57 protein-coding genes and 1 pseudogene (1 of these 58 cut by a window edge) are annotated in these 56451 nt (G+C 54.9%); 49 read left to right on the top strand and 9 right to left on the bottom strand.

Translation table 11 applies throughout. From position 1 onward, the window contains the following. Positions 1-86: the end of an NADH:ubiquinone reductase (Na(+)-transporting) subunit F gene (locus ACFPDR_RS16525; RefSeq protein WP_035267734.1), read on the top strand. The gene continues 976 nt to the left of window position 1, outside the view; 86 of the gene's 1062 nt are visible here — the last part of the coding sequence; its start codon lies off the left edge, out of view; it ends in the stop codon at positions 84-86. Between the two features lie 230 nt (positions 87-316). Here the strand turns inward: ACFPDR_RS16525 and ACFPDR_RS16530 are convergent, their stop codons facing one another. After that, positions 317-1255, bottom strand: a complete 939-nt coding sequence (locus tag ACFPDR_RS16530) for a LysR family transcriptional regulator (protein ID WP_060185805.1) — start codon at positions 1253-1255, stop codon at positions 317-319. 453 nt (positions 1256-1708) lie between these two features. On the opposite strand from ACFPDR_RS16530, the gene ACFPDR_RS16535 reads away from it, so the two are divergent. The 7 genes from ACFPDR_RS16535 (at position 1709) to ACFPDR_RS16565 (ending at position 9440) form a co-directional block, all read left to right on the top strand. Then, positions 1709-3061 carry a Rieske 2Fe-2S domain-containing protein gene (locus tag ACFPDR_RS16535; RefSeq protein WP_376911510.1) on the top strand — a complete coding sequence of 451 codons (1353 nt, stop codon included), beginning with the start codon at positions 1709-1711 and terminating at the stop codon, positions 3059-3061. 3 nt (positions 3062-3064) lie between these two features. Next, positions 3065-3553 carry a benzoate 1,2-dioxygenase small subunit gene (gene benB / locus ACFPDR_RS16540; protein ID WP_009454444.1) on the top strand — a complete coding sequence of 163 codons (489 nt, stop codon included), beginning with the start codon at positions 3065-3067 and terminating at the stop codon, positions 3551-3553. A gap of 15 nt (positions 3554-3568) precedes the next feature. Further along, complete coding sequence (gene benC, locus ACFPDR_RS16545) at positions 3569-4576, top strand: benzoate 1,2-dioxygenase electron transfer component BenC (protein ID WP_376911512.1); 1008 nt, start codon at positions 3569-3571, stop codon at positions 4574-4576. Between the two features lie 64 nt (positions 4577-4640). Continuing rightward, positions 4641-5411: a 1,6-dihydroxycyclohexa-2,4-diene-1-carboxylate dehydrogenase gene (locus tag ACFPDR_RS16550; RefSeq protein WP_035267721.1), complete on the top strand. Its 771-nt coding sequence runs from the start codon at positions 4641-4643 to the stop codon at positions 5409-5411. A 70-nt stretch (positions 5412-5481) separates the two neighbouring features. Continuing rightward, positions 5482-6816 carry an MFS transporter gene (locus tag ACFPDR_RS16555; RefSeq protein WP_266108528.1) on the top strand — a complete coding sequence of 445 codons (1335 nt, stop codon included), beginning with the start codon at positions 5482-5484 and terminating at the stop codon, positions 6814-6816. Between the two features lie 114 nt (positions 6817-6930). Further along, a complete protein-coding gene (locus ACFPDR_RS16560; protein ID WP_083053936.1) occupies positions 6931-7551 on the top strand; it encodes a LysE family translocator in 621 nt (206 codons plus the stop codon). An 851-nt stretch (positions 7552-8402) separates the two neighbouring features. Further along, positions 8403-9440 (top strand): LacI family DNA-binding transcriptional regulator, encoded by a 1038-nt coding sequence (locus ACFPDR_RS16565; RefSeq protein WP_031232111.1) that lies wholly within the window; start codon positions 8403-8405, stop codon positions 9438-9440. On the opposite strand, the gene ACFPDR_RS16570 is transcribed toward ACFPDR_RS16565, so the two are convergent. The 4 genes from ACFPDR_RS16570 to ACFPDR_RS16585 form a co-directional block, all read right to left on the bottom strand. After that, a complete protein-coding gene (locus tag ACFPDR_RS16570; protein WP_376911516.1) occupies positions 9437-10141 on the bottom strand; it encodes a sulfite exporter TauE/SafE family protein in 705 nt (234 codons plus the stop codon). The two genes, ACFPDR_RS16565 and ACFPDR_RS16570, sit on opposite strands and share 4 nt — an antisense overlap. Further along, the gene (locus tag ACFPDR_RS16575; protein WP_239055617.1) at positions 10138-11556 is read right to left on the bottom strand and encodes an amidohydrolase family protein; all 1419 of its coding nucleotides are present in this window, start codon (positions 11554-11556) and stop codon (positions 10138-10140) included. Before ACFPDR_RS16575 ends, ACFPDR_RS16570 begins: the two co-directional genes overlap by 4 nt. A gap of 11 nt (positions 11557-11567) precedes the next feature. Further along, positions 11568-12905 carry a uracil-xanthine permease family protein gene (locus ACFPDR_RS16580; protein ID WP_035267711.1) on the bottom strand — a complete coding sequence of 446 codons (1338 nt, stop codon included), beginning with the start codon at positions 12903-12905 and terminating at the stop codon, positions 11568-11570. A gap of 439 nt (positions 12906-13344) precedes the next feature. Continuing rightward, positions 13345-13674: a DHCW motif cupin fold protein gene (locus ACFPDR_RS16585; RefSeq protein ID WP_026482692.1), complete on the bottom strand. Its 330-nt coding sequence runs from the start codon at positions 13672-13674 to the stop codon at positions 13345-13347. Positions 13675-13870: 196 nt separating this feature from the next. Between ACFPDR_RS16585 and ACFPDR_RS16590 the strand changes: the two genes are divergently transcribed. The 7 genes from ACFPDR_RS16590 (at position 13871) to ACFPDR_RS16620 (ending at position 18705) form a co-directional block, all read left to right on the top strand. Next, a complete protein-coding gene (locus tag ACFPDR_RS16590; protein WP_376911519.1) occupies positions 13871-14665 on the top strand; it encodes a hypothetical protein in 795 nt (264 codons plus the stop codon). A gap of 146 nt (positions 14666-14811) precedes the next feature. Further along, positions 14812-15417: a hypothetical protein gene (locus ACFPDR_RS16595; RefSeq protein ID WP_257113498.1), complete on the top strand. Its 606-nt coding sequence runs from the start codon at positions 14812-14814 to the stop codon at positions 15415-15417. A gap of 223 nt (positions 15418-15640) precedes the next feature. Then, entirely contained in the window at positions 15641-16567 is a 927-nt protein-coding gene (locus ACFPDR_RS16600; protein ID WP_009454414.1) for an SPFH domain-containing protein, read from the top strand. Between the two features lie 14 nt (positions 16568-16581). Further along, positions 16582-17034, top strand: coding sequence for an NfeD family protein (locus tag ACFPDR_RS16605; RefSeq protein ID WP_083053598.1), 453 nt, complete (start codon positions 16582-16584; stop codon positions 17032-17034). Between the two features lie 23 nt (positions 17035-17057). Next, on the top strand, positions 17058-17816 hold the full coding sequence (locus tag ACFPDR_RS16610; protein ID WP_083053597.1) for a class I SAM-dependent methyltransferase: 759 nt from the start codon (positions 17058-17060) through the stop codon (positions 17814-17816). Between the two features lie 73 nt (positions 17817-17889). Then, positions 17890-18420, top strand: a complete 531-nt coding sequence (locus tag ACFPDR_RS16615; protein WP_376911522.1) for a WG repeat-containing protein — start codon at positions 17890-17892, stop codon at positions 18418-18420. 45 nt (positions 18421-18465) lie between these two features. Further along, positions 18466-18705: a DUF333 domain-containing protein gene (locus ACFPDR_RS16620; protein ID WP_026482686.1), complete on the top strand. Its 240-nt coding sequence runs from the start codon at positions 18466-18468 to the stop codon at positions 18703-18705. Positions 18706-18744: 39 nt separating this feature from the next. Here ACFPDR_RS16620 and ACFPDR_RS16625 read toward each other — a convergent pair whose 3' ends face one another. After that, entirely contained in the window at positions 18745-19038 is a 294-nt protein-coding gene (locus ACFPDR_RS16625) for a hypothetical protein (protein WP_003800394.1), read from the bottom strand. 258 nt (positions 19039-19296) lie between these two features. On the opposite strand from ACFPDR_RS16625, the gene ACFPDR_RS16630 reads away from it, so the two are divergent. The 21 genes from ACFPDR_RS16630 to ACFPDR_RS16730 all read left to right on the top strand — a co-directional run bounded on the left by ACFPDR_RS16630 (position 19297) and on the right by ACFPDR_RS16730 (position 38809). Further along, on the top strand, positions 19297-20235 hold the full coding sequence (locus ACFPDR_RS16630; RefSeq protein WP_376911525.1) for a carbohydrate kinase family protein: 939 nt from the start codon (positions 19297-19299) through the stop codon (positions 20233-20235). 42 nt (positions 20236-20277) lie between these two features. Beyond that, positions 20278-20448, top strand: coding sequence for a hypothetical protein (locus tag ACFPDR_RS16635; protein WP_021446650.1), 171 nt, complete (start codon positions 20278-20280; stop codon positions 20446-20448). Positions 20449-21039: 591 nt separating this feature from the next. Next, on the top strand, positions 21040-21285 hold the full coding sequence (locus tag ACFPDR_RS16640; protein ID WP_060185794.1) for a DUF333 domain-containing protein: 246 nt from the start codon (positions 21040-21042) through the stop codon (positions 21283-21285). A 231-nt stretch (positions 21286-21516) separates the two neighbouring features. Further along, a complete protein-coding gene (gene thrS / locus ACFPDR_RS16645; protein ID WP_009454405.1) occupies positions 21517-23439 on the top strand; it encodes a threonine--tRNA ligase in 1923 nt (640 codons plus the stop codon). Positions 23440-23485: 46 nt separating this feature from the next. Beyond that, the gene (gene infC, locus ACFPDR_RS16650) at positions 23486-24010 is read left to right on the top strand and encodes a translation initiation factor IF-3 (RefSeq protein ID WP_080584954.1); all 525 of its coding nucleotides are present in this window, start codon (positions 23486-23488) and stop codon (positions 24008-24010) included. 128 nt (positions 24011-24138) lie between these two features. Beyond that, positions 24139-25101: a glutathione synthase gene (gene gshB / locus ACFPDR_RS16655; protein WP_060185793.1), complete on the top strand. Its 963-nt coding sequence runs from the start codon at positions 24139-24141 to the stop codon at positions 25099-25101. Beyond that, positions 25098-25505 carry a PTS sugar transporter subunit IIA gene (locus tag ACFPDR_RS16660; RefSeq protein ID WP_009454402.1) on the top strand — a complete coding sequence of 136 codons (408 nt, stop codon included), beginning with the start codon at positions 25098-25100 and terminating at the stop codon, positions 25503-25505. The genes gshB and ACFPDR_RS16660 overlap by 4 nt, the downstream gene beginning before the upstream one ends. A gap of 35 nt (positions 25506-25540) precedes the next feature. Continuing rightward, positions 25541-25810 carry an HPr family phosphocarrier protein gene (locus ACFPDR_RS16665; protein ID WP_003800381.1) on the top strand — a complete coding sequence of 90 codons (270 nt, stop codon included), beginning with the start codon at positions 25541-25543 and terminating at the stop codon, positions 25808-25810. Positions 25811-25870: 60 nt separating this feature from the next. Beyond that, positions 25871-27583 carry a phosphoenolpyruvate--protein phosphotransferase gene (gene ptsP / locus ACFPDR_RS16670; protein WP_170978612.1) on the top strand — a complete coding sequence of 571 codons (1713 nt, stop codon included), beginning with the start codon at positions 25871-25873 and terminating at the stop codon, positions 27581-27583. 318 nt (positions 27584-27901) lie between these two features. Continuing rightward, the gene (locus ACFPDR_RS16675) at positions 27902-28387 is read left to right on the top strand and encodes a hypothetical protein (RefSeq protein WP_026482678.1); all 486 of its coding nucleotides are present in this window, start codon (positions 27902-27904) and stop codon (positions 28385-28387) included. Positions 28388-28493: 106 nt separating this feature from the next. Next, positions 28494-28781: an accessory factor UbiK family protein gene (locus ACFPDR_RS16680; protein WP_088452778.1), complete on the top strand. Its 288-nt coding sequence runs from the start codon at positions 28494-28496 to the stop codon at positions 28779-28781. 87 nt (positions 28782-28868) lie between these two features. Further along, positions 28869-30023 (top strand): CynX/NimT family MFS transporter, encoded by a 1155-nt coding sequence (locus tag ACFPDR_RS16685; protein WP_376911547.1) that lies wholly within the window; start codon positions 28869-28871, stop codon positions 30021-30023. A gap of 140 nt (positions 30024-30163) precedes the next feature. Then, complete coding sequence (locus tag ACFPDR_RS16690) at positions 30164-30793, top strand: pentapeptide repeat-containing protein (protein ID WP_376911526.1); 630 nt, start codon at positions 30164-30166, stop codon at positions 30791-30793. Between the two features lie 107 nt (positions 30794-30900). After that, entirely contained in the window at positions 30901-32424 is a 1524-nt protein-coding gene (locus ACFPDR_RS16695) for a YifB family Mg chelatase-like AAA ATPase (protein WP_376911528.1), read from the top strand. A 539-nt stretch (positions 32425-32963) separates the two neighbouring features. Continuing rightward, positions 32964-33161, top strand: coding sequence for a 50S ribosomal protein L35 (gene rpmI, locus ACFPDR_RS16700; RefSeq protein WP_003800367.1), 198 nt, complete (start codon positions 32964-32966; stop codon positions 33159-33161). 16 nt (positions 33162-33177) lie between these two features. Beyond that, positions 33178-33537 carry a 50S ribosomal protein L20 gene (gene rplT / locus ACFPDR_RS16705; RefSeq protein ID WP_009454390.1) on the top strand — a complete coding sequence of 120 codons (360 nt, stop codon included), beginning with the start codon at positions 33178-33180 and terminating at the stop codon, positions 33535-33537. A gap of 70 nt (positions 33538-33607) precedes the next feature. After that, complete coding sequence (gene pheS, locus ACFPDR_RS16710) at positions 33608-34630, top strand: phenylalanine--tRNA ligase subunit alpha (RefSeq protein ID WP_009454388.1); 1023 nt, start codon at positions 33608-33610, stop codon at positions 34628-34630. Positions 34631-34707: 77 nt separating this feature from the next. Next, entirely contained in the window at positions 34708-37113 is a 2406-nt protein-coding gene (pheT, locus tag ACFPDR_RS16715) for a phenylalanine--tRNA ligase subunit beta (RefSeq protein ID WP_254003134.1), read from the top strand. Positions 37114-37122: 9 nt separating this feature from the next. After that, on the top strand, positions 37123-37446 hold the full coding sequence (locus tag ACFPDR_RS16720) for an integration host factor subunit alpha (protein WP_009454385.1): 324 nt from the start codon (positions 37123-37125) through the stop codon (positions 37444-37446). Between the two features lie 77 nt (positions 37447-37523). Then, entirely contained in the window at positions 37524-37928 is a 405-nt protein-coding gene (locus ACFPDR_RS16725; protein ID WP_003800357.1) for a MerR family transcriptional regulator, read from the top strand. 68 nt (positions 37929-37996) lie between these two features. Continuing rightward, on the top strand, positions 37997-38809 hold the full coding sequence (locus ACFPDR_RS16730) for a ferritin-like domain-containing protein (RefSeq protein WP_115633593.1): 813 nt from the start codon (positions 37997-37999) through the stop codon (positions 38807-38809). On the opposite strand, the gene ACFPDR_RS16735 is transcribed toward ACFPDR_RS16730, so the two are convergent. Further along, positions 38784-40496: an anti-sigma factor domain-containing protein gene (locus ACFPDR_RS16735; RefSeq protein WP_376911530.1), complete on the bottom strand. Its 1713-nt coding sequence runs from the start codon at positions 40494-40496 to the stop codon at positions 38784-38786. The two genes, ACFPDR_RS16730 and ACFPDR_RS16735, sit on opposite strands and share 26 nt — an antisense overlap. Positions 40497-40565: 69 nt before the next feature. Between ACFPDR_RS16735 and ACFPDR_RS16740 the strand changes: the two genes are divergently transcribed. The 9 genes from ACFPDR_RS16740 (at position 40566) to sufT (ending at position 49132) form a co-directional block, all read left to right on the top strand. Beyond that, entirely contained in the window at positions 40566-40808 is a 243-nt protein-coding gene (locus ACFPDR_RS16740) for a hypothetical protein (RefSeq protein ID WP_302356767.1), read from the top strand. A gap of 172 nt (positions 40809-40980) precedes the next feature. Further along, on the top strand, positions 40981-42762 hold the full coding sequence (locus ACFPDR_RS16745) for an ABCB family ABC transporter ATP-binding protein/permease (RefSeq protein ID WP_376911548.1): 1782 nt from the start codon (positions 40981-40983) through the stop codon (positions 42760-42762). Between the two features lie 60 nt (positions 42763-42822). Beyond that, the gene (locus tag ACFPDR_RS16750; protein WP_003800349.1) at positions 42823-43317 is read left to right on the top strand and encodes an SUF system Fe-S cluster assembly regulator; all 495 of its coding nucleotides are present in this window, start codon (positions 42823-42825) and stop codon (positions 43315-43317) included. Beyond that, positions 43314-44762 (top strand): Fe-S cluster assembly protein SufB, encoded by a 1449-nt coding sequence (gene sufB, locus ACFPDR_RS16755; RefSeq protein WP_009454374.1) that lies wholly within the window; start codon positions 43314-43316, stop codon positions 44760-44762. The genes ACFPDR_RS16750 and sufB overlap by 4 nt, the downstream gene beginning before the upstream one ends. A gap of 13 nt (positions 44763-44775) precedes the next feature. After that, positions 44776-45555 (top strand): Fe-S cluster assembly ATPase SufC, encoded by a 780-nt coding sequence (gene sufC, locus ACFPDR_RS16760; protein ID WP_009454372.1) that lies wholly within the window; start codon positions 44776-44778, stop codon positions 45553-45555. Further along, entirely contained in the window at positions 45552-46859 is a 1308-nt protein-coding gene (gene sufD, locus ACFPDR_RS16765) for a Fe-S cluster assembly protein SufD (RefSeq protein ID WP_376911533.1), read from the top strand. Before sufC ends, sufD begins: the two co-directional genes overlap by 4 nt. Continuing rightward, positions 46856-48103: a cysteine desulfurase gene (locus tag ACFPDR_RS16770; protein ID WP_035267652.1), complete on the top strand. Its 1248-nt coding sequence runs from the start codon at positions 46856-46858 to the stop codon at positions 48101-48103. The genes sufD and ACFPDR_RS16770 overlap by 4 nt, the downstream gene beginning before the upstream one ends. Then, positions 48104-48556: a Fe-S cluster assembly sulfur transfer protein SufU gene (gene sufU, locus ACFPDR_RS16775; protein ID WP_009454366.1), complete on the top strand. Its 453-nt coding sequence runs from the start codon at positions 48104-48106 to the stop codon at positions 48554-48556. A gap of 15 nt (positions 48557-48571) precedes the next feature. Further along, on the top strand, positions 48572-49132 hold the full coding sequence (gene sufT / locus ACFPDR_RS16780; protein WP_060185785.1) for a putative Fe-S cluster assembly protein SufT: 561 nt from the start codon (positions 48572-48574) through the stop codon (positions 49130-49132). Positions 49133-49797: 665 nt separating this feature from the next. On the opposite strand, the gene ACFPDR_RS16785 is transcribed toward sufT, so the two are convergent. Further along, a complete protein-coding gene (locus ACFPDR_RS16785; RefSeq protein ID WP_035267648.1) occupies positions 49798-50289 on the bottom strand; it encodes a helix-turn-helix domain-containing protein in 492 nt (163 codons plus the stop codon). Between the two features lie 450 nt (positions 50290-50739). On the opposite strand from ACFPDR_RS16785, the gene ACFPDR_RS16790 reads away from it, so the two are divergent. Then, entirely contained in the window at positions 50740-51471 is a 732-nt protein-coding gene (locus tag ACFPDR_RS16790) for a winged helix-turn-helix domain-containing protein (RefSeq protein ID WP_376911535.1), read from the top strand. A 171-nt stretch (positions 51472-51642) separates the two neighbouring features. Here ACFPDR_RS16790 and ACFPDR_RS16795 read toward each other — a convergent pair whose 3' ends face one another. Beyond that, positions 51643-52074, bottom strand: coding sequence for a helix-turn-helix domain-containing protein (locus ACFPDR_RS16795; RefSeq protein WP_080747924.1), 432 nt, complete (start codon positions 52072-52074; stop codon positions 51643-51645). Positions 52075-52620: 546 nt separating this feature from the next. On the opposite strand from ACFPDR_RS16795, the gene ACFPDR_RS16800 reads away from it, so the two are divergent. The 3 genes and pseudogenes from ACFPDR_RS16800 to ACFPDR_RS16810 all read left to right on the top strand — a co-directional run. Beyond that, a complete protein-coding gene (locus tag ACFPDR_RS16800) occupies positions 52621-53889 on the top strand; it encodes a TolC family protein (protein WP_170978542.1) in 1269 nt (422 codons plus the stop codon). A 61-nt stretch (positions 53890-53950) separates the two neighbouring features. Beyond that, a pseudogene (locus ACFPDR_RS16805) lies at positions 53951-54169 on the top strand (BapA prefix-like domain-containing protein); the annotation flags it as partial. Positions 54170-54425: 256 nt separating this feature from the next. Further along, positions 54426-56451, top strand: a 2026-nt coding sequence (locus tag ACFPDR_RS16810) for a hypothetical protein (protein WP_376911536.1), incomplete at its 3' end; no start/stop codon positions are given.

Consider the following 56451-nt stretch of genomic DNA (forward strand, 5'->3'; position numbering starts at 1 on the left):
AGCGCGATATTCACATGGAACAGTTCCTGACAGCCGCAGATGGTGCTACTGGCAAGGTGCGTTCGGCGTTGTTCAAGCGCATCTAAGCGGTTTTAACTGACTGCCGAGCAGACCTTTTTTCAGTGAAAAGGTCTGCGGCTGGTGGTCGTGAACGCCGCATCTATCTGGCCTTGCAAGAAGCGTTAACGACGCTTTGCAGGGCCTTGTTGTATTAGACGGTGGCAGCTTTGCCGTCTGACCGTATCAGCGCAAGCAGGTGAGGCAGAAGGTTTCGCTGCAAGCCTGAGCAGGCCAGTTGCTCATAGGCTTGCAGCCATCAACAGGGTGGCGGCCCGTTACTCAAGGCGCTGTGTCCCGGAATCAGCCAGGGCGGTTTCTCCGCATACATTTCCTCAATAAAGGCATGCATCTGGGCGATGTACCAGGAGTTGTCGTTTTTCCTGTGGCTGAAAATAATGGGCGAAGTCACTTTCTCGTCGTCAATCAGCCGGTAGACCAGATCACTGCGTATTTGTGCGGCTGAAGGAATCAGGCACAAGCCCACGCCGCCCGCGACCAGTCCCATGGCCGTCTGCAACTCCAGTACTTCATGCACTTCGGTGGGGAAGATGGCGTTGTCATGCAGGATATTCAGCACATGATCGGCAAAGCTGGGGCGTGGGGACTTGGGATACACAATAAAGGCGTGATCGGCGATGACCTGCAAGGACACCGGCCCCCGATTCTTGGCCAAGTCAATTTTCGGCGGAATCGCCAGCACCAGGCGCTCTTCACGCAAGACAGTACGGCACACCGCGCTGTCATGAATACGCACACGTCCAAAGGCAATATCAATGCGTCCGGCGCGCAAGGCGGCGATCTGCTGGCTGCTGGTGAGTTCCAGAAAGTGAAAGCGGATATCCGGGTAGGCGTGGCGGAACTTCTGGATCAGGATGGGCAGGCCACCGTACAAGGTGGAAGCTACAAAGCCGATCGACAACTGCGGGCGCTGGTGCAGACCGACTTCGGTGGTCGCCGCTTTCATGACCTCCACACGATTGAGCAATTGCAGAGATTGCTCGTAAAAAATGCGGCCCGCTTCGGTTAGCTGCAGGGGGCGGCTCTCCCGTGACAGCAGCAAAACATTGAGCTCTTGTTCCAGCAACTGAATCTGTCTGCTGAGTGCAGGTTGGGCAATGTGCAACTGCTCGGCAGCGCGAGTGAAATTGCGCGCTTTGGCGACCGCAACAAAGTAGCGGATTTGTTTCAAGTCCATATGCTTTGCCCGTGGTCCAGGTCCAGAAAATCCGGACCAATATATCACCTATCTCGACCATCCAAGCTTCAAGCATATACCCGACAAGCTCTAGGGTTAACGATAGGTTTTGTTTTTCATGCCCTGCAAGATTCTGATTTTATTGGAAAAAAAACAAACTATAGCATTTTGCTATAGAGCGGGACCGATATTGTATTGGAAGCCTGCTGGAGCAAAGACTGTAATGAACGTCATGCAGAACAGCCCCGAATTTCCTTGTGAAAGTGGGCTGGGCAATATCGGCCCCACGGTGTCCCTATCGGGTTTGATTCAGGCTCAAGGCTAAGCCAGCAATACGCTGCCACGAGTCAGTCCGGTCTCAATCCGGAGCGATTTTTCTTTTCTATCACGCGTACTTGCTATGCCTTCATGGGCATGGGCAGGGACGGCTGCAACTCTCATAAAGGCCACATTATGTCAGTCCTTATGGATAAAACCAAAGATATCAGGCACTTGCTTGATACCGCCCTGGAAGAAAACCAAGAAACAGGCGTGTATCGCTGCCGTCGTGACATCTTCACGAATCCGGATCTGTTCGAGCTGGAGATGAAGCATATTTTTGAAGGTAATTGGGTCTACCTGGCGCATGAAAGCCAGCTGCCCAATGTGAATGATTACTTCACTACCTATATTGGTCGTCAACCCGTGTTTTTGACGCGTGGTAAAGACGGTGGCTTGAATGCCTTTATCAATGCCTGTGCTCACCGCGGCGCCATGTTGTGCCGCCGCAAGCATGGCAATAAGGGCAGCTTTACCTGTCCTTTCCATGGCTGGACCTTCAATAACGCGGGCAAGTTGCTCAAGGTCAAGGACGAGAAAAACACCCAGTATCCCGAGCAGTTCAATACCGAAGGCTCGCACGACTTGAAGCGTGTCGCGCGCTTTGAGAACTATCGCGGCTTCCTGTTTGGCAGCCTGAACCCGGATGTGGTGTCTCTGGACGAGTATCTGGGTGAAACCAAGGTCATCATCGATCAGATCGTGGATCAAGCCCCTGAAGGTCTGGAAGTGCTGCGTGGCAATTCTTCCTATATCTACGATGGCAACTGGAAACTGCAGATGGAAAACGGCGCGGATGGGTACCACGTCAGCAGCGTGCACTGGAATTACTCCGCCACCATGGGTCGCCGAAAAGAGGGCGGCACGCAAGCGGTGGATGCGAACGGCTGGAGCAAGAGCCTGGGTGGCGTGTATGGCTTTGATTACGGTCATATCTTGCTGTGGACCAAGACCATGAATCCAACTGTGCGTCCGGTCTACGAGCATCGCGAGGAGCTGAAGCGGCGTTTGGGCGAGGACCGTGCCGAGTTCATCGTGAATCAGACTCGCAATCTGTGCCTGTACCCGAATGTGTATCTGATGGATCAGTTCTCTACCCAGATTCGGGTAACGCGTCCTATCAGTGTGGACAAGACTGAAGTCACGATCTACTGCTTTGGTCCCAAAGGGGAAAGCGCTGAGCAGCGTGCCATCCGTATCCGTCAATACGAAGACTTTTTCAATGTGTCCGGCATGGGAACGGCAGACGATCTGGAGGAGTTCCGCGCCTGTCAGGAAGGCTATGCGGGTATTGCGGCGCCCTGGAATGATTTGAGCCGAGGTGCGCCTTTGTGGGTGCACGGGCCGGACGAGAATGCCAAAGCCATGGGCATGAAGCCCTTGATCAGTGGCGGGCGTAGTGAAGATGAAGGCTTGTTTGTCTGCCAGCACGAGTACTGGGCCAAGACCATGAGCCAGGCGTTAAAAGTAGAAAACGGGGAGGCCTAAGCCATGAACGCAACGTATCACTCTATTTGCGCTTTCCTGTATCGCGAAGCCCGCTTGCTGGATGACCGTCAGTGGGATGAATGGCTGGAATGCTATAGCCCCAACGCCCAGTACTGGATGCCTTGCTGGGATGATGATGATCAGTTGACCGAAGATCCGCATAGCGAGATTTCCTTGATCTTCTATCCCAACCGTAACGGCCTGGAAGATCGCGTGTTTCGCATCAAGACCGAGCGCTCCGGTGCCTCCACACCCGAGCCGCGTACCGCTCACATGCTCAGCAATATCGAGATTCTGGCCGAGCGCGATGGGCAGGTGGACGTCCGCTACAACTTTTTGACGCTTAACCATCGCTACCGGGTGACGGACCAGTTCTTCGGCACGATTTACCTGACCTTGTCGCCTCAGGAGCAGGGCTGGTTGATCGAGCAAAAAAAGGTAGTGCTCAAGAATGACTACATCCGTCAAGTGATTGATGTGTATCACATTTAAAGCCGGGGGTTAGTCGTGAACAGCTATCGTATTGCGCTGAATTTTGAGGACGGTGTCACCCGTTTCGTGGATTGTGGGGAAGACGAAAAAGTGCTGGATGCCGCGTATCGCCATCAGATCAATCTGCCTATGGATTGCTCGGACGGGGTGTGCGGCACCTGTAAATGTCAGGCTGAAAGTGGTCAGTATGAGCAGGGCGATGACTACATCGAGGATGCCCTGACGCAAGAAGAAGCGGACAAGGGTTTGGTTCTGACCTGCCAGATGATTCCCAAGTCTGACTGCGTGATTGCTGTGCCGATTTCATCGGGCGTGTGCAAGACGGCCGTGGTCAAGTGGCAGGGGCAAGTCTCGGAATGCCGTCAGTATGAGGATGCGGCGTACGAGCTGAAGATTGATGCGGCCGATGAAGCTTTGCCTTTTCTGCCTGGGCAGTACGTGAATATTACGGTGCCCGGCGGACAGGCGCATCGCTCCTATTCCTTCAGCTCTGCGCCGGGCGAGTCGCGCTTGAGCTTCTTGATCAAGCAGGTTCCGGGCGGTCTGATGAGCTCCTGGCTGGCAGCGCAGCCGCTAGGCCAGCAGGTGGAAATGACGGGGCCTTTGGGGAGCTTTTATCTGCGGCAGGTGACGCGCCCCTTGCTGTTCCTGGCCGGTGGTACAGGTCTGGCTCCGTTCTTGTCCATGCTGGAAGTCCTGGTCAAGCAAGGCTGTACGCAGCCTGTGCATCTGGTCTATGGCGTCACCCGTGATCAGGATCTGGTGATGCTGGCAGAGTTGGAGTCCTTTACCCAGCGTTTGCCCGGCTTTAGCTACACCACCTGCGTGGTGGACCCGCAATCCAGCCACGAGCGCAAAGGCTACGTGACCCAGCATCTGGATCCGGCGCATTGGCATGAAGGGCAGGTGGATGTGTACCTGTGCGGGCCGCCACCCATGGTGGATGCCGTCAGCCAGTTCATTGATGCGCAAGCCCATGCTCCCGCGAATTTCTACTACGAAAAATTCATTACCAGCCAATAAATGTATTCAGACAGCGCCCCTTTGCGGGGCGCCCTGTGTTGGATGACTCCTACAAGGAAAGATCATGACTGCGCCTGTGCGTTTTCATCAAAAAGTGGCCATTGTGACGGGCGCGGCCCAAGGCATTGGCCGTCGTGTTGCCGAGCGCTTGCAGGCTGAAGGAGCCTGGGTACTGGCCGTAGACCGATCCGAGCTGGTGCGGGAACTGGCCAGCGAGGCGGTCCTGACACTGGAAGTGGATCTGGAAACCGTTGAAGGTGCTCAGGCTGCGGCCCAGGCGGCGCTGGATAAATGGGGACGTATTGATATTTTGATCAATAACGTCGGGGGAACGATCTGGACGCGCCCTTACGAGCACTACACACCGGCACAGATCGAGGCCGAGATACGCCGTTCCCTGTTTCCAACCCTGTGGTCCTGTCATGCCGTTTTACCCAGCATGCAGGAGCAGGGTAGTGGTGCCATTGTGAACGTGTCCTCGATTGCCACTCGCAGCATTAACCGCGTGCCGTATGCAGCGGCTAAAGGGGGCGTCAATGCCTTGACCGCCTCATTGGCTTTTGAGAATGCCCAGCGCGGCATTCGGGTTAATGCTGTCTCGCCTGGCGGGACCGAGGCTCCGCCACGGCGTATTCCCCGCAATACCCAGAACCAGGACGATCCCCAAGAAGCGATCTGGTATCAGCAGATTGTGGATCAGACCGTGGCCAGCAGTTTGATGAAGCGTTACGGGAGCCTGGATGAACAGGCCGCCAGCATTTTGTTTTTGGCCTCGGATGAGGCGTCGTATATCACCGGCACTGTTTTGCCAGTAGGAGGCGGCGACCAGGGCTGATCAAACGATGCGCGCGGCTGGTAGAGCGAAGGGCATCAAGACAAAAAACTCCATTTGGGGGAGACAAATCATGAAAACACTAGACGTTAATGAAGTGATTGAGCAGGCGCGCTTCGGGCGCTTTCACTGGATGGTGATGAGCCTGTGCGCCTTGTTGTTGATATTCGATGGCTATGACTTGTTTATTTACGGTGTGGTTTTGCCGGTGCTGATGGACGAGTGGAATTTGACGCCGGTGCAAGCGGGGGCCTTGGGTAGCTACGCCTTGTTTGGCATGATGTTTGGCGCGTTTGTATTTGGGCCGCTGGCAGACAAGATTGGCCGTAAAAAGGGCGTGACGATCTGCTTTGCCTTGTTCAGTCTGGCTACCTTCCTGAATGGCTTTGCGAGCTCACCGACCGAGTTTGGTGTCTACCGCTTTCTGGCCGGCTTGGGCTGTGGCGGCTTGATGCCCAACGCTGTGGCTTTGATGAACGAGTATTCGCCCAAGCGCTCGCGTAGCACCTTGGTCGCCATCATGTTCAGCGGCTATTCATTGGGTGGCTTGTTGTCGGCAGCGATTGGCATCTACATGCTGCCTCGTTTTGGCTGGCAGTCCATGTTTTTCTGTGCAGCCATTCCGTTGTTGCTGCTGCCTTTTATTGTCTGGAAACTGCCGGAGTCACTGGCGTTTCTGATGCGCCAGGGGCAAGAGGAAAAAGCACGCCGCATTGTGCACACCTTGGCCCCTGAAATGGGTGTGTCCCAAGATACCGTCTTGACCTTGCATGAGCAGAAAAAGACGGGTGTGCCCATGCTGGATCTGGTCAAGGAAGGGCGCTTGCTTGGCACCTTGATGATTTGGGTGGCGTTTTTCTGCTGCCTCTTGATGGTCTATGCACTGGGTTCCTGGTTGCCAAAATTGATGGCCAACGCGGGCTATAGCCTGGGTTCCAGCTTGTCCTTCCTGGTGGCCTTGAACCTGGGCGGAATGTTTGGTGCGATTCTGGGTGGTTGGCTGGGGGATCGTTTCAGCTTGCCTAAAGTGGTGGCCTGGTTCTTTCTGGTGTCGGCGGTGTCCATTACCTTGCTGGGTTTCAAGAGCCCGACTCTGGTGCTGTATGTGTTGATCGTGATTGCCGGTGCCACCACCATTGGCACGCAGATCCTGCTGTACGCCAATACGGCGCAGTTCTATCCCTTGTCCATGCGTTCCTCGGGACTAGGTTGGGCTTCAGGCGTGGGGCGGATCGGTGCGATTGCCGGGCCTTTCCTGGGCGGCACGCTGATGGCGGCCAAGTTGCCCTTGCAGATGAACTTCATGGCCTTTGCCGTGCCGGGTGTCGTGGCAATGCTGGCTTTCCTGATGTTTATGGTGTCCTTGCGTTCATCGCCTAAAGTGGCGCTGAATGCCGTGGCCGGTTGAGAGGGCTGAATTTTAAAGCTGACTGGAGTAAAGTGCATACACACTGTTTTCAATCGACGAATGCCAGCCTTTCAAATTGAATGGCTGGCATTATCTATGGAGCCTGCCGGAATCATGACCGCTAGTAGTCTTTTGCTGTTTCTGCCCGCCTGTTTTGCCCTGAATATGGCCTTCGGACCTAATAATCTGCTGTCCATGACGGTAGGGGCCAAGCAAGGGGTGTCGACTGCCATGGTAGCGGCCATGGGGCGTCTGGTCGCCTTTGCCATCATGATTGTGGTGGCGGCCTTGGGGATGGGAACCTTGTTGATGGTTTCGGAGACGGCCTTTACCGTGGTCAAGCTTGCGGGAGCGGCGTATCTGATCTGGCTGGGTATCAAGGTGCTGCGTGCCAGTAGCAAAACATCAGCAGAGCAAACCGAGGTGAGCAAAAAAGATATCTGGGGCCTGGTGCGCCAGGAGTTCTTTGTGGCTATCGGCAATCCTAAAGCCATTCTGATCTTCACCGCCTTCTTCCCGCAGTTTGTAGATATGAACAACTATTGGGCTAGCTTCATGACACAGGGTGTGATTTTCCTGCTGCTGGAAGTGATCGCGATTGCGGCGTATGCCTATGTAGGCACTCGTTTGTCCGGCGTGATGCAAAATGCGCGTGGTCTGCGTTGGGTGAACCGCATTAGCGGCAGCATGATGATAGGTTTTGGCGTGATCCTGGCCATGGCTCGACGCTCCTGATGTAAGCCCCGATCTGGGGGCACAAGTCGGAAAATAAAAGGCTCTCCTTGCGAGAGCCTTTTTGATGTTTCTATTTGTACAGGGTAAACACTGAATATGCTATTTAGTGCTTGAAGTTTGTAAATTTTTTGTTAGGATAAAAATTCGTTCTAGGCTTTCTCGATTAAATAAACAGCAGGAGGTTTGGATATGAATGACACGCCCATGAACTGGCCCAGTGATTTTCCGAGCAAACACGATTCAATATAAAACCTCAAAAAAAACGGAGACCGTTAACTAGCCAGGCCGCCCTATGGGCGGCTTTTTCATTGGCGCCTTAATGCTATGATTTTTAGATCGATATGTCTTGAGATTGAGCTGCCCGTTTATTGATAAGATTCAAATTTTGAATTGCTCAGGATTGGAAAGTTTCACTGGGCTACCTTAAATTAGGTTTTATTGCATTTTAATGCATGGAGTGGTTTGGAAAAATACGGAGCAGGAAAAGAATGAATGACATCAAGGCCTTGTTTGCTTTGTGTTTTTCCCTGCTTCCTGCTGCTTGTTCCTGTATCGCCGTCACTTATCCTGGCGATCCCGAAGGAGCCACTGTCGTTTGCAATGGCAGTGCCTATGGCGAGACTCCACTGATAATTAACGGTCTGCTGGAGGGGGCGTCGAAATGTTAGTGTCCCCTTGAGTAGGTATTAACTTGTAATATGGCTCCTGAACGAGCTTGACCAAACACTCTAGCTAAGATTCTTTGTTTTTAAATTTGGCTGATCTTGGCTGATTCACTGTTTTGCTCTACGTAAACAAGCTCCTAGGGCTATGCTATTTTCCTCTCTCTCCCTTTTCTGATTGATTCAGCCTTGCCACGTTCCTCTGCTACCCCCCCTCGTCGTATCACCATCCGCGATGTCGCCAAGGCGGCAGGGGTGTCTTTGACTACGGTTTCACACGCTTTGAATGACAGAGGGGTGGTGGACCCGTTAACGCGTGCCAAGGTCAAACAGATCGCGGCTGATATGGGCTATAGGCCCAATGTACGAGCGCAGCGCTTGCGCTCGGGGGCGGCCAACAGCATTGCCCTGGTATCGTCCATGCCTTTTGCCGTGTCGGGTGGCGTTTCGCGTCTGGGCTTCATGATGGAAGTGGCGGGCATTGCGGCCGAGGCGGCCATGCGGCGTGGCCTGGCTCTGGTGTTCGTACCGCCTTTGGAAAATGCCCAGGCCTTTCTGGAAGGTCTGGATATTGATGGGGCGATTTTGTTGGAGCCCATGACGGATGATCCCAATGTGCGCTTGTTGCAAGAGCGTGGCGTGGCCTTGGTGTCGATTGGGCGTCAAGGCGGTAGCGTAGACAGCATTCCCTTTATTGATCTGCAATCGACCGCAACCGCGCATTTGTTATTGAATCACTTGTGGGAGCAAGGACGGCGACGTATCGCCCTGGTGCAAAGCAGTGCCGCACGTGACTCTTACGCCAGCCATAAAAAAGCCTACGAGAATTTCGCTGCAGCGCACGCCATGCCAGTGCGCTATATGCAGGTAGAGGAAAGCTTGGGTGAAGCCGGTGGATTTGATGCCTGCGCCCGACTTTTAACACAGTATCCTGATACGGATGCCTTATGTGTGCCTGTGGATGCCTTTGCAGTGGGCGCCTTGGCGGCTGTGCAGCAGGCCGGTTTGCGTGTCCCGCAGGATGTAATGATCGCCACCCGTTACGATGGCTTGCGTGCCCGTACCGCAGAACCGGCGTTGACAGCTGTGGATCTTCATCTGGAACAAGTGGCAACCCTGGCGGTAGAACTGCTGTTCGAGCATCTGTCGGGTGATAAGAGCCGCCTGTCGGCTTTGGGCCCAAAGCCGGAACTTCGGGCCCGTGCCTCTACACAGCTGGACGATTAAGTCAGCATGACGGCCAGACCGGAGACGGTCGCAAACACCAGAACTCCAATGCGCAAACGGCGTTGATCCAGCTTGTGATGTACCAGGCTGCTCAAGCCCATCCCCAGCAGCAATACGGGCAGGCACAACACGGCGTAGCTCAGGTGGGACCACTGTAGCGCGCCGGAGATACCCAGCACGGCCAGCGAAATCACTTCCCCCACCAGAAAGCACAAGGCAACTGTCGAGCGCAAGGTGGCGACAGGGGCGTGCTGGTACACCAGAGCCAAAGGCGGGCCACCAATGCCGGTGGCGGTTTCAGTGATGCCGGTGACCAGACCTGTGGCAATAAAGGCCTTCTTGCCGGGCGTGAAGCTGGGAGCCAGCACCGACGCCAGTACAGCCAGCAAGGTACTGATACCGACAAACTGGTTTAACCAGTAAGTCGACAGCACCAGCAAAATCCCCAAACCGGCAAAAGTCCCTGCAAAACGTCCGACGGTGATCCAGCCCGCTCCGCTGCGGTCGATCGCCCCACGTTCACGCCAGGCAACATAGGCGTTCAGCGGCAGCATCAGGAACAGGAGCGCTCCTGGTATGGCCTCGGGATGAACCAAAGCCAGTACCGGGACTACGATCAGGGCAAAACCCATCCCGCTGGCACCCTGAATAAAGGCACCCGCCAGCACGGCGGCAAAAGCAATCAGCAAACCCACTGTCATGCCAAGGCCTTTTCCTGCTCGGCGTGACGCGCCAGGTGTTCGGTGGATGGGGCGTGCAGCTTGCGGATATCCGATTGCGCGACCGCATGGCGAGCCAGCTCACGGACCTCTTCCAGCAAGGGCAGGGGATCCCAATCCACAGGCTGGCCTTCCCACAGACGCAGCTTGCCTTGGACAACGACAGCCCGAATCTGATCGCGAGCAGCAATCCGAACCAGTTCCCAAGGCAGATCCCAGGAGGGCGTCATCTCGGGCACTTGCAGATCGACCACGAGGAAGTCGGCTTGGGCGCCCACCCGAATCTGCCCGGTTTGAGCTCCCAGGCCTATGACTTCGGCCCCCCCTCGGGTCGCCATATCCAGCCAGGTCCAACCCGCACCGCAAGAGGAGTCACCCACCATCATGCCGAAGGCAAAGCGTTGTGCCGCCTCGCCATAATCCATCATGCGAAAGGCATCGCTGCGAGTGCCGTCCGTCCCCATGCCCAAACGTATGCCTTGAACGCGCATGGCTTCGGCAGGAGCGACGGCATTGCCTTTCCAGGCGCTGGCAACCGGGTTGTAGGAAACGGCAGCGTTCAAATCAGCCATCAGCCGGATTTCGCTGGGGGTAACCAAGGTGGCATGGGCCAGCAAGGAAGCCGAACCCAGGGCACCAATATGGGCAAGATGCTCGATCGGGCGACGACCATGGGCATTCAAGGAACGCTCCACCGCGACCAAATGCTCGTTGGCATGGGTCTGGAACACACGGCCCGCTTCTTCGCTCATGGAATAGATACGATGCAACATCGCATCACTGGCGGCTTCGGGAATAGAGATAGCCAGTGAAGGGCTGATCAAGGCATGGTGCTCCCATTGCTGAAGGTGGGCCTGGGCGCGAGCCACAATAGGCTCGGCGTCCAATAGTACCGCGCCGTGCTTGTCGTTGCAGATCAGGCCCAGAACGCAGCGTATACCTACGTCTGTGGTGGCTTGCACAATAGCGTCCAGATCTTCGGACGATCGCGTGCCAGCGTCGCAAACCGTCGTGAAACCGCCCCGCAAGGCTTCCAGTGCCGACAGCTTGCTGGAGGCATACAGATGGCGAGCGTTCAAGGTGCTTTCCAGTGGCACCCAGACCCGGCGGAAAATCTCCGAGGGTTCGCCATACACCAGCGACTTCCCATATGACTGGGTGACGTGATGATGTGCATCCACAAAACCGGGCATCAACAAATGACCGGGCAAGCTCAGACGTGGCAGCCCAGGGTGACGGGCGGCAATCTCTTCTACCGTGCCAATATCGCTGAAGCGACCTTCTTCAATCAGGACAGCGTGTCCGCTGACAGGTCCTTGCGGCAGCAAGAGGTGTTCGGGTTCCAGAATGCGGGCCTGAGCCAGGTCGTGGGATTGAAATAAAGATGCGTGATTCATGGCACAGCTCATCAAGAATGTTGAAGGGGAGCGGGTTTGGGCGAGCGCTGGCCGAGGTGAATGAACAGGTAGTTCAAAACAGCCGCCGTCAGCGCACCCATGGCAACGCCGTTGGACAAGAGCAATCGCACTTGGGAGGGAAGTTGGTCGTAAATGCCGGGAACGACGATGGGCAGCAAACCGACCGCCAGAGCCGTGGCAACCACATACATGGCGGCATGGCCGCGCAGGTCTACCTTGCGCAACATGTCTATGCCCATGGTGCCGACGATGGCAAAGACCACCAGCCCGGTTGCGCCAATGACAGAGGCAGGAATGACGCTGATCAGCGCGGAGAGCGGCGAGAACACACCAAACAGAATCAGGAACAGCCCACCGACGGCCGTGACATAGCGGGAGCGCACTTGGGTCGCGCGAATGATGCCGATGTTTTCACCACTGGTAATGATCAGCGAGGTCCCGAAAATACCGCCTAGCAAAGAAGCCAGCCCGTCGCCACGGATCGTATTGGGGACTTGTGCCTGTTGTTCGGCCTCGTTTTCCTTGCCCAGGACCTCATTCAAGGCAATGGTCTGGCCAGTGGCTTCCACCATGGAAATCAAGGTGAACAGCAGCAGCGGCAAAGCGGCGATCAGATCAAAGTTGGGCGGGCCAAAGGGGAAAGGCGATGGCAGGGCCAGCAGTGGGCCACTGCCCACGCCGCTCAAGCTGATGTCGCCCATCAAGGCAGCGGACAAGGCACCCACAATCAAGCCCAGCAAGATAGCCAACTGGCGGCACATGCCCTTGAGCAAACGGGCAAACAGCACCGTAGACGCAATGGTGATCAGGGCCAGCAGCAAATTGTCGGTATTACCGAAATTGGCCGAGCCGGGTGTGCCGGCAATTAATTTGCCGGATATCTGCGCCAGGTTGATGGCAACCAGCAAGAGCATGATGCCGATGACCAGCGAAGGGAAGTAACGCAAAAAGCGTTTGAAGATGGGGACGATCAGAAAGTACAGCAGGGCGGACAGAATCACCGCCCCGGAGGCGGTGGGCAGATCGGTTTGTTGCGCGATCAGAATGAACAGGATGATGGGCGCACCACCGGGCAGCATCACAAAAGGTAGTTTGGCGCCTATACCGGCTGGGCCGAAGGATTGGATCAAGGTGCCTATGCCACAGACCAGAAAGGTGGCGCTCAATAGCTGAGTGGTCAGGGCAGCATCAAAGCCCAGGGCCTTGCTCATCAAGAACACGGCGGCGATAGGGGAGGCGGCCATGACCAGTACGTGTTGCAGCCCGAAGGCAATCATGCGCTGAGGGGAATACAGCTCATCCACTTGCGCAGTGGGGGTGTCTTTCATCAGTGTCTCCTGTGCTGCATTGTCAGGTGCTAAAGAGCCTGCTGCAGTCCTTTAGGTTTTTATCGAATTTATGAGTAAAACGATTTGGTTTTGATTTTATGCTCAACCAAAACGTTTTGGTAGTGTATTTATGCTTGGCTGAAAAGTCGATGCACAAATCAAATAAGGATTATTTCTGCAGGCTGAACTAGCCTGTTGGAGGCAGAGGCAGAGGCAGAGGCAGAGGCAGAGGCAGAGGCAGAGGCAGAGGCAGAGGCAGAGGCAGGGCGCGGCATGGCGAGGGCCACCGTTACGGGGAGTGAGGCGATCGCTGGTTGAAAAAGCGGGAGGGGCAAACTATGAGGCGTAGAGGACAAAAATGAACGTCAGCACAGAGGGATTGTTTACCCTTTAGATAGCCAGTTCCGACCATCTAAAGGGTGTTTTTACGTAACAGGCTTTAATCCACGATGTAGAGTTTGGCGCCCGTCTGGGTGGAAGAACGGTGCGGCTCGGCATTGTCAGCCACATGGTAAGACTGTCCCGGTTCCAGGGTGAAGCGGCGGCCGTCTTCCAGTTCGGTATCCAGCCGGCCTTCCAGACACAGCAACATATGGCCCTTTACGCACCAGTGGTCGGCCAGATAGCCGGGGCTGTATTCCACCATGCGTACGCGAATGGGGCCAAATTGCTGGGTGCGCCACAGGGCCATGCCTGTTTCGCCTTTGTGTTCTGTAGGAGTAATGTCGGACCAGTTAACGGTGCAAAAGGGTAGGTTCTGAATATCCATGCTTGCGGCTCGTGAGGAGGAATGACGTTTATAGTAGGCCTCTTTGTGAGGCTTGGTTTGTTGCCTTACTGATTTTTCCTGATACAGGCAATTTCAATTTAGAAATTTGCTGACGTCACAAACGCAGAGAGATCAGGAATACTCGCGCTCAACAGGGGCTTGTCATGGCACTTGTACTGACAAAAAGGGGAAGCGCATGAGTCTGTCTCAATCAACATTATTCGCACGGCACCGTGGACGGTGGAGCGTGCTGGCCGCTGCCTTGTTGCTATCAGCTTGCAGCAGTGTGCCTCAACAATCGGCACAGCGTGAGGCGGTCTCAGCGGCAGCCCCACAAACGGCCTCGACTTTGGGTACGCAATGGGGAGAAGGGCGTGAGTCACGGGCCTATTCGGTTCAGGCTCAGCGCGTCGAGCCTCTGCGTGATGAGCTGCAATTAGCCTATTCCGATGAACGCAGTATTCGCCAGGCTTTGGGCCAAAACCTGGATGCCCAGCGCAGTATTTTGCTGGATCAAGGCAAGGTGGAATTGTCTGTGCATGATGGGCGCGACGCGCCTTTGACAATTTTCAGCAGCATCGGGCAGAAAAACTATCAGCTGGCGGGCAAAGCAGGGGAACGTTACGTTCTGGTCTATACCAATCGCAGCGCTACGCCTTATGAAATCATCACCACGGTAGATGGTCTGGATGTCTTGTCGGGCAAACCGGGCAGCCGCAGCTATAACGGCTATCTCTTGCAGGCCGGGGCCGTCTTGCGTATCGAGGGCTTTCGTAAAAGTGCTGACGAAGTGGCTGCTTTCCGCTTCTCGGGCAAGGACCGGGCTTACGCGGCGAACGCTCTGGCAGGTGACAGACGCAATATCGGTGTGATTGGTACGGTGCTTTACGAAGTGCGCCCGGTGACTCCGGCTCAAGCTGCCGTGCCGTCGCCCAATCCTTTTCCTGCTGACAAAGGCAATGGGCAATACGCACCTGCGCCGCGTTATTAAGACTTGACCGCTCTCTTTGGCAAAAGAGTAGATGGATTTTGACGAAGGGACGAAAGATATTCACGCAAATAACAGGGCTCTTAGCGGGAAATTACGCGCTTGGAGCCCTGCAATGACTCTGTTAAGGTGTGCCAGGATTAGCCACTTTGCAAGGACAGCGCGTGCCGCCAGAGTTGATCCATCCAGAGCATTTTGTCCACGTACGCATCATCATTGGCATGGTGCTGGGTATCAGCATTTCCAGACTGATCGTAGGCGTCTCTGAATTCATCCAACACCCCAAAGCCAAGCGTGTCTATCCCATTCACTTGGGGTGGGTGCTGTATCTGTTCCTGACGATTATCCATTTTTGGTGGTATGAATTCAGTCTGGTGAAAGTGCAGGTCTGGTCCTTTCAGCTGTATTTTTTCCTGATTTTGTATACCTGTGTGTTTGCCATCATGGCGTCCTTGCTGTTTCCGTCCAATATGGAGGAATACCGCGGTTTCGAGGATTATTTCCAGACCCGGCGGCGCTCGCTTTACGGCTTTTTCGTGCTGATTCAGCTTATGGACCTGGTCGATACAGCCATTAAAGGAAAAGAGTATTTCTTGTCGCTGGGTATGGAATACCCCTTGCAGCAAGCCGTGTTCATTGTCATGGGTCTGATCGCCATGGTAGTGCCCAGCAAGCGCTATCAGGCGGCCTTGATGGTGCTGACGATAGTCTATAAAGGGCTGTGGATTTTCCGTTTGTACGATATTTTGAATTGAGTCAGCCGCTCGTTTTTTCGGGTTCTATCTGTCCTTAAAGGCGCAACGGTTTTCTCCGGCTGCGCCCCTTTCGTCTAGCTTGTCCGCATTTCTCTTTAGCTCCTGCCCGGTCAAATGGGGCATGGATAGGCTATAGGGCGGTCAAACATCCGCTTTAGCAGATCTGTCATTAAGGCTGGGCTAGAATCGCTTTTTTAGTTGTGTTCTTGGAGATGGTGACGACATGAGTGGCTCCTTTACTTTTGTGGTGATGTTGGCGTTCTTGGCTGTGGTCGTGGTGATGGCTGGGGTCAAAGTTGTGCCTCAGGGCCAGCAATGGACGGTCGAGCGCTTTGGTCGCTACACCCGCACCCTGACGCCGGGCTTGTCCTTGCTGGTCCCTTTTATGGACCGCGTGGGCCGCAAGCTCAAAATGATGGAATCCGTGCTGGATGTTCCCTCGCAAAATGTGATTTCCCGCGACAACGTGGCCGTGACGGCTGACGGTGTCGTGTTTTATCGCATCGACAATGCTGCCCAGGCTGCCTATGAAATTGATCACCTGGAAATGGCGATTGTGAACCTGACCACCACCAACTTGCGTTCGGTCCTGGGTTCGATGGAACTGGATCACATGCTGTCCAATCGCGAAGTGATTAACGATCGCCTGCTGGCAGCGGTGGATGCAGCGACGACACCTTGGGGGGTGAAAGTTACCCGTGTGGAAATCCGTGATTTGAATATGGCTCCCGAGTTGCAGGAAGCCATGAATCTGCAGATGACGGCTGAGCGTCATCGTCGTGCTGCCGTGACCAAGGCCAGCGGCCAGAAAGAAGCCGAAGTGCTGCAAGCCGAAGGGGAGAAGCAAGCGGCTGTGTTGCGTGCGGAGGGTGAAAAGCAATCCGCTATCTTGCGTGCCGAAGCGCGTGAGCGTGAAGCTGAGGCTGAAGCCCGTGCAACCCGCGAAGTCTCCGAAGCCATCAAGAGCGGTGACGTGCAGGCCCTGCAGTACTTTGTGGGCCTGAAGTATGTGGAAGCCTTGCGTGATGTGGGCACGGGCCCCAATAGCAAGCTGGTGCTGATGCCTTTGGAGGCCAGCGGCATTACCGGTGCGGTGGCAGGTGTGACCGAGCTGCTCAAGACCACCGGCAGCAAGTTGGGACAAGGCTAAGCGGATAGCTGGAGGTGCTGATCTTGTCATTCATTTTTGATTCCTTTTGGTACTGGCTGGTGTCTGGCGTCGTGCTGATCGCTGCCGAGGTCGTCATCTCTGGCGTCTATCTGCTGTGGCTGGGTTTGGGGGCTTTGACGGTGGGCTTGTTTGCCGCCGCCTGGCCGGATGCTCCCTCCTGGTTGCAATGGCTGATTCTGGCCGTGGCCATGTTGGGGTGGGTGGTCGTTGGTGTACGTTGGCAACGACGCAGCCGGGCCAATCAGCCTGATATTTTGAATACCGGCTTGAGCGCCTATGTGGGGGCTCGCGCGCAGGTCAGCGAAAGCTTTGTGAACGGCCGTGGACGTATTCGGCTCAACGATAGTTATTACAGTGCCACAGCGGCCCAAAATCTGGAGCAGGGCGCTGCGGTTGTGGTCTTGGCGGTGGAAGGCGCCGAAATGCGTGTTCAGGCTGTTGAGTAAGACAAATAGCAGGATGTAGAACAATGATGAACAATCGCTACGGCAAGCTGGCTTCTTTGGTATATCACCTGGACAAGCCGGTAGGACGCTCTTTCGGGGATGTGGAGTACTACCTGGAGCGCTTGCAAGGCACAAGCGGACCCATTCTGGAACCCGCAGTAGGCACAGGGCGCATTCTGATTCCCTTGTTGCAGGCGGGGCTGGATATCAGCGGCTTCGATCTGTCGCAGGAAATGCTGGATTATTGCCACCGTGAATTGGAACTGCGTTCTTTGACGACACAGCTTCAACTGGCCGGTTTTACGGATTTCACAGCAGACCGCTCCTTGGAGGCGATTGTGGTGCCGGCTGGCTCTTTTCAGCTTCTGGATTCGTTTGAGCAAGGCATGGCCGCGCTAAGCCGTTTTCATGCCAGCCTGAAGTCAGGTGGGCGACTGTTGCTGGATCTGGACCCGGTGGCGGCGATTTTGAGTGTGCATCCAGGCATGCGGACTTGGTCGGCCGCTCCGCATGGGCTTATTACTCTCAATGCCACCGCCTTGGACAAGGACTATTGCGCTCAGGTAAGCCGTGAAATGCATCGCTACGAGTTGTGGGAGCATGGTGTCTTGCTGGAAACCCAGCTGGAACAGTTCTCGCTGCGTTGGTGGGGTGTTCAGGAACTGCGCATGGCGCTGGAGCAAGTGGGTTTTGGCGAGATTGTTATCTCCGGCGGGTATCAGTACGGCAAGACACCGCAGGACACTGACGGAATTATTTCGTTTGAAGCGCGCAAGCTGTAAGACTGGGACTGGGACTGGGCTTGGTGCCAGTAATCGTATTAGTGTGGTGGCTAAGGTGGAAACTGTACGCGCTATGAGCAATGGCATGGGTTCGTACATGGATACTGGTGCGGCAACAGCAACAGCAACAGCAACAGCAACAGCAACAGCAACAGCAACGGTAATTGCAGGGTTGCAAGCTGCTGGACTGGGATCCGGGCGTCGGGTTGTTTCAACCCTGTTCGCTTTGATGTTGGCGCTACTGCCTGTATTTGTCCCCGTCGCTCAAGGGCAAAGCCTGATACAGGATGAACAAGGCTGGGTTTATGTGAATGAAAGGGGCGAAGCAGTTCTGCGTCCCTTTATTTACGACAACGGCCCTGATTATTTTGAAGAGGGTCTGGCTCGTTTCGTCGCCAAAGGGAAAATGGGCTTTCACGATCAATCATTGAAAATCTGGATTCCGGCCCGTTACGATTTTGCCTTTCCTTTTGTGGATGGCAAAGCCAAGGTCGGCATGGATTGCAAGCTCATTCCACACGGTGAACATCATTCAGTTCACTGCCAGCACTGGGAAAATATTTCCAATCCTTTGACAGCACCAAAAAATCAACCTGAAAACTAGTCCGTGCACAGTACACTGCAGTACAGAGTTTATCCGGAGAACACGATGAAGAAATGGGGAATCCTGGGACTGGTCGGCGTCTTGTCTGCTTGCGCCAATCAAGCCTCGACACAGCCACCCGTAGGTATTGCCAATCCGGCCTCGGCTTATTGCGTGGAGAAGGGCGGGCGTTTGGATATCGTCAACACACCAACAGGGCAAGTGGGCATGTGCACCTTGCCGGATGGCACGGTGATCGAGGAGTGGGAGCTGATGCGCCGTGACCACCCTTCGGCAAAGTCCTGATGCCAGATCATAAAAGCCAGCTATTTGCTGGCTTTTATATTAGCGTTCGATACGGACCTCAAAGTACGCTTCGGACTCGCCCAGATCACGAAAGCCATCACTCATGGCGCGCGTGGCGGCGGCAATCCATTTTTTGGCCAGGGCAATGTCTTCCCCGGACAATTCCGTCTCTGCCGTCTCTTCGGCCAGTTGCCACGCTCGATAGGCCTGGACCACGGCCTCCGGGCCTTGCATGACTTTTTCTAAGCTGCGGCGAAAACGCTCCTCAGCCTCGCGGCGGCCGCGTTCGGTGATATCGGAAGGAGCGTCGTGCAAAGTGATGGTATAGGACATGATGCTTCTTTTTGCTGTATGGATGAACAGTAATTTAGCATGTCTTTTTATCTTGAGCCAGATTTTTGTGATGTCTGTTGCATCAACTATTAGTCGGCTTCTTCTGCGCCCCCAAACAGGCTGAAAAGATGTGTGCGCTTGTTCGACTTTGCACGACTGGCCCAGCTCTGATTTTCCACCATAGACTATCGGCTTGCGCCTGTGGGTATACTGCTCCAAGCAGATTCATGCTCTCTTTTTTCATGGCCGAGGTTCAGGGTGCAGCTTGTAGCGATTGGCAGTATTACCGTTGATATTGTGGTCTCAGGCATGCCAGCCGAGCTGGCGCGTGGCGACAAGCAGGAAGTGAGCTCGATCGACTTGTATCCAGGTGGTGGGGCGCTTAATGCGACAGCCAGCTTCATGGAGCAAGGCGAGTCGGTTCGGCTACTGGGGGCGCTGGGTCGAGACGGCTTGGGTGAGCGTTTGCGTTCACATATCGAGCAGTTGGGAGTGGACGTCAGCAGTATGCAGATCTGTCCTGATCAGCCCACCGGTAAAGCCATCGTCCTGGTCGAGCCGTCCGGCAGTGCTTCGGTGCTGGCACGACGTGGGGCAAATGCCTGCCTGCGTGTCCAGGCTCAAGACTTGCAAGCAGACCTGATTTATGTGGCTCCCTTGGCCTTGCAGCCTATGGAAAGCGTGGCGCAGGCCTTGGCGGAAAGAAGGGAGACCTCGGCCTGCCTGGTGGTAAATCCCAGTGTGGCGTGTTTGCAGCATCAAGGCCAGGGATTCAAGCAGGTCTACGCACGCGCAGATGTGCTGGGCCTGAATGCGGTGGAGGCCCAAATGCTGGCAGGCGTTCAGGACGCCGATATTCAGCTGGAATTATCGATTCAGGAAGCGTGCGAGCTGGCTGCGCGTCTGCAGCATCACCCTCAACAAGCCTTGTTGATCACCTTGGGTGTGCAGGGGGCGGTGTTGGCTTTTAATGGTCAGCAGTATGTGGAGCCTGTGTGCAAGGTGGCGGTGTGCTCAACGGTGGGGGCAGGGGATGCCTTTCTATCCAGCTTTGCCCTGGCCTGGAAACGGGGTTTGGAACCGACAGAAGCCTTGAAGCTGGCCAGCCAGGCAGCGGCGGCACGATTAGGACAGTGGGCGGCCAATACCTTTCCGCCCATGTTCGGACAAGGCGCAGCGCAAGCCCTGACTTTGTAAATACCAAAAGCACAGCAAAACAAATCACAAAGGGGAGAGGATATGGCAGCCACTATCATTATTATTGGCTTGTATCTGCTGGTGACAGTCCTGCTGGGCGTCACACTCTGTTATACCCGTCCCAAGACGTGGAAACGAGATACGGCTTTATTAATGATTACCCCCTTGGCTGTTCCTGTGGTTTACGCCATTTTTACAATGCTCAATGGATAAGGGGCAGGCACAAAACGTCTTTTCCTGGCCTTTTGTTGCATGTTATGCACTTTTGCGAAGTTTTTTGCCGCAAAAGTAAGCTTGTGTAGCCTAATCCTAGTCTTTGTGTTGTCTCTGTGTCGGATCTTGACAATCGTTGACTTCATGTTCTGAAAGTGGCCCGCTACCATACTCTCAAGCTTGTTTTAGTTGGGACTTTGGGATGTACGCCATGATTAATGCCTCGAATCTGATCGATTATGTACCTATGGTATTAATGCTGGCTGGCTGCGGTATTTTGGGCTTTATTTTGTTGTCTTTTTGGCTGCATCGCTCTTGATCTACACCCAGCCTTGTCGTGCTTTGCAATAAAGCACCGATATTTACGCTTGATTTCAGCAGCTTCTTTTACCTGACGTGTTGCTTTTGCTGCACGCTTGCCTTCGCACACTTTTCATATCAAACAAGTGTAGTAAGCTACTTCCACGATCTGTTTCGCGACCAGCGCTTGAGGGTTTTAATCCTGCGCTAACAGCAGACGCGGCCTGGACAATCTTCATCTCGAATGATTTGTCAGGCATCAGCAAACATCAGGTCAAGGAGAAGGAAATCATGTTTTTCCGCTTAGTTTCTGCCTGTGCAGGTTCTTTGATGTTGTCGGCATGCGCCAGCTCCCCCCAAACGGCCACCAAACCAGTCGGGCAGGCCAATCTGGCTTCCACTTTTTGTCAGCGCATGGGCGGGCAAACCATTGTTCATGAAAGTGGACGTGGTGCCTACGGAACCTGCTTGATGAAAGACGGTTCGGAATCCGAAGAATGGGCCTTTTACCGTAGCTGGTATCCCCGTATGGACTGAATTCTTTGCCAAATGTGGTTTTTGTGGCGATACAACGCCGCGATAGCGGGCGAAGGTGATAAACTTATCCAATCAAATGTGTTATTTGGGAAGCAGAATCTTATGAACTCAACGCGAACTACCCGTCGGCAAATCTAGCCGTGGCCGCGTAGCGTTTCGTTTGCTTTCCAAGAACGTTCAATTCAAAAGCGCGGCTTTTTCAAGGCCGCGTTTTTTATTTCAGGAAGTGTTATGGTCCGAATCACACTGCCCGATGGCTCCCAGCGAGAGTTTCAGGGCCCGGTTTCCGTCAGCGAAGTGGCGAACTCGATTGGTACTGGCTTGGGCCGCGCCGCCCTGGCTGGCCGTGTCGGTACGCCCGGCACCGAGTCGCGTCTGGTGGACACCTCGTATGTGATCGACCAGGACAGCAATTTGGCCATCATCACCGCCAAAGACGCTGACGGTCTGGATTTGATTCGTCACTCCACCGCTCACTTGCTGGCTTACGCGGTCAAGAGCTTGTTTCCGGATGCCCAAGTTACCATCGGTCCGGTGATTGACAACGGCTTTTATTACGACTTTTCCTACAAGCGTGCCTTTACGCCCGAGGATCTGGAAGCCATTGAAAAGAAAATGGCGGAACTGGCCAAGAAAGACGAAGTGGTTACCCGCGAAGAGTGGTTGCGCGACGACGCCGTCGAGTTCTTCAAGAGCATCGGCGAGGACTACAAGGCAGAGATCATTGCCTCCATTCCGTCCAACGAGCCGATCAGCCTGTACCGCGAAGGCGATTTCATTGACTTGTGCCGTGGCCCTCACGTGCCATCTACTGGCAAGCTGAAAGTATTCAAGCTGATGAAAGTAGCCGGGGCTTACTGGCGTGGCGACAGCAATAACGAAATGCTGCAACGCATTTACGGGACTGCCTGGGCGACCAAGGAAGATCAACAAGCTTATCTGACCATGCTGGAAGAGGCCGAGCGCCGCGACCACCGTAAACTGGGCCGTGAACTGGATCTGTTCCACTTCCAGGAAGAGGCCCCTGGTCTGATTTTCTGGCACCCCAAAGGTTGGGTGATCTGGCAACAGGTCGAACAATACATTCGCCGTGTCTATCAGGACAATGGCTACCAGGAAGTGAAAGCACCGCAAATTCTGGATTTGTCGCTGTGGAAGAAAACGGGTCACTGGGACAACTACGCTGAAAACATGTTCACGACTGAGTCGGAGAATCGTGTTTACGGCTTGAAGCCCATGAACTGCCCCGGTCACGTGCAAATCTTCAATTCCGGTTTGCATTCCTACCGTGAACTGCCTATCCGCTACGGCGAGTTCGGTCAGTGCCATCGCAACGAACCCTCGGGTGCCTTGCACGGCATGATGCGCGTACGCGGTTTTACCCAAGACGACGGCCACATTTTCTGTACCGAAGACCAACTGCAAGACGAGTGCGCTGCCTTTACCGCTCAGTTGCAAGCCGTCTACGCGGACTTTGGCTTTACCGAAATTCTGTACAAAGTGGCTACTCGCCCAGAAAAGCGTATCGGTGACGATGCGGTCTGGGACAAGGCTGAACAAGCCCTGATCGAAAGCTTGCGCCGTACCGGCTGCGAGTTCGAGATCTCGGAAGGCGAGGGCGCTTTCTACGGTCCGAAGATTGAGTACACGCTGAAAGATGCCATTGGTCGTCATTGGCAGTGTGGCACCATCCAGGTGGACTTCTCCATGCCGGCCCGTTTGGGCGCCGAGTATGTGGATGCCCAGGATCAGCGTCGTGTGCCTGTCATGTTGCACCGTGCTATTTTGGGTTCCTTCGAGCGCTTTATCGGCATGCTGATTGAAAACCACGCCGGTGCCTTGCCTGCCTGGTTGGCTCCTGAGCATGTGGTGGTATGCTGCATTTCCGAAAGTTCAGCCGATTATGCTCAATCCGTGGCGCAAAACCTGAAGAAAATGGGATTCCGTGCCTCCTCTGATTTGCGTGGTGAAAAAATCACTCGTAAAATCCGTGAGCACAGTATGCAAAAAGTGCCCTATATTCTGGTCGTGGGTGAAAAAGAGCGTGAAAACGGCGCAGTCGCCGTGCGTGCGCGTGGTGGCGTGGACTTGGGCGTCATGCCAATAGCCGATTTTTCAGCACGATTGAAGCAAGAGATCGATAGCCGTCAGTAAAACAGGAACGCTATCGTTTTTATCGACATTTTTAGGAGTTTTCGACATCGCAACCGAGAAAAAACATCGCATCAATGGTGAAATTCGTATTCCAGAGGTGCGACTCATTGGAGTCGAGGGTGAGCAGCTAGGTATCGTCAAGGTGCCTGACGCCTTGGCAATGGCAGAACAGCATGATGTGGATCTGGTGGAAATCGCCCCTGCGGCTGTACCACCGGTGTGCCGTTTGATGGATTACGGCAAATTCCGCTATCAGGAACAGAAACGCCAACAAGAAGCCAAGGCCAAGCAAAAAATCATTCAGATCAAGGAAGTCAAATTCCGTCCCGGTACGGACGAAGGCGACTACCAGGTCAAGCTGCGTAATGTGAAGCGTTTTATTGATGATGGCGACAAGGTCAAAGTGACCTTGCGTTTCCGTGGTCGTGAAATGGCTCACCAGGAACTGGGTATGCGCGTACTGGAACGGATTCGCGACGAAGTCAGCGAAATCTGTCAGGTTGAAGCCATGCCCAAGCTGGAAGGCCGTCAAATGGTCATGGTCTTGGCGCCTCGCAAGAAAGCGTCCTGATACTCTTGCACGATACTGCCTGGATCCGCCCAGGAGCATTATGCGTCGCTCGACTCGCTCCCAAGTAGCGGGTCGGGCACAATCGCCTTTGCAGCCCGGCTGCAAAGGCGTTTTTCTCTAGGTGTCATATGCACGTTTTATTCATCATTGATCCCTTGCCCAGCCTGTCGGCTTACAAGGATTCCTCCGTTGCCATGATGCGTGCATTTCTGGCGCGTGGTCATCGCGTCAGCGTGACCTTGCAGTCTGATTTGTACATTTCCCAAAGTCGGGTTCGTACGCGCAGTCAGGCTGTCAGTATTGCTGCAGATGCCGATTTGCGTGCGCCTTCGTGGTGGACACATCCCGAGCCTGCCACCGAGCAGGAATTGAATGTCTTTGATGCAGTCATCATGCGTAAAGACCCGCCTTTCGATATGGAATACTCCTATTCCACGCACTTGCTCAGCTTTGCGCAGGAGCAGGGGGCCAAGGTATTCAATTCAGGCGCGGCCATTCGCAATCACCCTGAAAAACTCGCTATTACCGAATTTCCGGAATTTACCCCACCCACCTTGGTCACCCGGGACATGGCCCGCTTGCGTGCCTTTCACCAGGAACACAAGGATGTGATCGTCAAGCCGCTCGATGGCATGGGCGGCATGGGTATTTTCCGTCTGCAAGATCCCGAACCCAACCTGGGTGCGATTCTGGAAACGCTGACAGCCAATGGTACGCAAACCATTATGGCGCAGCGCTACATCCCTGAAATCGTCAAGGGTGACAAGCGCATCCTGATCATTGACGGCGAACCTGTACCTTACGCCCTGGCTCGCATTCCCTTGGCGGGCGAGACACGCGGCAATCTGGCCGCAGGTGGCCGCGGGGTTGCCCAGCCATTGTCCGAACACGACTGGCACATTGCCCGTACGCTGGGCCCTGTGCTGGCCGCACGTGGCTTGTTGCTGATTGGTTTGGATGTGATTGGTGACTACGTCACGGAAATCAATGTGACCAGCCCAACCTGTTTCGTTGAAATTACTGAACAGACCGGCTTTGATGTTGCGCAGCGTTTTGCCGAGGCCGTCGAAAAAGCGACGGGACGCGCGTGATTCGCCTTGCCTTGATCATGCACGAGCCCCTGGCCAGCGCGTTTGCCAGCTGTGCCGAGCACGTCCTGGGCGAAAAGCCCGATCTGTTTGTCTTTGACATTCAGGCCGACGAATGCACGGATACGGCGGTAGACCGCTTGCTGGGGCAGCTGCAAACGCAAGCGCCGGACTCGCCCGCCACACTGATACTGTGTGACCTTTACGGTGCCACCCCCTTTAATGTGGCACGTCGAGTCCAGCAAGCTTTGCAAGATCAAGGGCAGGGCGCTTATTTATTGACCGGCACCAATATGTGTATGGTGTTGAAAGCCTTGACCGAGCGACGTGACAATCCCGAGCAGTTCGCTCAGGATGTCATGGCAGGCGCATTGCGTGGCATTGTTCACGCCGACTGCCATTGCTAATTTGAATTTTCACTTTCATTTTTCCAGTTGCCCTTATGCCTAGCGTATCCATCACGATCAGTAATAAATTAGGTCTTCATGCACGGGCAGCAGCCAAGCTTACCCAGTTGGCCGGCCGTTATAGCAGTGAGATTTTTATCGCGCGTGGCTCTCAGCGCGTGAATGCAAAAAGTATTATGGGTGTCATGATGCTGGCCGCCGGAATGGGGGTCACTGTGGTTGTCGACGCCCAGGGTGACGATGCCGATCAGGCCCTCAATGATATTCAGGCGTTGTTTGACGCCAAGTTTGGTGAAAACGAATAAGGAAGAAATCTGGTCATGAATAGTGCTGCAGCTCGAACCCCGGCGTCTGATTTGTCCGCGATGTTTACCGCTCAAGGCCAAGCAGTCGGTAAGGGGTACGCCATTGCCAAGGCCGTGGTAATGAGCGCAGCAGCACTGGAAGTCCCTCATTACCGGATTGCCGCCGAAGACGTCGATTCTGAAAGCCAGCGCTTGTTAAGCGCCATGGCTAGCACTCGCGATGAACTTCGAGCCATGGTTGATCAGTTGCCTGTGGATGCGCCACGCGAGCTAGCTCCTATCTTGACGGTGCACAGCCTGCTGCTGGACGATCCCATGCTGACGCAGCAAACCTGCGCCATCATTGCCGAGCGTCACTACAACGCGGAGTGGGCACTGACCTCGCAAGGTCAGATGCTGGTCGAGCAGTTCTCCCAAATGGAAGACGAATACCTGCGCGAGCGTGGTGCTGATGTGCGCCAGGTTATCGAGCGCGTATTGCGCGTTCTGGCAGGCAAGCCTGCTTTGCTGCCTGGTTTTTCAGCCGCTCAGGAAGAGCCGCTGATTGTGGTAGCACGCGATATTTCCCCGGCAGATATGCTGCGCTTGCGCGGTGGTCATTTCGCCGGTTTTCTGACGGATTTGGGTGGGCCCACCTCGCATACAGCGATTGTGGCTCGCAGCTTGAGTGTTCCTGCTGTAGTGGGTTTGGGCAGCTTCCGCAGTCTGATACGCGATGGCGACTTTCTGATTGTGGACGGCTTCTCGGGTGCGGTAATTGTGAATCCGTCCGAGCAAGTGTTGGCCGAATACCGGGAGCGTCAGGAAGCCTATCGTCGCGAACGGGCCGAACTGGAAGAGTTGCTGGATGCGCCAGCGATGACGCTGGATGGGATTAACGTCCGCCTGGAAGCCAATATCGAGCTTCCCGAGGAGGCGGAGCTGGCTTTGAAAGCTGGCGCCGATGGCATTGGCTTGTTCCGCAGCGAGTTTTTGTTCATGGGACGCACGGATTTGCCTTCCGAGCAGGAACAGTACGAAGCGTACTCCCGGGTGGTAAAAGCCATGAAGGGCAAGGTCGTCACTATCCGTACACTGGATATTGGGGCCGATAAAACCCTGGATGGAGATGCTACGGTAGCGACTAACCCGGCCTTGGGCTTGCGTGCAATTCGCTACTGTCTGGACAAGCCCGAGATGTTTGCCACCCAGCTACGCGCCTTGTTGCGTGCCAGCTTGCATGGACAAATCCGTATTTTGATCCCCATGATTTCCTCCATGAACGAGGTGCATGCCAGTCGTCAGGCTATTGAGTCGGCAGCTCGGGAACTGGAAAAATCCGGTACCCCATTCGCACGCAACTATTTATTGGGAGCCATGGTGGAAGTGCCCGCCATAGCCATCGCCATTGAGCCCTTTGTACAGGAACTGGATTTTCTGTCCATCGGCACCAATGACTTGATTCAATATGTTCTGGCTGTAGACCGGGGCGATGCCGAGGTTGCCAGCCTGTACGACCCCATGCACCCAGCCGTCTTGCGTTTGATTGCACACACGATCAACGCGGCTGATCGTGCTGGCAAACCGGTGGCGGTCTGTGGGGAAATGGCGGGGGATGCGTCGGTGACTCGCATGTTGCTGGGGCTGGGCCTGAAAGAATTCTCCATGCATCCGCAGCAACTGTTGGATGTGAAAAAAGAAGTGCGTCTATCGCATTCCAATGCCTTGCGCGTGAAAGTGGCTAGTGCCTTGAACCGTGCCGAGCGCATCGATCTGGCCACCTTAGCCGCCTAAGTAATTGAAAACAGGCCAATTTAGTTGGCAAATATGTAACAAAGCCCGGCTGTAGTCCTATGAGGGATTCCATTTGTAACAACGTATCGGAACCTGGTCGCTCGCTAGGTGCTTGTTGTTAAAGGGTTTGTCATGAAGCTTGAGCTATATCGTCAGAATAATTGAAATCAGGATTTACACTAATAGATTGGTCTGCGTGCTCAGCACCGATAGAATGGCTTTTAGGGGAGTTGTAACAGACCCAAGGCCGAGCCGGAAGTCGCACCAGGCATCGGCCCATTCTATCTAGCGACCTTGGAATAGTAGGAAGGAAATCTTATGAAACTGACTCGTGCTCATTTTGCTGTCATGGCCGCTGCTGCTTCGATGACTCTTTTGGCTGCGTGTTCCAAAGAGGACGACAAAGCCGCTACGAGCGCGCCACCTGCTCCTGTCGCTGCTCCACAATCGACAGCACCTGCCACTCCACCCGCACCCGAGGCTGACAAGTCCTTGGAGCAAAAAACGGAAGAACTGAAGCAGGACGCCGCTAAAGTTGCTGACGACGTCAAAAAAGAAGCAGAGGAACAGAAAGAAAACGCCAAGGAAAATACCAACTCCTTGAAGGAAGATGCCAAGGCTGCTGGCGATAAAGTCGCTGAAAAAGCTGGTGAAGCCAAGGATGCAGTAGCCGATGCTGCCAGCCGTACGGGCGATGCCATTAAAGACGGCGCTGCCAAGGCTGACAAAGCCATCCAGGACAAGCTGGGTAATGGTGTTGATTCCTCGCCATCTTCCGTGCCTTCGGAACAAGCCAAACCTTAAGGCTTGAATAATTCGGCTGATTGTCTGGCCAGATGCAAAAAGCGGGTGCCTTTGGCACCCGCTTTTTCTATACTGCTGGTAGTGTCAATATTTTCAGGAGAGGACCATGATTAATCGTAGCGAATGGCTGGAAGATCTGCAAAAAAACGTCTCGGAGCTGATCGCCAAAAGTCCGGCTGCCGATATTGAGCGCAATGTAAAAGCCTTTATGGGTCAGGCCTTCAACCGTATGGACCTGGTTACTCGTGAAGAGTTTGATACCTACAAGCTGATGCTGGAACGCGCACTGGCTCGTGTGGCGGCTCTGGAAACACGTTTGCAAGCTTTGGAAGGGCGGCAAACTCCTGTTCCTCAAGAGGGTGACACCTCTGCTCAAGAGGGCAGCCAAGGCTGATCACTTCATTTGAATACGGTCACCAGGCCTGGGGACAAACAATCGGCCAGCCCCTTTTTTATTGCTGTCTTTCTTGTCTTGACCGGGGTGTGCGCCGCACTGCATGTGTGGAAAGTACCCCCGGCTTTGCCTTTTATGCAGCGCGAACTGGGCATGGACCTGGTGCAGTCAGGTTTTCTGCTTGCCAGTGTGCAAATGGCCGGGATGTTGCTGGGGCTATGCATAGGCCTGATCTCCGAGAAAATTGGTCTGCGTCGCTGCATTTTGACGGGGCTGGGTATTTTGAGTCTGGCCTCGTTAATCGGCTCCTTGTTTGAACATAGCACGCTGGTGTTGCTGGGCCGCATGATAGAAGGCTGTGGCTTTCTGATGGTGGTGCTGCCCATTCCGGCCTTGATCAAACGCATTACCGATACGGCACGGTTGAGCCGAGTCATGGGTTTATGGGGCTGTTATATGCCCGCCGGGGCGGTCTTGATGCTGTGGGCTGGTGCTGCCTGGTTGGCAGTCGGCTCCTGGCGTACCTTGTGGGTGGTTCTGGGTATCTTGACGGCCATCTTCATGATTTTGACCTTCCTTCTGGTGCCACCGGATTCTCAGACTCAAACCAGGAGTGCGGCGCAGCATACCTCTGCTCACCGTTGGTCCAGTCTGCTACGCACGACTTTACGCTCCGGCCGGGTTTGGTTGCTGGCTTTGGCCTTTGGTGTGTACGCGGCACAATGGGCGGCAGTCGTGGGCTTCATGCCCACTATTTACAATCAGGCGCAGATAGCAGTCGGCACTGCCGGTTTGCTGACAGCCTTGATTGCTGCTGGGAATGTCGTAGGTAATCTGGGGGCAGGGCGCTGTTTGCATGCCGGTATTCCACCTCATAGGCTGCTGCAGGCAGGCTACTTGGGCATGATCGCATGTGCGGTTCTTGCGTTTGGGCTGACACAAAGCTTGGTGGTTCAATTTGTCGCCATCCTGCTGTTTTCGATTGTGGGCGGCTTGATTCCAGCTACCTTGTTCTTCCTGTCGGTCACGGCAGCACCTTCGCCGGAGACTACCTCGACCTCGGTGGGCTGGGTACAGCAATGTTCTTCACTGGGTCAGTTTGTGGGCCCCCCTGTTGTGGCGTCGGTTGTACATGTGTTGGGTGGATGGCAGTGGGCTTGGGTCGCGACGGTTAGTTTTGCCGTTTTGGGTTTGATCATTGCCTGGCGCTTGTCGCATTTGGGGCTGCCCAATGGCCGTTAGGCCTTGCTCAGATCAGTACCGGATTAGATGAAACAGATCATGAAAGAGCCAGCTCAATAAAGCTGGCTCAGTTTTTTGGAAGGGAAAGTCGCATGCTCGTCAGTAATGTCCAGATCACAAGAGATGAGTTGGTTGATCTTTTGGCTGCCTCCCATGAGTCTTTGAGTTTCGAGAACTGCAGTTTTGATGATGAGGATCTGTCGGGTCTGGAGCTGGATGGTTCGCAGTTTTCGGGCTGCAGCTTTTTGAATACCCGATTGATACGGGCACATTTTCAAGACACGATCTGGCAGCGTTGCAAATTGGGTCAAGCAGATTTCAGCTTGGCAGATCTCAGTTCGGCGCGTTTTAGTGCTTGTGATCTGCACTTGAGCAAGTGGGTACGCACTCACATTGCTTCCTTGCAGATCGAGGATTCCAAGTTGAGCGGGGCAATCTTCAACGAAACCCGTGGTTTGGACCTGAGCCTGCGTGAGTGCAAGTTGGTCGGTGCCACCTTGCGCGCCATTAATTTCCGCAAGCAAAATCTGGTGCAACTGGATTTCTCCGATGCGGACTTGGGCGGCTGCAATTTTCAGGATGCCGTATTTGACGGCGGCAGCTTGAGGGGTGCCAGCTTGCGAGGGGTGAACTTCAAAGGAGCGGACCTGCGCAGTGTGGAGTTGGGCAGCATTACCTTGTACGACTTGAATAACTCTTTCCAAGGAGCTTGCCTGTCCGTGGAGCAGGCAGTTCAACTGGTCAGCTCCATGGGGGTGCAGGTTCAGTAAAACCCTGGGACCGTACAAGTACGCAATGATGTTTTAAGGCAGGCATCTGGAGCTTATTTCTCCCGACGGGCAGACTGAATGTTTGCCTTGGAAAGGGAGAAGGGCATATGTCCTTGGCCGTGTTGAACAGTTGTGCCTTGTCGGGGCTGGATTTTATCGACGTGCGTGTCGAGGCGCACGTGGCTCCTGGATTGCCAGCCTTTCATATTGTTGGTTTGCCCGATGCTGGTATTCGTGAAAGCCGGGAGCGCATACGGGCTGCCTTGCAGGCCAGTGGTTTCGATTTCCCCGCTGCCCGATTGACAATCAATTTGGCTCCTGCCGATTTGCCCAAGGATTCGGGCCGTTTTGATTTACCCGTAGCTTTGGCGATTTTATTGGCCAGCGGCCAGCTAAGCCGCCCGGATGATAAGCAGCGCGAGCAAGCGATCACCGGTCTGAAGCGTTATGTCATGGCCGGGGAGTTGTCTTTGACGGGGGCCGTGGTTCCTGTGCAGAGTGCGCTAACGATTGCCCTGGGTATGGCGCGTCGGCATCCGGAGCTTTGTTTGCTTTTGCCTGCGCAGAGTGCAGAAATGGCGGCCCATGTTCCTGACCTGCAGGTCTACGGGGTTGCCAGTTTGGCAGAGGCGGCGGGGTATCTGCGAGGGGACAAGGAGCTGGAACCCGCATTGGCCAGGCCGTGGCCAGAAGAGTGGAGTGATGGCCCACAACTTTGCTTGTCGGACGTGCTGGGGCAGCCTTTGGCTTGCCGTGCTTTGGAGGTGGCCGCTGCGGGTGGCCATAGCCTTTTGTTGAATGGCTCGCCGGGTGTGGGCAAGACCATGCTGGCTCAACGTCTGCCGGGTTTATTGCCAGATCTGGATCGATACGCTCAGCTGGAAGTGGCCGCCTTGTATTCCTTTGTGCAAGAACAAGACTTTTTCAGCAGGCGACCCCCTTTTCGTGCTCCGCATCATAGTATTTCGACTCCTGCTTTGATTGGTGGTGGTAGCCGCCCAAGACCGGGGGAGGTTTCGCTGGCTCATCATGGCGTACTGTTTCTGGATGAGTTGCCTGAGTTCAGTCGGCGTTCATTGGAGGCGCTGCGCGAACCGCTGGAGCAGGGCTGCGTGCATATTTCTCGCGCCCAGAAGCAAGCGGTGTTTCCGGCGCAGTTTCAGTTTGTGGCTGCCATGAACCCATGTCCCTGTGGCTGGGCGGCGAGCCGTCATCGGGCGTGTCGGTGTTCTCCTGCTCAACGGGAGCTGTATCGGCAGCGCCTATCGGGGCCGATGCTGGACAGGATTGATCTTTTGGTGACCTTAAGCGAGTCCGAACCGGAGCGTGATCAAGCAGCGCAGGCATCCAGTCAGGTCAGGCTGCGGGTACAGGAGGCGATTGAGAGGCAGTTGGCACGTCAGACGGTACGAAATGCTCGTCTGTCAGTGGCTGGTTTGAAAGAACATGGGTGCTTGTCTGCGGAGGCCTTGCAGCTACTGGCCAGTGCACGCAAGCGCTGGCATTGGTCAGAGCGAGTGCAGGGTAGGGTCTTGCGGGTAGCGCGGACAATTGCTGACCTGGCCGGAGTAGAGCAGATTGCCAGACCTCATATCGCGGAAGCATTGCAGTTCCGGCCTGAATTGCCGTGAATCGAGGTAAGAAGGCGGGTGTCGCTACTAGGTGTGGCAGGATTGGGCTGGCTGCAGGCTGAGGGCGACAGGCGCCATGACTTTCATGGTGGGCCTGTGTGTCGTTCGCCTGGACTGTCAGCCTACGTATGAAATTGCGCGCCTTCGCCTGATAGGGGGGGGGGGCGAGTATTTTGGTGTTATCGGCTACCAGCAAGATAGGGTGCCGATGTTTTCACCCATCCTATTGATAACTTGCTGCCTGATCTTGACATGGCTAGGCTCGAAGATTGACCAGATCATACGCGCTGGAGGGTATCCAAACGGGGCCACGGTTTCTTGTTTTCCTGATTGGTCGGCGGACAACGCCATAACTATAAAAAATCCCTTTGATATCTGGACAATCCTTCAGGAATCACCCTATAATCAAGAGCTTTTCCCCTGTTTGGATCTGTTCTGGCAGCGGGCAAAGAAAAAAATAAGTGCCTGTTTTGGGTCATACAAGTGTCCGCCAGCTTCCTAGGCGACCACCCGCAGACACAAATTAGTCGAGTAATTTCATGCCTAAAATGAAAACCAAAAAAAGCGCTTCCAAGCGCTTTGTGGTTCGTGGTAGCGGTTCCATCAAGCGGGGCCAAGCGTTCAAGCGTCACATTCTGACCAAGAAGACGACCAAGAACAAACGTCAGTTGCGCGGTGCCGTCGAGGTTCATAAAGCCGACGTCGCTTCCGTAAAAGCAATGATGCCTTTCGCTTGATTAGGGAGAATCGAACATGTCACGAGTAAAACGCGGTGTTAACGCACGCGCACGCCACAAGAAAGTAATTGCCCAGGCCAAAGGTTTTCGCGGCCGTCGCGGTAATGTATTCCGTATAGCCAAACAGGCTGTCATGAAGGCAGGTCAGTACGCCTACCGTGACCGCCGTAACAAGAAACGTGTATTCCGCTCGCTGTGGATTACCCGTATCAACGCAGCTTGCCGCGAACTGGATATGAGCTACAGCCAGTTTATCGCCGGCCTGAACAAAGCCTCCATCGCTTTGGACCGTAAGGTTCTGGCTGACTTGGCTGTTAAAGACAAGGCAGGTTTTGCTGCTGTTGTTGCACAGGCTAAGAACGCTCTGGCTGCTTAAGCGGTATCTGACTGTATAGTTCACAAACGGGGCCTTTGGGGCTCCGTTTGTTTTTGGAAAGTAACACGCCATGACTTCCTCCCACGACGATCTGATTGCCCAGGCTCGGGCCTTATTTGAGCAGTCTCAGGACGCCGCTTCGCTGGAAAACGCTAAAGCTCGATTTTTGGGCAAACAAGGTGCCATCACTGCCTTGATGAAAGGCCTTGCCCAGATGGAGCCGGAGCAGAAAAAAGCAGCCGGTGCCAGCATCAACGTGCTCAAGCGCGAAATTGAAGATCTGCTGAACGATCGTCGTGCTGCCCTGGCGGCAGAACAATTGAACCAGCGACTGGCTCAAGAACAAATTGATGTGACGTTGCCCGGCCGTGGTCGTGGCACCGGTGGTATCCACCCGGTGATCCAGACCTGGCAGCGTGTTGAAGCCATTTTCCGCTCTATCGGTTTCGATGTGGCTGACGGCCCTGAAATCGAAAATGACTGGACAAATTTTACCGCTCTGAACAATCCAGAGAATCATCCGGCTCGTTCGATGCAAGACACGTTCTATATCGATATGAACGACGAGCAGGGTTTGCCCTATTTGCTGCGCACGCACACCAGTCCCATGCAGGTGCGTTATGCACGCATGAACAAGGCCCCTATCAAGGTTATTGCTCCCGGCCGCACCTATCGTGTCGATAGTGATGCCACCCACTCGCCCATGTTCCACCAGGTGGAAGGGCTGTGGATTGCCGAGGATATTTCCTTTGCCGATCTGAAAGGCGTTTACACGAACTTTCTGCGCGCCTTCTTTGAAAGCGACGATCTGGTCGTGCGCTTTCGACCTTCTTTCTTCCCCTTTACCGAGCCATCCGCCGAGATTGACATGATGTTCTCCTCCGGCCCCAACAAGGGCCGTTGGCTGGAGATCTCCGGCTCCGGGCAGGTTCACCCGCAAGTGGTGCGCAATTTCGGTTTGGACCCAGAGCGTTACATCGGTTTCGCCTTTGGTTCCGGACTGGAGCGCCTGACTATGTTGCGCTATGGTGTTAACGATTTGCGCCAGTTCTTTGAAGGCGATCTGCGCTTTCTGAAGCAGTTCAATCGTTGATTCCTACTTCGCGCCGCTGGGCCTTTTAGGCCCGGTCGGTTCCGGTATACGCCGTTTTACGTCTCCATCTTTGCATCATGTTATTTTCCGAATCGTGGCTGCGCCGCTTTGTGAATCCCAAACTGGGAACTGAAGAACTGGGTCATCAACTGACGATGGCTGGCTTGGAGGTTGAAGAAATTCAAGCTGCTGCGCCTGCTTTTGAGCATGTTGTCGTTGGCTTCATCGCTGAAATTGCCCCCCATCCCGACGCTGACCGCCTGCGCGTTTGCCAGGTCGATGACGGCTCGGGCAAGCTGCTGCAGATTGTGTGCGGTGCGCCCAATGCGGCTCAAGGCATCAAGATCCCGGTCGCCCGTGTTGGCGCAGAGCTGCCCGGTGGCATGAAAATCGGCCCGGTCAAAATGCGTGGCGTGGAGTCCGCCGGCATGTTGTGCTCGGGTCGCGAGTTGGGTCTGTCGCAAGATCACGATGGTTTGCTGGTGCTGGATGCAGACGCGCCGGTAGGCCAAAGCCTGCGTGAACTGCTGGATCTGGACGACCAGATTATCGAATTGAAATTGACGCCTAACCGTGCGGACTGCCTGTCCGTGCTGGGCGTGGCGCGTGAAGTGGCCGCTCTGACGGGCGAACCACTGACACTGCCAGACTTCACACCTGTTCCTGTCACGATTGAAGATCGCGTTTCCGTTACCGTGAAAGACGCTGATCTGTGCGGCCGTTTTGCCGGCCGTGTGATTCGTGGCGTCAATGCGCGTGCCAAAACCCCGGACTGGATGAAAACCCGTCTGGAGCGCAGCGGCCAGCGTTCGATCTCCGCATTGGTGGACATCTCCAATTACGTCATGCTGGAACTGGGCCGTCCTACGCACGTGTTCGATTTGCAGCACGTACAGGCTGGTCTGGAAGTGCGTTGGGCACGTAAAGGCGAGACGCTGGAGCTGCTGAGCGGTTTGAATGTCGAGCTGGATACCGATGTGGGTGTGATTGCGGTTAACGATGTGCCGCAAAGCATGGCCGGTATCATGGGCGGCGAACAAAGCGCTGTCACACTGGATACGACGGATGTGTATCTGGAAGGCGCTTTCTGGTGGCCAGAAGCCATCATGGGCCGTGCCCGTCGCTACAAGTTTTCTTCCGACGCCAGCCACCGCTTCGAGCGTGGCGTGGACTTTGACTCCATTACCCAGCATCTGGAACGCACCACAGCGCTGATCCTGGAAATCTGCGGCGGCCAAGCGGGACCTATGGATGACCAGGTTGTGGCCTTGCCCGAGCGCAAGCCCGTTGCCATGCGCCTGGATCGTTGCCGCCGTGTTCTGGGTATTCCTCTGGATCAAAAGCAGGTGGAGAGCATCTTCACCTTGTTGGGTCTGGACTTCTCGGTGGCTGACGAAGTCTTTACGGTCAATCCTCCCAGCTTCCGTTTCGATTTGACGATTGAAGAAGACCTGATCGAGGAAGTTGCCCGTATCTACGGTTTTGAAAATATTCCTGATCTGCCTCCGGTCGCTGCTGCACAAATGCGTGTGCCAGTCGAGTCCTTGCGTGGTCCGCACGCCTTGCGCGCTGTATTGGCCGCCCAGGACTACCAGGAAGTGATCAACTTCTCCTTTGTGCAAGAGTCCTGGGAAAAAGATATTAACGGACAGGCTGACCCTATCCGTTTGTTGAACCCCATTGCCAGCCAGTTGGCGGTGATGCGTACCAGCCTGATTCCTGGTCTGCTGGCCAATATTGAACGCAACGCCAACCGCCGTCAGTCGCGCGTGCGTGTGTTCGAGTTTGGCCGCGTCTTCATGCGCGATGCCTCTCAAGAAAATGGTCCGTTGACCGTGGCCGGTATCCATCAGCCCAACCGCATTGCGGCCGCAGCCTGGGGCCCTGTTGTGACCGAGCAGTGGGGACAGCCCGATCGTCTTGTCGACTTCTTTGACGTCAAGCGCGATCTGGAGACTTTGCTGGGTCAACGTGCTGCTCAAGTCCGTTTCGAGCCTGAAGCTCACCCGGCCTTGCACCCAGGCCGTAGCGCCAGTGTGAAACTGGATGGTAAAACCATAGGCTGGATCGGTGAAATCCATCCTCAGTGGTTGAGCGAATTTGGCTTGAATCAAGCGCCGGTCGTTTTTGAGGTGGACGTTGATGCCATCTCTCACGACGAAGTGGTACACGCTCAGGAAGTATCCAAGCAACCCGTTGTGCAACGAGATCTAGCGGTTTGGCTGGATAAGGACGTATCCTATCAAGCTGTGCTGGATACACTGAACCAGGTGCGTAGCACGGCAGCGCAAGCGGCTATCGTCAAAGATATTCAGTTGTTTGACGTCTGGCGCGACAAGAACGATGCATCGGAAAAGAGTCTGGCGATTCGATTCTGGCTGCAAGACAGCGCAAGCACGCTGGATGATGAACGCGTCGAGCAATGCCTGGAAGCATTGTTGGCGGCACTGGTGTCTGCGCATGGCGCACGGGCACGAGCATAAGGAGACACAATGAACGTAGAGCGTACTCTGACCAAGGCAGATCTGGCTGAACTCTTGTTTGAACGTGTTGGCTTGAATAAACGCGAAGCCAAAGATATTGTGGATACTTTCTTTGCTGAGATCCGCGATTCCCTGGCCGATGGTGTCGAGGTCAAGTTGTCCGGTTTTGGTAATTTCCAGGTTCGGGACAAACCCCCGCGTCCTGGTCGCAACCCCAAAACGGGTGAAGTCATCCCGATTTCGGCGCGACGCGTGGTGACATTCCACGCGAGTCAGAAGCTCAAAAGTGTAGTCGAAGGGGCGCCAGTGGCGCCCGAGGATGACCAGGACTGAAGCCTGGTACGTTTGCGTACAGTTTTGCCTGACTGAACGTGTAAAATCACTCCTATTGTCGATGAGCATCAGTGGCTATGAGCACAAACGAAAAGACGGCGACCTTGCCACCTATCCCTGCCAAGCGGTATTTCACCATCGGTGAAGTCAGCGAGCTTTGCTTGGTCAAGCCCCACGTCCTGCGTTATTGGGAGCAGGAGTTTACGCAGTTAAAGCCCGTCAAGCGACGCGGTAACCGACGTTATTACCAGCACCATGAGGTGCTGCTGATACGCCGGATTCGCGGTTTGCTGTACGACGAAGGCTTTACGATCAGTGGTGCGCGCAATCGTCTGGGCGATGGTCCGGATATGCCTTTTGACCAGGAAGCCGCTGTGCGTCTGACCGGTCAGGAGATGCAGGCCTTGCGCACCAACTTGGGTCAGATCCAGGCAATGCTGGATCAAGCCTTGGCAATGACGGATCCTGGCTCGGCTCAGTAATCCGGGGTTGCTAAGCAGGAACGAAGGTCGGCCTTGGTGCCGGCCTTTTTTCATGGAAGGGATTAGCAGTGAACTTACGTAGTCAGGCTCTACAGGCGTTGTTAGTTCAAGAGCCAGCAGCCAAGCTGACAGCAGTACGAGCAATAGCCCATGGCTTGCCTGTAGGGGCAGATGAACATTTGGAAGAGCCGCCCGGCGTACCGGGACGGCCCGAGGGTTTGCGTTTTGTAAGTCCTCAGCATGTGCCCAAACGGTCCGTGCGTACGCCTCAGGGGCGAGCAGCCTTATTGCATTCCTTGGCTCATATTGAGTTCAATGCCATCAATCTGGCCTTGGATGTGTTGTGGCGTTATCCCGGTTTGCCCGACGCATTCTATGCAGGCTGGTTACAGGTGGCGGTGGAGGAGGCTTTGCACTTTGAGCTGCTGAGCGATCATCTTCAAACGCTGGGTGTCCGCTATGGGGATTTGCCTGTCCATGACGGCTTGTGGGAGATGGCAGAGCGAACACGCTTTGATCTGCTGGCGCGTATGGCTTTGGTGCCGCGTACTCTGGAAGCACGGGGGCTGGATGCCTGCCCCCTGGTGCATAAGAAGTTGCTGGATGCTGGTGATGAAAAAGCCGCCGCGATTATTGCCATCATCTTGCGCGATGAGGTCGGGCATGTAGCGTTGGGAAATTACTGGTATCGCAAAGTCTGCCAGGAACAAGGTTTGCCTGACTTTGATACGTATGGTGAGTTGGCGCTGCGCTATCGCGCACCGCGTTTGCGCGGCCCCTTTAATCGCGAAGCCCGCCTGGAGGCGGGCTTCACTGTCGAGGAAATCGACGAGCTGGAACGGCTGGATGCCGCTTTTAAGAGCGGGTTGCCGACGAGCTAGCTTCCGTGTTGGGCTTGGGCAGGTTATCCAGCTGCCCAAAGCTCACAATGCGACCAATGTACAGAACGGGGCCTTCCGGTGCACCACTATTGGAGCCGCCTGCGGTTTCCAGCGTCATCTCAAATATCTGCTCATCTTCCACGGTGCCGATCAAAGCCGCGGGTACGGTGATGGGGCGATTAGGATCAATCAAACCCAATGAACGAACTTGCGTGCCGCGTGGTGTGTGTGTCCACAGCTGTACTGACTGCGTTGCTTTGACTTCGGTACTGACCTTGGGCACCAGCAGGACATTGCCTTGTGGGTCTACCGTCGCAATCCAGGCCGGAGTAGAGGATTGGCCAGGGGCCTGCAGGATGGCTGCCTGACGTGGCTTCATCTCAATGACGTTGACAGGTGGTTCCGAGTTCATGTTCATGAGCAGGGCAATCACCAGGCCCAGAATCACGACCGCAGCCAAGCCGCCCCACAAAACAGGCATGGGCATGGCAAAGCCACGGGACTTGCGTTCGCTATCAACAGGTTCGGGTTTGCGTTTTTTCTCTACCGGGGCTGACTCAGGCTCGCTTTTGGCGGGCTTTTTCTTGTCTGCGACCTTGGCTGGTGCTGTCGGCGCTGCTTCGGCTGTGACAGCAGCTGCTTTGGTAGCTGGGTCGGAGTCTGCACGCAGTAAGGTGGGGAAGGGCGGTGTGTGATCGTCAGCCTTGTCGTTCGAACTGTTGACGGACCAGCGAGGCTCAGTGCGAGTGGCAGCTTCCGCTTTAGTGTCTTGGTCTGCCGAAGTACTGGTCTTGATACTGGGTTCCTGGCGCTCCGCTTTGTTAACTGGAGCGCTTGTGCTGGCGTTGCCAGTGCTTGCCGATTTGGGGGCTTCAGCAGCCGGACTGCTTATGTTCCCAGCCTGACGACGTGCAGCTGGCGGAGGCAAGCCCAGGGTATGGTGAATATGAGCCAGGCTGGTGGGGGCAGGCACTGTTGGGGTCAGGCAGTCCACCAGCTCCAGCCACGCTTGCTCCCAAGCCAATGCCAGACGCGCTGCCTGATCATTTTGCTGCATCAGGGTGTGGGCTTGGACCAGTTCATGCTGGCTGAGTAGCCCCAAGGTATATTCGCCAATCATCACTGCATGGCGTGGATCGTTGGCGTTGCCTTCATTGATCAGGGGAGTGAGCTGTTGCAAGCCATGTTGGACCACAGCGCGCAATTGTGCGGGGGAGCGGTTCAGCTGAGGGCCCAACTGTTCGTAACTATTGCCGTGCAGATAGGCATGGATCATGGCGCGTTGGCTGGTGCCATCCAGCTTGCCCATGGCAGGGATGAAACGCTGTCCGGCTTGCGGCTTGATGGCAGGCAGGGCGTAATTGCTATCGCCGCTTTGCGCGCGTTGACGCAGGCGAGCCAGTAGCCTGAACCGCAGAATGCTGTAAATCCAGGCGCGCCCTTCGCCTAAATCGGGGTCATAGCCGGCAGCGTTCTTCCATAACAAAACAAAGCTATCGCGCAGAACCTCTTCGGCATCAATGCGGCGGCCCAATACGGCCTGGCCCAAAGCCAGCATCAAGGGGGCTTCCTGGTCGTACAGCACATCCAGCGCCTGGCTGTCCTGTGCGGCTAACTGGTCCAGGAAAGAAGAATACGAAAAAGAAGAAGACGGCATGGATGGATTTTGCACGGTAAAGGGATTCATGAGCCAGATGTCTGGTATCGGGCGCTATTTTTACTGTGTCTGCGCCAGTTTCAGACAAGCAGGTATTGTATGCCTTTCGTTGAAGGCTTGAAGGTAACAAAGTGCTGGATTGCCAGCATTTTCTTTGCAGTGACAAGCCGTGAATTTCCCGATTTTCAGCACTGGATACTTGCTGGTCAGGTCCCTTATTCGTGTGACTGTGGTTTGCAGGTCAATAATCTGCCAAACAAGCACGCCGACGGCAGGGTCTTGGCAGGGATAAGCAGCTCAAAAGGCTATACTTATTCGTTATGTACTGCCTGGCAGTTTTGATAATTTCCCAGGCATAGAACCTCATTTCTGTATTCGCATCAAGGACATGGCAGGGCCTGCCTGCCAGTGGAAAGCATAGTCTGCTTGTCCTGCCTTGATTCCAGCGTTGTGCTGCAACTTATTTTTAAGCTGTCCGCGGTTTTTCGGCTTTGTGCTGTTGAACACGGACCTATTGCGTGTGCCTCCTCGTCCTGAAGTGCTTGATGGTGTCTCCGGTGGTCTGAGCACCCTGAAATCCTTATTTCCTTACGTTTGGCGATTCAAGACTCGCGTGGTCTTGGCTTTGTCCTGTTTGCTGCTGGCAAAAGTCGCCACCGTGATGATGCCCATCTACCTGAAGCAGGTAATCGATGCGTTGAGCCTGCCCGCTACGGCTTTGATGCTGCCGGTGGCCGCCTTGTTGGGATATGGCGCCGTACGTCTGGCCTCCAGCGCTTTTGGTGAAATACGGGATGCCCTGTTTGCGCGAGTCACGCAAGGGTCGGTGCGGCTGATTGCGAACCACGTCTTTCGGCACCTGCTGGATCTGTCCTTGCGCTTTCATACCGAACGCCAGACAGGTGGCTTGAGCCGGGATATTGAACGGGGCACCAAAGGCGTCAGCTTTCTGCTGAATTTCCTGGTCTTCAATATTTTGCCAACCTTGCTGGAAATAGCTCTGGTCTGTGGCATCTTGCTCTGGCGATACGACTGGGCCTTCGCGGCGGTGACCTTGGGGACGATTGCGGCCTATATTGTGTTCACCTTGCTGGTGACTGAGCGGCGCATGCGTTATCGGCGAGCCATGAACGACTTGGACAGTCGTGCCAACTCCCGCGCCATTGATGCCTTGCTCAATTACGAGACAGTCAAATACTTCGGTAACGAGGATTACGAGATCAATCGCTACGATCAGAATATGGGCCAGTGGGTCCAGGCTGCCGTGCGTAATCAGGTATCGCTGAACCTGCTCAATATTGGTCAGGCCTCGATTATCAGTGTTGGGGTGACGGCCTTGCTGTTCATGTCGGCGCAAGGTGTGCTGGCCGGAGCCATGACGGTGGGTGACGTTGTGCTGGTGTCTGCCTTCCTGACTCAGCTTTATGCGCCTTTGAACTTTCTGGGTTTTGTTTACCGCGAAATCAAGAATTCACTGGCTGATATGGAGCGCCTGTTCTCCTTGCTGCGTCGCAAGCAAGAGGTGAAAGATGCACCGGATGCCCAGGTCTTGTCCTGTGAGCAGGCGGGTGTGCGTTTCGAGAACGTCAGCTTTGCCTATGACAGCCGTCGCAAAGTCATTCAAAACCTGAGTTTCGAGATCCCCGCCGGCAAGACGGTAGCGGTGGTGGGTTCTTCGGGCGCAGGTAAATCCACCTTGTCGCGTCTTTTGTTTCGTTTCTACGATGTGACGGAAGGCCGCATCCTGTTCAATGAGCGCGAGCTGCGCGAATGGACGCAAGAGAGCTTGCGCCGTCATATCGGTATCGTTCCCCAGGACACGGTCCTGTTCAACGATACGATTTTGCACAATATTGCGTATGGCCGTCCTGAGGCCAGTAAAGAGCAGATCGTGGCAGCAGCACGGGCCGCCAGTATCCACGACTTCATCGAAAGCCTGCCTGATGGTTACGAGACCATCGTGGGTGAACGCGGCTTGAAGTTGTCCGGGGGCGAAAAGCAGCGCGTGGCCATTGCCCGTACCTTGCTGAAGAACCCGCCGGTGCTGATTCTGGACGAAGCTACCAGTGCGCTGGACACACGTACGGAACGGGCGATTCAGGCGGAGTTGAACGAGATTGCCCGCGACCGCACCACCTTGATCATTGCTCACCGTCTATCCACGATTACGGACGCGGATTTGATTCTGGTTCTGGAGCGCGGACAGATCGTGGAGCAGGGCACGCACAGCGAGCTTTTAGCCCTGGATGGCGCCTATGCCCGGATGTGGAATATCCAGCAAAGTCTGGAGGGATAATTTGACCATATAGTACCAAAGCGGTACTATATGGCTCTACGACCTGTTCAGAGAGAAGGAATGCTGCGAATCAGTAAAATCATTGATTACGGCACTTTGGTGCTGACACACATGGCTGGCGATCCAGACCGTGTGTTCAGTGCGTCTGACTTGGCCGCCATCCTGGGTTTGGGCCAACCGACTGTCAGCAAGGTGCTTAAACTGCTGGGCCAGCACGAGCTGGTCATCAGCAGCCGAGGCGCACGCGGAGGGTATGTGTTGGGCCGCCCCGCCAAACAGATAAGTGTAGCGCAGATTATTGATGCACTGGAAGATCAGCCCTTTGGCTTGACTGAATGTGTAGCTACTCCTGGAGCCTGTTCCGTGGAGTCAGATTGCCATATACGCAGTAATTGGCAGCGTATCAACGATATTGTCCGACGAACCTTGGAAGAGGTCAGTGTTGCAGACATGATACGCGTGCCCGTTAACGAATTTCCCCTGACACACAAGCCGGGTCCCGAATTGAAAAACAGAAACAAGGCGAACACCTCCAACGTGGAGTTAACCGAATGAGTACCGTCAACGAACATCTGGACACCTTCCTCGATCGTGATTACGAGGCAGGCTTTGTCACCGACATCGAGTCTGAAACCATACCGAAAGGTCTGAACGAAGACGTCATCCGTTTCCTGTCCGCGAAAAAACGCGAACCGGAGTTCATGCTGGAATGGCGCCTGGCTGCTTACCGCCAGTGGCTGACCATGAAGTATCCCAAGTGGTCGATTGTGGAATATCCACCTATCGACTTCCAGGACATCAGCTACTACTCCGCGCCCAAGAGCAAGGCCGACGGCCCCAAGAGCCTGGACGAGGTGGATCCTGAATTGCTGCGCACCTATGAAAAACTGGGTGTGCCTTTGCACGAGCGCGCGCGTCTGGCCGGTGTGGCGGTTGACGCCGTGTTTGACTCGGTCTCGGTGGCCACCACCTTCCGCAAAGAGCTGGAAGAAGTGGGCGTGATCTTCTGTTCCTTTTCCGAGGCCGTGCGTGAATATCCGGAACTGGTGAAAAAGTATCTGGGTACGGTTGTCCCTCCTAGCGACAACTTCTATGCCGCCCTGAACTCGGCCGTATTCTCCGATGGCTCTTTTGTGTTCATCCCCAAAGGCGTACGCTGCCCGATGGAGCTGTCCACCTATTTCCGCATCAATGCCCGCGACACTGGTCAGTTCGAGCGCACCTTGATTATTGCGGAAGAGGGCGCTTCGGTCAGCTATCTGGAAGGCTGTACGGCGCCGATGCGCGATGAAAACCAGTTGCACGCAGCGGTCGTGGAACTGGTCGCCTTGGACGACGCCAAGATCAAGTACTCCACCGTGCAAAACTGGTACCCCGGCGATAAAGACGGCGTAGGCGGTATTTACAACTTCGTCACCAAGCGTGGCGAATGCCGTGGCGCACGTTCGCACATCTCCTGGACGCAGGTTGAAACTGGCTCGGCCATCACCTGGAAATACCCCAGCGTGGTGCTGCGCGGCGATGATTCCCAAGGCGAGTTCTACTCGGTCGCCCTGAGCAACCACCGCCAGCAAGCCGATACCGGCACCAAAATGATTCATATGGGTCGCAATACCCGCAGCACGATTATCTCCAAGGGGATTTCGGCGGGCCAAGGTATCAATACCTATCGCGGCCTGGTTCGTATTACCCCCAAGGCAGAAAACGCCCGCAATTACACCCAGTGTGATTCGCTGCTGATCGGCAAGCGCTGTGCTGCACACACCTTCCCAACCATGGAAGTGCAGAACCCCAGCGCCAGTGTGGAACATGAAGCAACCGCTTCGCGCATTGGCGAGGACCAGCTCTTTTACGCCATGCAGCGCGGCCTGACTGCCGAAGATGCCGTCTCCATGATCGTGAACGGCTTTTGTAAAGAAGTGATTAAAGAATTGCCCATGGAGTTTGCGGTCGAAGCACAGAATTTGCTCGGCGTCAGCTTGGAAGGCAGTGTAGGTTAAGGAGAATAATGAAATGCTGACGATTAAAGATTTGCGCGCTTCGGTTGAAGATAAACCTATCCTTAAAGGTCTGAACCTGGAAATCAAACCCGGTGAAGTCCACGCCATCATGGGCCCGAACGGCTCGGGCAAGAGCACCTTGTCCCAGGTTCTGGCCGGTCGTGAAGACTACACCGTGGAAGGCGGTTCGGTTGACTGGCTGGGTCAAGATCTGCTGGAAATGAAGATTGAAGACCGCGCCCGTTCCGGTCTGTTCCTGGCATTCCAGTACCCCATCGAAATTCCCGGTGTGTCCAACGCCTACTTCCTGCGTGCTTCCGTGAACGCCGTGCGCCGTCATCAGGGCTTGCCTGAGCTGGACGCCATGGACTTCCTCAAGCGTGTCAAAGAGGAAATGAAGACGGTTGGCATGCGCGAAGAGTTTCTGTACCGCTCCGTGAACGAAGGTTTTTCCGGCGGCGAAAAGAAACGCAACGAAGTTCTGCAAATGAGCCTGCTGGAACCCAAGCTGGCCATCCTGGACGAAACCGACTCCGGTCTGGATATTGACGCTTTGCGTGTGGTGGCTGACGGCGTGAACCGTCTGCGTTCCCCCGAGCGTTCCTTGCTGGTGATTACTCACTACCAACGTCTGCTGGACTACATCGTGCCTGACTTTGTGCACGTATTGGCCGGCGGCAAGATCATTCGTTCCGGTGGCCGTGAATTGGCTCTGGAACTGGAAGAGCGTGGCTACGGTTGGGTGCTGGAGCAAGCAGCTGCCGAACAAAAAGCCAAGGGAGCTGCGGTATGAGTCTGCCGGATTGGGTCAACAGCTTTGCCGCTCAGGCTGCACAAGCACCTGGAGCCGGTCTGCCATGGCTAAGCGCCGTGCGTCAGCGCGCGCTGGATCGTTTCGCACAAGAAGGCTGGCCAACTACGCGTATTGAAGCCTGGCATCACACCTCCTTGGCTTTGTTGGAACAACAAAGCTTTGCGCCTCAGAAGTCGGCTTCGGCTGCAGAACTGGTGGCGTCGGTGCGCCAGCAAGAAGACGGGTATTTCCTGGTCTTTGTAGATGGTCACTACGATGCGGCCTTGTCGCACCTGAACGAGTTGCCAGCGGGCGTGCGTTTGTCCTCGCTTAGTACCTGTCTGGAACAGGATGTAGACTGGTTGCAGCAGGCTTACGGGGACGAGTCCCTGGGCGCCTCGACCGCCGCCTTGAACCTGGCTTTGGCCCAGGATGGCGCGGCCCTACACATCGCTGCGGGCAAGCACCTGGAGCAGCCTGTTCATCTGGTTTTTGTGCGCACCCAAGGTGGCAGCGCCAGCTTCACGCGTAACCTGATTTCTCTGGAGTCCGGTGCCAGCGCAACGGTGGTTGAACACTATGTAGGTCAGGAAGGAACGGATGCTTCCTTGAGCAGCGTCGTGACTCGCCTGAACGTGGCGCCTGATGCCAACCTGACGCATATGAAGTTGCAGCAGGAAGCGCTGCAAGACTTCCACCTGGCTGCAATCGATGTGCAGCAAGGTCGTGGCTCGGTATTCAATTCGCACTCCCTGTCCTTCGGTGCCCGTATTGCCCGCAACGATATTGCTACCGTCTTCAATGGCGAGCGTTGCGAAACCTTGTTCAATGGTTTGTATTTTGTAGACGGCCGCCGTCACGTCGACCACAACACCATCATTGATCACGCTCAGCCCAACTGCCAAAGCCGTGAGTTTTACCGCGGTATTCTGGCCGACACCGCCCGTGGTGTATTCAGCGGTCGTGTATTGGTCGGCAAGGGCGCGGATGGTACGGATTCGGTACAGCGCTCGGACAGCCTGCTCTTGTCCAAGATGGCCCGTGCGGACTCCCGCCCCGAGCTGGAAATCTACGCTGATGACGTCAAGTGTGCACACGGCGCCACGGTGGGTCAGCTGGATGCAGACAGCCTGTTCTATCTGCGTTCGCGCGGCATGACCATGGAAGATGCACGCAATATGCTGATCTACGCATTTGCGGCCCAGTCCCTGGAACGTATTGCTTCCGAGAGCCTGCGTAGCCGTGCCACGGTCGGTATCAACGCTTTGTTGCCTGGCGGTCTTGCCCTTGGAGATCTTGCATGAATGCGCCTATGCCCGTAACTGCTGCTGGTTTGCTGAATCACCGCGAGGATTTTCCTATCCTGGCTCGCCCCATCCGGGGCCAACGCCTGTCCTATCTGGACAACGGGGCGACGACGCAAAAGCCGCGCTCGGTTATTGAAGCCGAGGCGCGATTCTATGAGCAGTCCAATGCGAATATCCATCGTGGTGTGCATTGGCTGTCTCAGCATGCTACTGAGCTGTACGATCAGGCCAGAAGTACAGTGCGGGCATTTCTGAATGCTGCGCGCGATGAAGAAATTGTGTTTACGCGTGGCACCACAGAATCCATCAACCTGGTGGCCTATAGCTGGGGCATGGACAACCTGAAAGCAGGCGACGAGATTCTGCTGACCGGCCTGGAGCATCACTCCAATATCGTGCCTTGGCAATTGGTTGCCCAGCGTACCGGTGCCATCATTCGCGTGGTGCCTGTGCTGGACAACGGCGAGCTGGATCAGGAAGCCTTCAAGCAACTGCTCAACGAGAAAACCCGCCTGCTGGCGGTGGGCCATGTGTCCAATGCCTTGGGCACGATCAACCCCATCGCTGAAATGACTCGTCAGGCGCATGCCGTCGGCGCCAAGGTGCTGGTGGATGGAGCTCAGTCCGTTCCCCACGGTGTGGTGGACGTACAGGCTCTGGATGCTGATTTCTACACTTTCTCGGCACACAAGCTGTACGGCCCCACAGGTATGGGCGCCTTGTACGTGCGCTACGAGATTCTGGACAGCATGTCGCCCTGGATGGGCGGCGGTGACATGATCACCACGGTCAGTTTTGAGCAAAGTAATTACGCCCCTGTGCCACAGCGCTTTGAGGCAGGTACGCCCAATATCGCTGGTGCCATTACCATGGCTGCCGCTATCGATTATTTGATGGGTATAGGCATGCAGCGTATTGCCGACCATGAAGCGCTGTTGCTGGACTACGCCACCGAAGCCTTGCTGGCCATGCCTGGCATTCGCATTATTGGTACGGCCGCACACAAGGCAGGCATTGTGTCCTTCCTGGTCGACGGTATTCACCCGCACGATCTGGGCACCATTCTGGACATGGACGGCGTTGCTGTGCGTGCCGGTCACCACTGTGCCATGCCCTTGATGACGCGCTTTGGCATTCCAGGTACGGCTCGTGCCTCCTTTGCCTTGTACAACGATTACGCTGATATTGATGCTTTGCTGGGCAGCCTGCGCAAAGCTCAAAAACTATTTGGAGTTGGCTAAATGAGCCAGGATTTCAACGGGCTGCGCGAGCTCTACCAAGAGGTCATTTTTGACCATAACCGTAGCCCGCGTAACTTTGAAGTAATAGAAAACGCCAGTCATTTTGCCAATGGCCACAATCCGCTGTGTGGGGATCAACTGGCTGTGTACGCCGTGGTTGAAGACGGCATTGTGCAAAAAGTCAGCTTTGTGGGGCATGGCTGCGCTATTTCCAAGGCTTCGGCATCCTTGATGACCGAAGCCGTAAAAGGCCTGAGTCTGGCCGAGTTTGAGTCTCTTTTTCAAGATATGCACGCCATGTTGACAGAGGCCCATCCCGATCGAGATCTGGGCAAGCTGGAAGTGTTATCTGGTGTGCGTGAATTCCCCGCACGGGTTAAATGTGCCACTCTGGCCTGGCATACCCTGCATAACGCCATCAATCAGGCCAAAGAAACCGCGCAAACCGAATAAAGGCGCAAACAAGCCATGAGCTACTTTGAACGACATGATGTGCTGGTCAGCCGGGATTGTCCGGCTGTCAGTATCCCTTACGGTGCTCCCGTTACGATCGAGGCGGGTTGTACAGCAACGATTACCCAGAAGCTGGGTGGCAGCTATACCGTGATGGTAGAGGGCAACCTGTACCGGATTGAAGGTGTCGATGCCGATGCGCTGGGTTTTGAGTCCCAGGACAAGCCCGAGGTTTTTGTACCCGAGCTGCCCCTGAGCGAAAAAACCATTGAAGACGCCGCCTGGATTGTGCTGGCTAGCGTTTATGATCCGGAGATTCCGGTCGATATCGTTAATCTGGGCTTGGTGTACGCTTGTCATGTGAGCCAGACTGGTCCAGAAGCGTTCTCCATCACCATGGAAATGACGCTGACGGCTCCTGGTTGCGGTATGGGCACCATGATTGCCGATGAGGCCCGCTACAAGCTGGAGACTATCCAGGGCGTAGAGAAGGCCGTAGTGGATCTGGTTTGGGATCCACCGTGGAGCCGGGAACGTATGAGTGAATCAGCCCGCTTGCAACTAGGGATGCTGTAATAGAAAAAGCCTGCAGAACATGCAGGCTTTTTTGTGCCTGAGGAGCGGGGCGCAGCTTGAAAGGTGGGGCTCAGGGCAGACGGCAGTTTGTTTGTGATGCTTGTTGGCTGCTGAATAGGAACCCCCGTTAAGGGGCCCTATGCGCTGCGGCTAAGTATGTTTGGAGAGAGGCCCTGGCAAGCTTAAAACGCTCAAAAAAATGGCTTGATATCTACTCGATAGCTATAAATAAAAATAATAGCGAAAGCGTTTAAGAGGCGGTTTCCGTTAAGCCTTGTTTGTTCTTTTTTTATGGGCCAAAACCTGCATTGAATAAGCTGTCTTATGTCTTTATCAAACCAGAGATTACAACTTTTCCTAGGGTTTTGCCTATCTCCAGCCAGAGAGTTTTGTATGAATTTCGCTGAGGTTCTTATCTTCAGGCCTGATTTCTTGATTCATGCTTGAATGGTTCAAACTTATATGGCCAAGGGTTTAGGCAAAGCAGGGGAGAATAATGTTAGTTACAAATAGAACATAAAGATCTTTTTTGAGACAGTGCTGTTGCTGGTCGAGCAGATTAAACGCTCGCCAGCACAGGGAAGCTTAAGGCGTGATTAATGGAAACAGAATAGCCCTAGCTTCATCCAATTTATGATCAGGTGCCTTGTTTTGTACGTATAGGTTTACTGAGGGGCAAGACGCTCAATCAAACTGTCCAGGCTGGCGTCATCCATTTGACGACCTTGATGCAGATAGAACTCGTATACCAGGCGAATCGCCTGAGCCTCGGCACGAGAGCGCAGGCTGAGCTTTTGCTGCACAAATAACTGCCTGATCTTCAGGATGATTTCTTCCAACGAGTCCATGTCAGCCATGCTGGGCTTTGATTGAGCAAGAACCCGTTTATCAAGCTTTTCTTCCCCGCAGGCTAACCATTGAATAGGCAGCTTGGAGGCCTTGGCCAGCTTGATCAAAGCAAGACGAGAGGGCTCGGTTTTGCCTGATTGCCAGCCTTGCAGAATCAATAGGGACACACCCACTTTTTCAGCCAGTTTTTGTGGTCCGCCGGCCTGTTCGATCGCCAGCTTGATTCGCTCCGGGAAGTGTTGGAAACCTTCCTCCACGGCATTTTGACCGGCTTGGCTTAATCGCTTTACTGAGTGTTTGAAATACATTGCCACCTCCAGGGATTGCATGTTCTTGTCGTTATTGGTTATTTGGTCAAGATTGTGCTTGATGGTGCTATATACTTGTCTTATTATTCAATTTGAACAGAAAACCAGGTTAACTACACAAGAATTTGCATAAAAAATGTAAATGATGTGGTTTTCTTACTTTTGTTTTAAGAACTTGACTGTTTATGCAAGATTTTGTGTTTATGCTGGATGGACGGCATCACAGGAAGGATGCCCATCGGGCCCTGGAAGGACCCAGGAGCAGAAAGACAGAGTGGCCTTGCTAACAGATCGGCTGTAGGCGCACCAGGTCTTGGGTGAGTAAGAAACACAATAAAGACGATAGTGAGCGCCAGGCAAAGCCGCTTGAACGCGTGCAGGCCTACAAGGCAATGATAGCCACGGTTTTGGGGAGAGGGAGGCTTGGTACTGTTGAGAACAGAGAGAATCGTGCTGTTGTTCGATAACGGCGATCTGATACAAAAGCTGATCGATGATTTGGCCCTGTGGGGTATACCGGTGCAAGTGCTTCGAGCACACAGCGCGGTGTCATTTACGCAGGACGAACAGGCCGAGGCGGGCGAGCTGATCATGATGCATTCCCCGAATGAGGATCTGTTGAGTGATGTAGGTCGATTGCGAGCTCAGTCTGCGGCAATGGGTCTGGTGGTTTTGCGTTTTGAAGGAACACTAACCCCCGAACATGGCAGCTTGCTATTGCTGGCTGGTGCCGATATTTGTTTTGACGAACGTACTCACAGTATGGAAGTACTGGCTAGTATCCAAGCTCTGCGCAGACGGGAGCTGGCCTTGCGAGCTAAATATGCGGATGGCAAGGACAAAGCTTTCCCAACTGCCCCTACGGAAATCCGCCTGAATGGTGAAACTCGGGAGCCCTTGTTTGGCTGGGATTTGCTGGAGGACGGTTGGCGCTTGATGACGCCGCAGCGACATGCCATCACGCTGACAGGGGCGGAGCGACGAGTATTGCGTGTGTTGCTGGCCGAGAGTCCTGAACCCGTAGCCCGCGAAAAGCTGTTTAGTGACAAGGAAGGGGATCAACCACCTAGTCGCTACATAGATGTGGTAATTAGCCGTTTGAAACGTAAGGTCGCACAGCACGGCGAGCGTTTGCCGATTCGTTCTGTGTGGGGCGTGGGCTATGTGTTCTCTGCTCATTAGTCCACGCTTGGGTTTGTGATTCGTTAACTGGTCCTTATTGTTTTCAATAGGGCTGAGATTAATAACAGGTTGAGTTATCGCCAGGGAAAGGGGCTGCCTATGACTTTTGCATTTAAGCGAGGTCACATTAGATACAGCGCCCTTTCCTGATTTGACTATTGCGAGTGGCTTTTATCGAAACGAAGCCAGTTCAATCAGATTGTTCAAACTGGCTTCGTCCATTTGCTGCCCTTGGCGTAAGTAGAACTCATAGACCAGGCGGATGATACGTGCCTCGGCCTCCGGCTTCAGATTCACGCTTTGACCTTGGAATAATTGTTGAGTCTTGGCAATGATTTCTTCCAGGATATCCAGATCAACCAAGGTTGAAGAGGGTTCGGAAGGTGAGGGGTTACCTTCTCCCGAGGCCAGCCAACTGACAGACAGGTTGGTGGCTTGGGCCATTTTAACTAGGCTGGAACGGGATGGGTCGGAGTTCCCTGAGCGCCAGCTTCGCAGCACCGAAGTGGACATTCCCATTTTGTCCGCCAAGTTCTTGGCTCCGCCTGCACGGGCGATGGCTAGATTTATCCGGTCCGAGAAGTCTTTAAATTCATTTTCCATATGCGTGTGGTCTGGTCTGCCCAAAAGTTGTGGTGGTAAGGGGCCCCAACGGTTTTAATTTACAATCCTGCGTCTTTTTCTTCATGTTCTTGTCAATTATTTTCAATTGCGCCAAGTAATCGCTTGATAGCGACAAGATCTTGTCGTAATATTCTTCCTGAACAGAAACTAACCGGAAATACGCTTTTTTACACAAAAACGCTAATTTCATGCGATAGCTTATTCTTTTGTCACAAAATCGATTCTCTCGATAAGAACGTGTTGTGCTGCGTCTGCTTCTTTGTGTGAGGCGTGTCGGAGGTAGCGCGCAATCCAGGTAAATGACAGTTTTGCATTGCTTGCTTTTTGGATAGGCAGGTGGCTTTTTTGCGCCCTGCGTTCGGTGATTCTACCTCTTGAGAGTGCGTTTGTGTTGAATGTGCGGCTTTTTGTCCCTTCGTTGAGGATACAAAAAGTCACTTGCTTGGGTGCCTTATGACTAGAACAAAAACAGTGGGGATCGTGTTGGCTATGGCTGTTCTTGCCACATCGAGCAAGGCACAAACGATGCTTGAACGGCTTCAGGAAAATTCAGTTCTGGAACAAGCCGATCATGACGCACCCTTGAGTATTCAGTACGTTGTCGACCGCGTCCTTGCGCGTCACCCCGGGCGGGAAAGTGCCATGGGTTACGAAGCAAGCGCACGCGAGATGATTGATGTTGCCAAGGCTCATTACTACCCGCAAGTTAGCGGAGGTGTTTCAAGTAGCTATGAAAAGTACCGTTCCGGTCGCTACGACGAAAAGGCCCTGCAAAGCCTGGACTTGAACGTACAACAGCTACTTTACGACTTCGGCAAAACCGCCAATTCAGTCAAAAAAGCCGAGTTCGGGGAACTGAAAGCCCAAGCCAGAACGGATTTGGTTGTCGAGCAATTGGTTCGCGAAGCGTCCAACGCGGTACTGGAAGCGGTGCGTTATCAGGGTTTTCTGGATCTGGCCCAAGCGCACGTCCAGGAAGTAGAGCAGCTAACCCGCTTGGTCGAGCAGCGCCACGAGAAAGGTGCCAGCAACCTGTCCGACGTTTTACAAGCGCGCTCCCGCCTGGATTCGGTCCAGGCGCTGGTATTGAACGTCGATGCAGAATATCGCAAATGGTTGCAGGAAATTGCACTACTTGCACAACTTCCTGACGTTAGCGCCGTGTCCTTGGCGCAGTTCCCTCTCGAGCTCAATCAAAGCTGCACGATCTCCCGCATTAACTGGGCGCGTGTTCCAGAAGTGGTGATGGTGGATATGGCTGCCGAAGAAGCGGTGGCTGATGTCGATCTGGCCAGTTCTGAAGAATGGCCAACCCTCTCTTTGCAAGCCAATGCCTCCCGCGCTTTGAACGCGACCCCGCTCTATGGCAGTCGTGTCGAGACCGGCATACGCCTGAATTTCTCCATGCCCTTTTATCAAGGGGGAGGCTTGTCGGCGCGTAAACGCGCAGCCTCGGGCGCCTTGCGCGCTGCCAGCGCTGAAAAGTCTCAAGTCCGCCTGCAGGTGGAGCAGCGCCTGGCCGATCAAGTCAATCGTTATCAAGGGCTGGAGCGTCGCAAGGCGCTGCTGGCCAATCGTGTCGTGAACATTAGCGGCACGAAAGATTTGTACAGAAAACAGTATTTGGATTTAGGAACGCGTTCACTGGTCGACTTATTGAATGCCGAACAGGAATACCACCAGGCCCGTGTCGAGGTGTTGAACAGTGAGTTGGATTTGAAAGCTTCGCAGATTGAATGCGCTTACTCCCAGGGGTTGTTGAGCGCTGGATTCAATGTGCCTGCCTTGAATTAACCGTTGTGAAGAGGGGCCTTGTGGCCATTTTTATTATTAAAAGGTTGGGCTATTCATGAAAATGATCCTAGCAGAACGATCGGGAGCGGGAAAGCCAGTACTGGAGACGCAATTAGCGGATCAAGTGCTGGCCACCCCTCATCTCGTCAAATTGAACGCGAGTCCTGGCGATATTGTCAGTATTACCCGCCAAGGAAATAACCTTGTCCTGGTGATGGCCAATGGTCAACAGGTCACCTTGCAAGGCTTTTTTAACGAAAACCCAGACGGCGAACATAGCGAGCTGGTTCTGGAAGATTCAGCCTGCCAACTGTGGTGGCTCAACAGCAGCGGAGAGCTGGTAGAAATCTCCGCCCAGGACGCCGTATTTGCAAACACGGCTCCTGTTGTTTCCGAAACTGTGTGTGCTGCTGCCGCTGGCACCAGCACCCCGCCACCGTGGGTCCTGGGCTTGCTGCTGGCTGGCTTGACGGGTGTTGCAATGGCATCTAGCCATTCCTCCGGCGGCTCGGGCGGTAAGGGACCCGTAGATCCTGATGATGGCGACGGTGATGCAGACGCTGATGCGGATGCTGATGCTGATGCGGACGCTGACGCGGATGCTGATGCTGACGCTGACGCTGACGCCGATGCGGATGCGGATGCCGACGCCGACGCCGACGCTGACGCCGATGCGGATGCCGACGCTGATGCCGACGCTGACGCCGATGCGGATGCCGACGCTGATGCTGACGCTGATGCTGACGCTGATGCTGACGCTGATGCTGACGCTGATGCCGATGCTGATGCTGATGCTGATGCCGATGCTGACGCTGATGCCGATGCTGATGCTGATGCTGATGCCGATGCTGATGCTGATGCTGACGCCGACGCTGATGCCGATGCCGATGCCGATGCCGATGCTGACGCCGATGCGGATGCGGACGCTGATGCCGATGCCGATGCAGACGCAGACGCAGACGCAGACGCAGACGCAGACGCGGATGCCGATGCTGATGCAGACGCTGACGCGGATGCGGATGCTGACGCGGATGCTGACGCTGACGCCGATGCCGATGCCGATGCTGACGCAGACGCCGATGCGGATGCCGACGCTGATGCCGACGCTGACGCCGATGCGGATGCTGATGCCGATGCCGACGCTGACGCAGATGCCGACGCCGATGCGGATGCCGACGCTGATGCTGACGCTGATGCTGACGCTGATGCCGATGCTGATGCTGATGCCGATGCTGATGCTGACGCCGACGCCGACGCCGATGCCGATGCCGATGCTGACGCTGACGCTGACGCGGATGCCGATGCGGACGCCGACGCGGATGCCGATGCTGATGCTGACGCAGACGCAGACGCAGACGCGGATGCCGATGCTGACGCGGATGCTGACGCCGATGCCGATGCCGATGCCGATGCCGATGCCGATGCCGATGCCGATGCTGACGCAGATGCTGACGCTGACGCTGACGCTGATGCCGACGCCGACGCTGATGCTGATGCTGATGCTGATGCTGATGCTGATGCTGACGCTGACGCTGACGCCGATGCAGATGCTGACGCAGACGCTGATGCCGACGCTGATGCTGATGCCGATGCTGATGCTGACGCCGACGCGGATGCCGATGCCGATGCTGACGCTGACGCTGACGCTGACGCGGATGCCGATGCTGATGCGGACGCCGACGCGGATGCCGATGCTGATGCTGACGCGGATGCTGACGCTGACGCCGATGCCGATGCCGATGCTGACGCAGACGCTGATGCCGACGCGGATGCAGATGCCGACGCCGACGCTGACGCCGATGCGGATGCCGACGCTGATGCCGACGCTGACGCCGATGCGGATGCTGATGCCGATGCCGACGCTGACGCAGATGCCGACGCAGATGCCGACGCTGATGCCGACGCCGACGCTGACGCCGATGCGGATGCCGACGCTGATGCTGACGCTGATGCTGACGCTGATGCTGACGCTGATGCTGACGCTGATGCTGACGCTGATGCTGACGCTGATGCTGACGCTGATGCTGACGCTGATGCTGACGCTGATGCTGACGCTGATGCTGACGCTGATGCTGACGCTGATGCTGACGCTGATGCTGACGCTGATGCTGACGCTGATGCTGACGCTGATGCTGACGCTGATGCTGACGCTGATGCTGACGCTGATGCTGACGCTGATGCTGACGCTGATGCTGACGCTGATGCTGACGCTGATGCTGACGCTGATGCTGACGCTGATGCTGACGCTGATGCTGACGCTGATGCTGACGCTGATGCTGACGCTGATGCTGACGCTGATGCTGACGCTGATGCTGACGCTGATGCTGACGCTGATGCTGACGCTGATGCTGACGCTGATGCTGACGCTGATGCTGACGCTGATGCTGACGCTGATGCTGACGCTGATGCTGACGCTGATGCTGACGCTGATGCTGACGCTGATGCTGACGCTGATGCTGACGCTGATGCTGACGCTGACGCTGATGCTGATGCTGATGCTGATGCTGACGCTGACGCTGACGCCGATGCAGATGCTGACGCAGACGCTGATGCCGACGCTGA

Origin of the sequence: Alcaligenes sp. GCM10023179, assembly GCF_042653705.1 — a bacterium.
Lineage (GTDB): Bacteria > Pseudomonadota > Gammaproteobacteria > Burkholderiales > Burkholderiaceae_B > Alcaligenes > Alcaligenes phenolicus.

Bases quoted from the DNA above. Each gene is read 5' to 3' on its own strand.
- sufU (WP_009454366.1), top strand. From the start codon at position 48,104: ATGAGCCAGGATTTCAACGGGCTGCGCGAGCTCTACCAAGAGGTCATT.
- sufC (WP_009454372.1), top strand. From the start codon at position 44,776: ATGCTGACGATTAAAGATTTGCGCGCTTCGGTTGAAGATAAACCTATC.
- ACFPDR_RS16555 (WP_266108528.1), top strand. From the start codon at position 5,482: ATGAAAACACTAGACGTTAATGAAGTGATTGAGCAGGCGCGCTTCGGG.
- ACFPDR_RS16575 (WP_239055617.1), bottom strand. From the start codon at position 11,556: ATGAATCACGCATCTTTATTTCAATCCCACGACCTGGCTCAGGCCCGC.
- pheT (WP_254003134.1), top strand. From the start codon at position 34,708: ATGTTATTTTCCGAATCGTGGCTGCGCCGCTTTGTGAATCCCAAACTG.
- ACFPDR_RS16635 (WP_021446650.1), top strand. From the start codon at position 20,278: ATGGCAGCCACTATCATTATTATTGGCTTGTATCTGCTGGTGACAGTC.
- ACFPDR_RS16580 (WP_035267711.1), bottom strand. From the start codon at position 12,905: ATGAAAGACACCCCCACTGCGCAAGTGGATGAGCTGTATTCCCCTCAG.
- ACFPDR_RS16680 (WP_088452778.1), top strand. From the start codon at position 28,494: ATGATTAATCGTAGCGAATGGCTGGAAGATCTGCAAAAAAACGTCTCG.
- ACFPDR_RS16570 (WP_376911516.1), bottom strand. From the start codon at position 10,141: ATGACAGTGGGTTTGCTGATTGCTTTTGCCGCCGTGCTGGCGGGTGCC.
- ACFPDR_RS16735 (WP_376911530.1), bottom strand. From the start codon at position 40,496: ATGAATCCCTTTACCGTGCAAAATCCATCCATGCCGTCTTCTTCTTTT.
- ACFPDR_RS16585 (WP_026482692.1), bottom strand. From the start codon at position 13,674: ATGGATATTCAGAACCTACCCTTTTGCACCGTTAACTGGTCCGACATT.
- ACFPDR_RS16620 (WP_026482686.1), top strand. From the start codon at position 18,466: ATGAAGAAATGGGGAATCCTGGGACTGGTCGGCGTCTTGTCTGCTTGC.
- thrS (WP_009454405.1), top strand. From the start codon at position 21,517: ATGGTCCGAATCACACTGCCCGATGGCTCCCAGCGAGAGTTTCAGGGC.
- rpmI (WP_003800367.1), top strand. From the start codon at position 32,964: ATGCCTAAAATGAAAACCAAAAAAAGCGCTTCCAAGCGCTTTGTGGTT.
- ACFPDR_RS16750 (WP_003800349.1), top strand. From the start codon at position 42,823: ATGCTGCGAATCAGTAAAATCATTGATTACGGCACTTTGGTGCTGACA.
- ACFPDR_RS16530 (WP_060185805.1), bottom strand. From the start codon at position 1,255: ATGGACTTGAAACAAATCCGCTACTTTGTTGCGGTCGCCAAAGCGCGC.
- ACFPDR_RS16785 (WP_035267648.1), bottom strand. From the start codon at position 50,289: ATGTATTTCAAACACTCAGTAAAGCGATTAAGCCAAGCCGGTCAAAAT.
- sufT (WP_060185785.1), top strand. From the start codon at position 48,572: ATGAGCTACTTTGAACGACATGATGTGCTGGTCAGCCGGGATTGTCCG.
- ACFPDR_RS16610 (WP_083053597.1), top strand. From the start codon at position 17,058: ATGATGAACAATCGCTACGGCAAGCTGGCTTCTTTGGTATATCACCTG.
- ACFPDR_RS16600 (WP_009454414.1), top strand. From the start codon at position 15,641: ATGAGTGGCTCCTTTACTTTTGTGGTGATGTTGGCGTTCTTGGCTGTG.
- ACFPDR_RS16535 (WP_376911510.1), top strand. From the start codon at position 1,709: ATGTCAGTCCTTATGGATAAAACCAAAGATATCAGGCACTTGCTTGAT.
- benB (WP_009454444.1), top strand. From the start codon at position 3,065: ATGAACGCAACGTATCACTCTATTTGCGCTTTCCTGTATCGCGAAGCC.
- ACFPDR_RS16560 (WP_083053936.1), top strand. From the start codon at position 6,931: ATGACCGCTAGTAGTCTTTTGCTGTTTCTGCCCGCCTGTTTTGCCCTG.
- ACFPDR_RS16640 (WP_060185794.1), top strand. From the start codon at position 21,040: ATGTTTTTCCGCTTAGTTTCTGCCTGTGCAGGTTCTTTGATGTTGTCG.
- ACFPDR_RS16720 (WP_009454385.1), top strand. From the start codon at position 37,123: ATGAACGTAGAGCGTACTCTGACCAAGGCAGATCTGGCTGAACTCTTG.
- ACFPDR_RS16740 (WP_302356767.1), top strand. From the start codon at position 40,566: ATGCCTTTCGTTGAAGGCTTGAAGGTAACAAAGTGCTGGATTGCCAGC.
- sufB (WP_009454374.1), top strand. From the start codon at position 43,314: ATGAGTACCGTCAACGAACATCTGGACACCTTCCTCGATCGTGATTAC.
- ACFPDR_RS16550 (WP_035267721.1), top strand. From the start codon at position 4,641: ATGACTGCGCCTGTGCGTTTTCATCAAAAAGTGGCCATTGTGACGGGC.
- ACFPDR_RS16795 (WP_080747924.1), bottom strand. From the start codon at position 52,074: ATGGAAAATGAATTTAAAGACTTCTCGGACCGGATAAATCTAGCCATC.
- ptsP (WP_170978612.1), top strand. From the start codon at position 25,871: ATGTTTACCGCTCAAGGCCAAGCAGTCGGTAAGGGGTACGCCATTGCC.
- ACFPDR_RS16800 (WP_170978542.1), top strand. From the start codon at position 52,621: ATGCTTGAACGGCTTCAGGAAAATTCAGTTCTGGAACAAGCCGATCAT.
- ACFPDR_RS16665 (WP_003800381.1), top strand. From the start codon at position 25,541: ATGCCTAGCGTATCCATCACGATCAGTAATAAATTAGGTCTTCATGCA.
- ACFPDR_RS16695 (WP_376911528.1), top strand. From the start codon at position 30,901: ATGTCCTTGGCCGTGTTGAACAGTTGTGCCTTGTCGGGGCTGGATTTT.
- rplT (WP_009454390.1), top strand. From the start codon at position 33,178: ATGTCACGAGTAAAACGCGGTGTTAACGCACGCGCACGCCACAAGAAA.
- ACFPDR_RS16725 (WP_003800357.1), top strand. From the start codon at position 37,524: ATGAGCACAAACGAAAAGACGGCGACCTTGCCACCTATCCCTGCCAAG.
- ACFPDR_RS16615 (WP_376911522.1), top strand. From the start codon at position 17,890: ATGAGCAATGGCATGGGTTCGTACATGGATACTGGTGCGGCAACAGCA.
- sufD (WP_376911533.1), top strand. From the start codon at position 45,552: ATGAGTCTGCCGGATTGGGTCAACAGCTTTGCCGCTCAGGCTGCACAA.
- ACFPDR_RS16675 (WP_026482678.1), top strand. From the start codon at position 27,902: ATGAAACTGACTCGTGCTCATTTTGCTGTCATGGCCGCTGCTGCTTCG.
- ACFPDR_RS16590 (WP_376911519.1), top strand. From the start codon at position 13,871: ATGAGTCTGTCTCAATCAACATTATTCGCACGGCACCGTGGACGGTGG.
- pheS (WP_009454388.1), top strand. From the start codon at position 33,608: ATGACTTCCTCCCACGACGATCTGATTGCCCAGGCTCGGGCCTTATTT.
- ACFPDR_RS16625 (WP_003800394.1), bottom strand. From the start codon at position 19,038: ATGTCCTATACCATCACTTTGCACGACGCTCCTTCCGATATCACCGAA.
- ACFPDR_RS16770 (WP_035267652.1), top strand. From the start codon at position 46,856: ATGAATGCGCCTATGCCCGTAACTGCTGCTGGTTTGCTGAATCACCGC.
- gshB (WP_060185793.1), top strand. From the start codon at position 24,139: ATGCACGTTTTATTCATCATTGATCCCTTGCCCAGCCTGTCGGCTTAC.